55 protein-coding genes and 1 tRNA gene (2 of these 56 only partly in view) are annotated in these 57,373 nt (G+C 53.0%); 34 read left to right on the top strand and 22 right to left on the bottom strand.

What is annotated here, in order from left to right:
• Positions 1–266: the 3' portion of a protein YgfX gene (locus OGX80_RS14695; RefSeq protein ID WP_024130921.1), read on the top strand. 142 nt of this gene lie to the left of the window's left edge; only the last 266 of its 408 coding nucleotides appear in the window; its start codon lies beyond the left edge, outside the window; its stop codon occupies positions 264–266.
• Between the two features lie 97 nt (positions 267–363).
• Here the strand turns inward: OGX80_RS14695 and fldB are convergent, their stop codons facing one another.
• Positions 364–888: a flavodoxin FldB gene (gene fldB / locus OGX80_RS14700; protein ID WP_012134999.1), complete on the bottom strand. Its 525-nt coding sequence runs from the start codon at positions 886–888 to the stop codon at positions 364–366.
• 103 nt (positions 889–991) lie between these two features.
• On the opposite strand from fldB, the gene xerD reads away from it, so the two are divergent.
• The 5 genes from xerD to lysS all read left to right on the top strand — a co-directional run bounded on the left by xerD (position 992) and on the right by lysS (position 7,076).
• Positions 992–1,888 (top strand): site-specific tyrosine recombinase XerD, encoded by an 897-nt coding sequence (gene xerD / locus OGX80_RS14705; protein ID WP_115181179.1) that lies wholly within the window; start codon positions 992–994, stop codon positions 1,886–1,888.
• 23 nt (positions 1,889–1,911) lie between these two features.
• Positions 1,912–2,625, top strand: coding sequence for a bifunctional protein-disulfide isomerase/oxidoreductase DsbC (gene dsbC / locus OGX80_RS14710; protein ID WP_115181180.1), 714 nt, complete (start codon positions 1,912–1,914; stop codon positions 2,623–2,625).
• A gap of 5 nt (positions 2,626–2,630) precedes the next feature.
• Positions 2,631–4,364 carry a single-stranded-DNA-specific exonuclease RecJ gene (recJ, locus tag OGX80_RS14715; protein WP_115181181.1) on the top strand — a complete coding sequence of 578 codons (1,734 nt, stop codon included), beginning with the start codon at positions 2,631–2,633 and terminating at the stop codon, positions 4,362–4,364.
• 86 nt (positions 4,365–4,450) lie between these two features.
• A protein-coding gene (gene prfB, locus OGX80_RS14720; protein WP_096753903.1) for a peptide chain release factor 2 occupies positions 4,451–5,549 on the top strand; the annotation gives its coding sequence in 2 pieces (ribosomal slippage) (positions 4,451–4,525 and positions 4,527–5,549; 1,098 coding nt in all).
• A gap of 9 nt (positions 5,550–5,558) precedes the next feature.
• The gene (lysS, locus tag OGX80_RS14725; RefSeq protein WP_012134993.1) at positions 5,559–7,076 is read left to right on the top strand and encodes a lysine--tRNA ligase; all 1,518 of its coding nucleotides are present in this window, start codon (positions 5,559–5,561) and stop codon (positions 7,074–7,076) included.
• A 99-nt stretch (positions 7,077–7,175) separates the two neighbouring features.
• On the opposite strand, the gene idi is transcribed toward lysS, so the two are convergent.
• Positions 7,176–7,721, bottom strand: a complete 546-nt coding sequence (idi, locus tag OGX80_RS14730; RefSeq protein ID WP_115181182.1) for an isopentenyl-diphosphate Delta-isomerase — start codon at positions 7,719–7,721, stop codon at positions 7,176–7,178.
• Positions 7,722–7,921: 200 nt separating this feature from the next.
• Here idi and actS point away from each other — a divergent pair, with 200 nt between their 5' ends.
• The 10 genes from actS (at position 7,922) to OGX80_RS14785 (ending at position 17,092) form a co-directional block, all read left to right on the top strand.
• Complete coding sequence (gene actS / locus OGX80_RS14735) at positions 7,922–8,668, top strand: amidase activator ActS (protein ID WP_058668057.1); 747 nt, start codon at positions 7,922–7,924, stop codon at positions 8,666–8,668.
• 79 nt (positions 8,669–8,747) lie between these two features.
• Positions 8,748–8,821 (top strand) — tRNA-Gly (locus tag OGX80_RS14740).
• Positions 8,822–8,935: 114 nt separating this feature from the next.
• A complete protein-coding gene (locus tag OGX80_RS14745) occupies positions 8,936–10,522 on the top strand; it encodes a site-specific integrase (RefSeq protein WP_115181183.1) in 1,587 nt (528 codons plus the stop codon).
• Between the two features lie 4 nt (positions 10,523–10,526).
• On the top strand, positions 10,527–11,183 hold the full coding sequence (locus OGX80_RS14750) for a DUF4145 domain-containing protein (protein ID WP_115181184.1): 657 nt from the start codon (positions 10,527–10,529) through the stop codon (positions 11,181–11,183).
• Between the two features lie 942 nt (positions 11,184–12,125).
• Complete coding sequence (locus OGX80_RS14755) at positions 12,126–12,827, top strand: Rha family transcriptional regulator (protein ID WP_115181185.1); 702 nt, start codon at positions 12,126–12,128, stop codon at positions 12,825–12,827.
• 311 nt (positions 12,828–13,138) lie between these two features.
• Positions 13,139–13,630, top strand: coding sequence for a hypothetical protein (locus tag OGX80_RS14765; RefSeq protein ID WP_115181186.1), 492 nt, complete (start codon positions 13,139–13,141; stop codon positions 13,628–13,630).
• A gap of 84 nt (positions 13,631–13,714) precedes the next feature.
• Positions 13,715–14,704, top strand: a complete 990-nt coding sequence (locus tag OGX80_RS14770) for a hypothetical protein (protein WP_115181187.1) — start codon at positions 13,715–13,717, stop codon at positions 14,702–14,704.
• 892 nt (positions 14,705–15,596) lie between these two features.
• Complete coding sequence (locus OGX80_RS14775) at positions 15,597–16,112, top strand: DUF2778 domain-containing protein (RefSeq protein WP_110493853.1); 516 nt, start codon at positions 15,597–15,599, stop codon at positions 16,110–16,112.
• Positions 16,093–16,605 (top strand): hypothetical protein, encoded by a 513-nt coding sequence (locus OGX80_RS14780; RefSeq protein WP_115181188.1) that lies wholly within the window; start codon positions 16,093–16,095, stop codon positions 16,603–16,605. The genes OGX80_RS14775 and OGX80_RS14780 overlap by 20 nt, the downstream gene beginning before the upstream one ends.
• A gap of 1 nt (position 16,606) precedes the next feature.
• Positions 16,607–17,092: an Hcp family type VI secretion system effector gene (locus tag OGX80_RS14785; RefSeq protein WP_115181189.1), complete on the top strand. Its 486-nt coding sequence runs from the start codon at positions 16,607–16,609 to the stop codon at positions 17,090–17,092.
• 175 nt (positions 17,093–17,267) lie between these two features.
• On the opposite strand, the gene OGX80_RS14790 is transcribed toward OGX80_RS14785, so the two are convergent.
• The 3 genes from OGX80_RS14790 to OGX80_RS14800 are packed head-to-tail and all read right to left on the bottom strand — an operon-like array spanning position 17,268 to position 20,113.
• Positions 17,268–17,963 carry a LutC/YkgG family protein gene (locus tag OGX80_RS14790; protein WP_115181190.1) on the bottom strand — a complete coding sequence of 232 codons (696 nt, stop codon included), beginning with the start codon at positions 17,961–17,963 and terminating at the stop codon, positions 17,268–17,270.
• Positions 17,956–19,383, bottom strand: a complete 1,428-nt coding sequence (locus OGX80_RS14795) for a LutB/LldF family L-lactate oxidation iron-sulfur protein (RefSeq protein ID WP_047461453.1) — start codon at positions 19,381–19,383, stop codon at positions 17,956–17,958. The genes OGX80_RS14790 and OGX80_RS14795 overlap by 8 nt, the downstream gene beginning before the upstream one ends.
• 10 nt (positions 19,384–19,393) lie before the next feature.
• Complete coding sequence (locus tag OGX80_RS14800; protein ID WP_024130919.1) at positions 19,394–20,113, bottom strand: (Fe-S)-binding protein; 720 nt, start codon at positions 20,111–20,113, stop codon at positions 19,394–19,396.
• Positions 20,114–20,605: 492 nt separating this feature from the next.
• On the opposite strand from OGX80_RS14800, the gene OGX80_RS14805 reads away from it, so the two are divergent.
• The 3 genes from OGX80_RS14805 (at position 20,606) to OGX80_RS14815 (ending at position 22,795) form a co-directional block, all read left to right on the top strand.
• Entirely contained in the window at positions 20,606–22,159 is a 1,554-nt protein-coding gene (locus OGX80_RS14805) for an L-lactate permease (RefSeq protein ID WP_058668056.1), read from the top strand.
• Positions 22,160–22,280: 121 nt separating this feature from the next.
• The gene (gene yjdI / locus OGX80_RS14810; RefSeq protein ID WP_047461459.1) at positions 22,281–22,511 is read left to right on the top strand and encodes a 4Fe-4S mono-cluster protein YjdI; all 231 of its coding nucleotides are present in this window, start codon (positions 22,281–22,283) and stop codon (positions 22,509–22,511) included.
• 11 nt (positions 22,512–22,522) lie between these two features.
• Positions 22,523–22,795: a GNAT family N-acetyltransferase gene (locus OGX80_RS14815; RefSeq protein ID WP_058669118.1), complete on the top strand. Its 273-nt coding sequence runs from the start codon at positions 22,523–22,525 to the stop codon at positions 22,793–22,795.
• A 13-nt stretch (positions 22,796–22,808) separates the two neighbouring features.
• Here the strand turns inward: OGX80_RS14815 and OGX80_RS14820 are convergent, their stop codons facing one another.
• The 6 genes from OGX80_RS14820 to OGX80_RS14845 form a co-directional block, all read right to left on the bottom strand.
• On the bottom strand, positions 22,809–23,591 hold the full coding sequence (locus OGX80_RS14820; protein ID WP_115181191.1) for a fimbria/pilus periplasmic chaperone: 783 nt from the start codon (positions 23,589–23,591) through the stop codon (positions 22,809–22,811).
• The gene (gene stbD, locus OGX80_RS14825; protein ID WP_115181192.1) at positions 23,557–24,894 is read right to left on the bottom strand and encodes a fimbrial usher protein StbD; all 1,338 of its coding nucleotides are present in this window, start codon (positions 24,892–24,894) and stop codon (positions 23,557–23,559) included. The genes OGX80_RS14820 and stbD overlap by 35 nt, the downstream gene beginning before the upstream one ends.
• Before the next feature lie 3 nt (positions 24,895–24,897).
• Positions 24,898–27,465, bottom strand: a complete 2,568-nt coding sequence (locus tag OGX80_RS14830; RefSeq protein ID WP_115181193.1) for a fimbrial outer membrane usher protein — start codon at positions 27,463–27,465, stop codon at positions 24,898–24,900.
• Positions 27,446–28,195: a fimbria/pilus periplasmic chaperone gene (locus OGX80_RS14835; protein ID WP_115181194.1), complete on the bottom strand. Its 750-nt coding sequence runs from the start codon at positions 28,193–28,195 to the stop codon at positions 27,446–27,448. Before OGX80_RS14835 ends, OGX80_RS14830 begins: the two co-directional genes overlap by 20 nt.
• A gap of 52 nt (positions 28,196–28,247) precedes the next feature.
• Complete coding sequence (locus OGX80_RS14840; protein WP_012134978.1) at positions 28,248–28,781, bottom strand: fimbrial protein; 534 nt, start codon at positions 28,779–28,781, stop codon at positions 28,248–28,250.
• Between the two features lie 982 nt (positions 28,782–29,763).
• Positions 29,764–30,624 (bottom strand): nickel/cobalt efflux protein RcnA, encoded by an 861-nt coding sequence (locus OGX80_RS14845; protein WP_115181196.1) that lies wholly within the window; start codon positions 30,622–30,624, stop codon positions 29,764–29,766.
• A gap of 120 nt (positions 30,625–30,744) precedes the next feature.
• On the opposite strand from OGX80_RS14845, the gene rcnR reads away from it, so the two are divergent.
• Positions 30,745–31,017 carry a Ni(II)/Co(II)-binding transcriptional repressor RcnR gene (rcnR, locus tag OGX80_RS14850; RefSeq protein WP_012134972.1) on the top strand — a complete coding sequence of 91 codons (273 nt, stop codon included), beginning with the start codon at positions 30,745–30,747 and terminating at the stop codon, positions 31,015–31,017.
• A 32-nt stretch (positions 31,018–31,049) separates the two neighbouring features.
• On the opposite strand, the gene OGX80_RS14855 is transcribed toward rcnR, so the two are convergent.
• Positions 31,050–31,751: a helix-turn-helix transcriptional regulator gene (locus tag OGX80_RS14855; RefSeq protein WP_115181197.1), complete on the bottom strand. Its 702-nt coding sequence runs from the start codon at positions 31,749–31,751 to the stop codon at positions 31,050–31,052.
• 689 nt (positions 31,752–32,440) lie between these two features.
• Between OGX80_RS14855 and OGX80_RS14860 the strand changes: the two genes are divergently transcribed.
• A complete protein-coding gene (locus tag OGX80_RS14860) occupies positions 32,441–33,142 on the top strand; it encodes a winged helix-turn-helix domain-containing protein (protein ID WP_115181198.1) in 702 nt (233 codons plus the stop codon).
• Entirely contained in the window at positions 33,129–33,590 is a 462-nt protein-coding gene (locus tag OGX80_RS14865) for a YqeJ family protein (protein ID WP_071257892.1), read from the top strand. The genes OGX80_RS14860 and OGX80_RS14865 overlap by 14 nt, the downstream gene beginning before the upstream one ends.
• A 61-nt stretch (positions 33,591–33,651) precedes the next feature.
• Here OGX80_RS14865 and OGX80_RS14870 read toward each other — a convergent pair whose 3' ends face one another.
• Positions 33,652–34,881 (bottom strand): amino acid permease, encoded by a 1,230-nt coding sequence (locus tag OGX80_RS14870; protein WP_101744101.1) that lies wholly within the window; start codon positions 34,879–34,881, stop codon positions 33,652–33,654.
• A gap of 141 nt (positions 34,882–35,022) precedes the next feature.
• Entirely contained in the window at positions 35,023–35,478 is a 456-nt protein-coding gene (locus OGX80_RS14875; protein WP_024130912.1) for a multidrug/biocide efflux PACE transporter, read from the bottom strand.
• 103 nt (positions 35,479–35,581) lie between these two features.
• On the opposite strand from OGX80_RS14875, the gene OGX80_RS14880 reads away from it, so the two are divergent.
• The 4 genes from OGX80_RS14880 (at position 35,582) to kduD (ending at position 39,794) form a co-directional block, all read left to right on the top strand.
• The gene (locus tag OGX80_RS14880; protein WP_047461486.1) at positions 35,582–36,460 is read left to right on the top strand and encodes a LysR family transcriptional regulator; all 879 of its coding nucleotides are present in this window, start codon (positions 35,582–35,584) and stop codon (positions 36,458–36,460) included.
• A 107-nt stretch (positions 36,461–36,567) separates the two neighbouring features.
• Complete coding sequence (locus OGX80_RS14885) at positions 36,568–37,746, top strand: acetyl-CoA C-acetyltransferase (protein ID WP_047461488.1); 1,179 nt, start codon at positions 36,568–36,570, stop codon at positions 37,744–37,746.
• A 393-nt stretch (positions 37,747–38,139) separates the two neighbouring features.
• Positions 38,140–38,976 (top strand): 5-dehydro-4-deoxy-D-glucuronate isomerase, encoded by an 837-nt coding sequence (gene kduI / locus OGX80_RS14890; RefSeq protein ID WP_058668046.1) that lies wholly within the window; start codon positions 38,140–38,142, stop codon positions 38,974–38,976.
• 56 nt (positions 38,977–39,032) lie between these two features.
• Positions 39,033–39,794, top strand: coding sequence for a 2-dehydro-3-deoxy-D-gluconate 5-dehydrogenase KduD (kduD, locus tag OGX80_RS14895; RefSeq protein WP_071257893.1), 762 nt, complete (start codon positions 39,033–39,035; stop codon positions 39,792–39,794).
• A gap of 85 nt (positions 39,795–39,879) precedes the next feature.
• Here the strand turns inward: kduD and OGX80_RS14900 are convergent, their stop codons facing one another.
• On the bottom strand, positions 39,880–40,206 hold the full coding sequence (locus OGX80_RS14900) for a cupin domain-containing protein (RefSeq protein WP_012134962.1): 327 nt from the start codon (positions 40,204–40,206) through the stop codon (positions 39,880–39,882).
• 142 nt (positions 40,207–40,348) lie between these two features.
• Between OGX80_RS14900 and OGX80_RS14905 the strand changes: the two genes are divergently transcribed.
• The gene (locus OGX80_RS14905) at positions 40,349–41,041 is read left to right on the top strand and encodes an aspartate/glutamate racemase (protein WP_047461496.1); all 693 of its coding nucleotides are present in this window, start codon (positions 40,349–40,351) and stop codon (positions 41,039–41,041) included.
• Here the strand turns inward: OGX80_RS14905 and OGX80_RS14910 are convergent.
• A complete protein-coding gene (locus OGX80_RS14910) occupies positions 41,028–41,963 on the bottom strand; it encodes a LysR family transcriptional regulator (RefSeq protein WP_012134960.1) in 936 nt (311 codons plus the stop codon). The two genes, OGX80_RS14905 and OGX80_RS14910, sit on opposite strands and share 14 nt — an antisense overlap.
• 124 nt (positions 41,964–42,087) lie before the next feature.
• Here OGX80_RS14910 and lysA point away from each other — a divergent pair, with 124 nt between their 5' ends.
• Positions 42,088–43,350: a diaminopimelate decarboxylase gene (gene lysA / locus OGX80_RS14915; RefSeq protein ID WP_047461500.1), complete on the top strand. Its 1,263-nt coding sequence runs from the start codon at positions 42,088–42,090 to the stop codon at positions 43,348–43,350.
• A gap of 111 nt (positions 43,351–43,461) precedes the next feature.
• Here the strand turns inward: lysA and OGX80_RS14920 are convergent, their stop codons facing one another.
• Positions 43,462–44,481 (bottom strand): LacI family DNA-binding transcriptional regulator, encoded by a 1,020-nt coding sequence (locus tag OGX80_RS14920; protein ID WP_047461502.1) that lies wholly within the window; start codon positions 44,479–44,481, stop codon positions 43,462–43,464.
• Between the two features lie 13 nt (positions 44,482–44,494).
• Positions 44,495–45,523, bottom strand: coding sequence for an HTH-type transcriptional regulator GalR (gene galR, locus OGX80_RS14925; protein WP_012134956.1), 1,029 nt, complete (start codon positions 45,521–45,523; stop codon positions 44,495–44,497).
• Between the two features lie 593 nt (positions 45,524–46,116).
• On the opposite strand from galR, the gene aas reads away from it, so the two are divergent.
• Both aas and lplT read left to right on the top strand, forming a co-directional pair.
• A complete protein-coding gene (gene aas, locus OGX80_RS14930; RefSeq protein WP_012134954.1) occupies positions 46,117–48,276 on the top strand; it encodes a bifunctional acyl-ACP--phospholipid O-acyltransferase/long-chain-fatty-acid--ACP ligase in 2,160 nt (719 codons plus the stop codon).
• On the top strand, positions 48,269–49,465 hold the full coding sequence (gene lplT, locus OGX80_RS14935; RefSeq protein ID WP_115181200.1) for a lysophospholipid transporter LplT: 1,197 nt from the start codon (positions 48,269–48,271) through the stop codon (positions 49,463–49,465). The genes aas and lplT overlap by 8 nt, the downstream gene beginning before the upstream one ends.
• 236 nt (positions 49,466–49,701) lie before the next feature.
• Here the strand turns inward: lplT and OGX80_RS14940 are convergent, their stop codons facing one another.
• From OGX80_RS14940 to mutH, 4 genes are all read right to left on the bottom strand, one after another.
• Positions 49,702–50,742 (bottom strand): NADP(H)-dependent aldo-keto reductase, encoded by a 1,041-nt coding sequence (locus tag OGX80_RS14940; protein WP_115181202.1) that lies wholly within the window; start codon positions 50,740–50,742, stop codon positions 49,702–49,704.
• Between the two features lie 119 nt (positions 50,743–50,861).
• Positions 50,862–51,080, bottom strand: coding sequence for a lipoprotein YgdR (ygdR, locus tag OGX80_RS14945; RefSeq protein ID WP_012134951.1), 219 nt, complete (start codon positions 51,078–51,080; stop codon positions 50,862–50,864).
• Between the two features lie 146 nt (positions 51,081–51,226).
• Positions 51,227–51,940, bottom strand: a complete 714-nt coding sequence (locus OGX80_RS14950; RefSeq protein ID WP_049012027.1) for a TerC family protein — start codon at positions 51,938–51,940, stop codon at positions 51,227–51,229.
• A 78-nt stretch (positions 51,941–52,018) separates the two neighbouring features.
• Entirely contained in the window at positions 52,019–52,711 is a 693-nt protein-coding gene (gene mutH, locus OGX80_RS14955) for a DNA mismatch repair endonuclease MutH (RefSeq protein WP_047461516.1), read from the bottom strand.
• Positions 52,712–52,897: 186 nt separating this feature from the next.
• Between mutH and OGX80_RS22430 the strand changes: the two genes are divergently transcribed.
• The 4 genes from OGX80_RS22430 to lgt all read left to right on the top strand — a co-directional run.
• Positions 52,898–53,044 (top strand): hypothetical protein, encoded by a 147-nt coding sequence (locus OGX80_RS22430; RefSeq protein WP_047461519.1) that lies wholly within the window; start codon positions 52,898–52,900, stop codon positions 53,042–53,044.
• A gap of 351 nt (positions 53,045–53,395) precedes the next feature.
• A complete protein-coding gene (gene rppH, locus OGX80_RS14960; RefSeq protein ID WP_024130909.1) occupies positions 53,396–53,926 on the top strand; it encodes an RNA pyrophosphohydrolase in 531 nt (176 codons plus the stop codon).
• A 13-nt stretch (positions 53,927–53,939) separates the two neighbouring features.
• On the top strand, positions 53,940–56,186 hold the full coding sequence (gene ptsP / locus OGX80_RS14965; RefSeq protein WP_012134945.1) for a phosphoenolpyruvate--protein phosphotransferase: 2,247 nt from the start codon (positions 53,940–53,942) through the stop codon (positions 56,184–56,186).
• Between the two features lie 510 nt (positions 56,187–56,696).
• A protein-coding gene (lgt, locus tag OGX80_RS14970) for a prolipoprotein diacylglyceryl transferase (RefSeq protein ID WP_047461522.1) crosses the window boundary here: on the top strand, positions 56,697–57,373 show its 5' portion. Its footprint extends 199 nt past the window's final position; only the first 677 of its 876 coding nucleotides appear in the window; the start codon lies at positions 56,697–56,699; its stop codon lies off the right edge, out of view.

Genomic DNA, 57,373 nt, shown 5'->3' on the forward strand with positions numbered 1-57,373 from the left:
TGGTGGTGTTCGACTGTGTGCGCAGTCAGCGGCGGATTAATACCCGACAGGGCGAAATTAAACTGCTGATGGATGGGCGTTTACGTTGGCAAGGGCAAGACTGGACGATTCAGGGCCCGCCCTGGATGCTTAAAACTGGCATGATGCTGCGTTTGCGCGCCGACAGCGGGAAGCGTCAGCACTTGTGGCTGGCGGCAGACAGCATGGATGACGCCGAGTGGCGGGATTTACGGCGGTTAATGTTGCAACAGGCGACGCAGGGGTAACGCCAACGAAGGCCTGATGGCGCGCAGCTTTAAGGCCTACGGTTCGGTGCGCCATGCAGGCCGGACAGGGCGTTCACGCCGCTATCCGGCAAAACGGTCAGCAGGAATAGTGCTCTGCCATCTCACCGAGAATTTGCTCGCACCAGGCCTGGATGCGCTCATCGCTGAGATCGTACTGGTTGGTTTCATCCAGCGCCAGGCCGACAAAAAGTTGCCCATCGGCAATGACCGGTTTCGGGCTGGTGAACTCATAGCCTTCGGTAGGCCAGTAGCCGACAAATTTAACGCCTTTGGTGACAAGTTTGTCATGCAGCATACCCAGCGCATCCAGGAACCACTCGCCGTAGCCCAACTGGTCGCCCATGCCGTAGAGCGCGACAATTTTGCCTTCCAGCTTGAGATCGTCCAGTTGATTCCAGACGGCTTCCCAGTCTTCCTGTATTTCACCAAAATCCCAGGTCGGAATGCCTAAAATGAGCACATCGTACTGCTCCATTAAGGTCGGAGAGTCATCCTTGAGGTTGTGTAATGTGACCAGTTCCGGGCCAATAATGTCGCGAATTTTTTCCGCTGCCATTTCGGTATAGCAGGTGCTGGAACCATAAAAAAGGCCGATATTCATGACGTACTGCTCTCGATTCTTGCGATGACGATGCGGCTAGTGTACCAGAAAGGCGTCGGCTTCAGGCATAATGGCGTTGATTTAACACGCAGAGGGGCCCGAGATGGATAAGGATCTGGCGCGTATCGAGCAGTTTCTCGATGCCCTGTGGCTGGAGCGTAATCTGGCGGAAAATACGCTGAGCGCGTATCGGCGCGACTTGTCGATGGTGGTCGAATGGTTGCATCATCGTGGAAAAACGCTGGCGACGGTGCAGAGCGATGATTTACAAACGCTGCTGGCGGAACGTATGGATGGCGGGTATAAAGCCACCAGTTCCGCACGGTTGTTGAGCGCCACGCGGCGCTTCTTTCAGCATCTGTACCGTGAAAAATTTCGTGAGGACGATCCGAGCGCGCAGCTCGCGTCGCCCAAACTTCCGCAGCGTTTGCCAAAAGATCTCAGCGAAGCACAAGTTGAGAGATTATTACAGTCGCCAGTTGTTGACCAACCGCTGGAATTACGCGACAAAGCAATGCTGGAAGTGCTGTATGCGACGGGCCTGCGCGTTTCTGAGCTGGTTGGGCTGACCATGAGCGATATCAGTTTGCGCCAGGGCGTCGTGCGGGTTATCGGTAAAGGCAATAAAGAACGTCTGGTGCCGTTGGGCGAAGAGGCGGTGTACTGGCTGGAGATGTATCTGGAGCACGGGCGCCCGTGGCTGCTGAACGGCGTGTCGATTGACGTTTTATTTCCCAGCCAGCGGGCGCAACAAATGACGCGTCAGACCTTCTGGCACCGCATTAAACACTATGCCGTGCTGGCGGGAATCGACAGCGAAAAGCTGTCGCCGCACGTTTTGCGTCACGCTTTCGCCACCCATTTGCTGAATCATGGCGCTGACTTACGCGTTGTACAGATGCTGCTTGGGCATAGCGATCTCTCGACCACACAAATTTATACTCATGTCGCAACGGAGCGCTTGCGTCAACTTCATCAACAGCATCACCCGCGAGCGTGAGTGCTGACAGGAAAGGATAGGTTATGAAAAAACGTTTTATGATGTTCACCCTGCTGGCGGCGGCATTTTCGGGAATGGTTCATGCGGACGATGCAGCCATTCGCCAGTCGCTGACTAAGCTGGGCGTGCAGAGCACGGAAATTCAACCCGCGCCGGTTGCAGGCATGAAAACCGTGCTGACCAACAGCGGCGTGCTGTACGTCACCGACGATGGCAAGCATATTATTCAGGGGCCGATGTATGACGTCAGCGGCGCGTCGCCGGTAAATGTCACCAATCAGTTGCTGATGAAACACCTGAATGTGCTGGAAAAAGAGATGATTGTTTACAAAGCGCCGCAGGAAAAACACGTCATCACCATCTTTACCGACATTACCTGCGGCTACTGTCACAAGCTGCATGAAGAGATGAAAGACTACAACGCGCTGGGGATTACCGTGCGTTATCTGGCCTTCCCGCGCCAGGGGCTGGAAAGCCAGGCCGAGCAGGATATGAAGTCCATCTGGTGCGCGAAAGACCGAAACAAAGCCTTTGATGACGCGATGGCGGGCAAAGGCGTGAAAGCCGCCACCTGCGATATCGATATCGCCAATCATTATGCGCTGGGCGTGCAGTTCGGCGTGAGCGGCACGCCAGCGATTGTGCTGAGCAACGGCTATGTGGTGCCTGGCTATCAGGGGCCGAAAGAGATGAAGGCGTTCCTTGACGCGCACCAGAAACAGACCAGCGGTAAATAATTCGCGTGAAACAACAGATACAACTTCGTCGGCGTGAGGCCGACGAGACAGCTGAGCTGCCTGCTGACCTGCCGCCGCTGCTGCGCCGTTTATACGCCAGCCGGGGCGTACGCAGCGCGCAGGAGCTGGAGCGCAGCGTAAAAGGGATGCTGCCGTGGCAGCAGCTTAGCGGCGTCGAAAAGGCGGTTGAGATCCTCTATAACGCGTTTCGCGAGGGGACTCGCATCGTCGTCGTGGGCGATTTTGACGCGGATGGCGCCACCAGTACGGCGCTTAGCGTCCTCGGTATGCGTTCGCTGGGCTGTAACAATATCAGCTACCTGGTGCCAAACCGTTTTGAAGACGGCTACGGATTAAGCCCGGAAGTGGTCGATCAGGCGCATGCTCGCGGCGCGCAGCTGATTGTGACGGTGGATAACGGTATCTCTTCTCATACCGGTGTGGAACATGCCAGAGCGTTGGGGATTCCGGTGGTAGTGACCGATCACCACCTGCCGGGCGATACGCTACCTGACGCAGAAGCCATCATTAACCCGAATCTGCGAGATTGCGATTTCCCGTCGAAGTCGCTGGCAGGCGTTGGCGTGGCGTTCTATATGATGCTGGCGCTGCGCACTTTCCTGCGTGATAAAGGCTGGTTTGATGAGCGTGGCATTACGCCGCCGAATCTGGCGGAATTGCTCGACCTGGTCGCGTTAGGCACGGTGGCGGACGTGGTGCCGCTGGACGCCAATAACCGCATCCTGACGTGGCAGGGGTTGAGCCGTATCCGCGCCGGGAAATGTCGTCCAGGCATTAAGGCGCTGCTTGAGGTGTCGAACCGCGATCCGCAGAAGCTGGCGGCCAGCGATTTAGGCTTTGCGCTGGGGCCGCGTCTGAATGCCGCAGGGCGGCTGGATGATATGTCCGTCGGCGTGGCGTTGCTGCTGTGCGATAACATCGGCGAAGCGCGGGTGCTGGCGAATGAACTGGATGCGCTGAACCAGACGCGTAAAGAGATCGAACAGGGGATGCAGGCGGAAGCGCTGACCCTGTGCGAGAAACTGGAACGCAGCCGTGAAACGCTGCCTGGCGGCCTGGCGATGTATCATCCAGAATGGCATCAGGGCGTGGTCGGCATTCTGGCTTCGCGCATTAAAGAGCGCTTCCATCGCCCGGTGATTGCCTTTGCGCCCGCCGGTGACGGTACGCTGAAAGGTTCCGGTCGTTCCATTCAGGGGCTGCATATGCGCGATGCGCTGGAGCGTCTGGATACGCTGTATCCGGGGATGATGCTCAAATTCGGCGGCCATGCGATGGCGGCAGGATTGTCGCTGGAAGAGGCGCAGTTTGAACATTTCCAGCAGCGTTTTGGCGAGCTGGTGACCGAGTGGCTCGACCCATCGTTGCTACAGGGCGAAGTGGTTTCTGATGGCCCGCTGAGCGTGGCTGAGATGACGATGGAAGTGGCGCAACTGCTGCGTGACGCAGGGCCGTGGGGGCAGATGTTCCCGGAACCGCTGTTTGACGGACGTTTTCGCCTGTTGCAGCAGCGGCTGGTCGGCGAACGCCACCTGAAAGTGATGGTCGAACCGGTTGGCGGCGGCCCGCTGCTGGACGGCATTGCGTTTAACGTTGATACCGCCTGCTGGCCGGATAACGGCGTACGCGAAGTTCAGCTTGCCTATAAGCTGGATATCAATGAGTTTCGCGGCAACCGTAGCCTACAGCTGATCATTGATCACCTCTGGCCAAATTGACAACAGTATATTAATGAGAGCGCGAATCCGGTAGAATTCCGCTCTTATCACTGCATTTTGACTAGTCCAATAAAAGAAATCAGACCATGTTTGAAATTAACCCGGTAAATAACCGCATTCAGGACCTCACGGAACGCTCTGACGTTCTTAGGGGGTATCTTTGACTACGATGCCAAGAAAGAGCGTCTGGAAGAAGTAAACGCCGAGCTGGAACAGCCGGATGTCTGGAACGAACCCGAACGCGCGCAGGCGCTGGGCAAAGAGCGTTCCTCCCTTGAAGCGATTGTCGACACCCTCGACCAAATGACTCAGGGTCTGGAAGATGTTTCCGGGCTGCTGGAGCTGGCTGTAGAAGCCGACGACGAAGAAACCTTTAACGAAGCCGTAGCTGAACTCGATACGCTGGAAGAAAAGCTGGCGCAGCTGGAATTCCGTCGTATGTTCTCCGGTGAGTATGACAGCGCGGATTGCTACCTCGATATTCAGGCAGGTTCCGGCGGTACTGAAGCGCAGGACTGGGCAAGCATGCTGGAGCGTATGTATCTGCGCTGGGCAGAAGCGCGCGGCTTTAAAACCGAAATTATTGAAGAGTCTGAAGGTGAAGTCGCGGGGATCAAATCCGTCACCATCAAGATTTCCGGCGAATACGCCTATGGCTGGCTGCGTACCGAAACCGGCGTCCATCGCCTGGTGCGTAAGAGCCCGTTCGATTCCGGCGGTCGTCGTCATACCTCGTTCAGCTCCGCGTTCGTCTACCCGGAAGTTGACGATGATATTGATATCGAGATCAACCCGGCAGACCTGCGTATCGACGTTTATCGCGCATCCGGCGCGGGCGGTCAGCACGTTAACCGTACAGAATCTGCGGTACGTATTACGCACATCCCGACCGGGATTGTGACGCAGTGCCAGAACGACCGTTCCCAGCACAAAAACAAAGACCAGGCCATGAAGCAGATGAAAGCGAAGCTTTATGAACTGGAGATGCAGAAGAAAAATGCCGAGAAACAGGCGATGGAAGATAACAAATCCGACATCGGCTGGGGCAGCCAGATTCGTTCTTATGTCCTTGATGACTCCCGCATTAAAGACTTGCGTACCGGGGTTGAGACCCGCAACACGCAGGCGGTGCTGGATGGCAGCCTGGATCAATTTATCGAAGCAAGTTTGAAAGCAGGGTTATGAGGAACCAACATGTCTGAACAACACGCACAGGGCGCTGACGCGGTAACCGATCTTAACAATGAACTGAAAACGCGCCGCGAGAAGCTGGCTAGCCTGCGCGAGCAGGGTATTCCGTTCCCGAATGATTTTCGTCGCGATCACACCTCAGACCAACTGCACGCTGACTTCGACGCGAAAGAGAACGAAGAACTGGAAGCGCTGAACATCGAAGTGTCCGTTGCGGGCCGTATGATGACCCGTCGTATTATGGGTAAAGCGTCTTTCGTTACGTTGCAGGATGTCGGCGGCCGTATTCAGCTGTACGTTGCCCGTGACGATCTGCCGGAAGGCGTTTACAACGAGCAGTTCAAAAAATGGGATCTGGGCGATATCCTCGGCGCGAAAGGGAAGCTGTTCAAGACCAAAACCGGTGAGCTGTCCATCCACTGCACCGAACTGCGGCTGCTGACCAAAGCGCTTCGTCCGCTGCCGGATAAATTCCACGGCTTGCAGGATCAGGAAGCGCGCTATCGCCAGCGTTACCTGGATCTCATCTCTAACGATGAATCCCGTAACACCTTTAAAGTCCGTTCACAGATTATGGCGGGTATTCGTCAGTTCATGGTGGGCCGCGGCTTTATGGAAGTGGAAACTCCGATGATGCAGGTGATTCCTGGCGGTGCGGCAGCGCGTCCGTTTATCACCCATCACAACGCGCTGGATCTGGACATGTACCTGCGTATCGCGCCGGAACTGTACCTGAAGCGTCTGGTAGTTGGTGGCTTCGAGCGTGTGTTCGAAATCAACCGTAACTTCCGTAACGAAGGGATCTCCGTTCGTCATAACCCAGAGTTCACCATGATGGAACTCTATATGGCGTATGCGGACTATAAAGACCTGATCGAACTGACTGAATCGCTGTTCCGTACGCTGGCGCAGGATATTCTGGGCAAAACTGAAGTGCCTTACGGCGATGAAGTGTTCGACTTCGGCAAGCCGTTCGAAAAACTGACCATGCGCGAGGCTATCAAGAAATACCGTCCTGAAACGGATATGGCCGATCTGGATAACTTCGACTCCGCCAAAGCGATCGCTGAATCTATCGGCATCAAGGTTGAGAAAAGCTGGGGTCTGGGCCGCATCGTAACTGAGATCTTCGAAGAAGTGGCGGAAGCGCACCTGATTCAGCCGACCTTCATTACCGAATATCCGGCAGAGGTTTCTCCGCTGGCGCGCCGTAACGACGTGAACCCGGAAATCACCGACCGCTTTGAATTCTTCATCGGCGGCCGTGAAATCGGTAACGGCTTTAGCGAGCTGAACGATGCAGAAGATCAGGCGCAGCGTTTCCAGGATCAGGTTAACGCGAAAGAAGCCGGTGACGACGAAGCGATGTTCTACGACGAAGACTACGTTACCGCTCTGGAGCACGGCCTGCCGCCGACAGCGGGTCTGGGAATTGGTATCGACCGCATGGTAATGCTGTTCACCAACAGCCACACCATCCGCGACGTGATTCTGTTCCCGGCGATGCGTCCGGTAAAATAAGACGTGAGATGCCGGATGGCGGCTTTGCCTTATCCGGCCTACGTTTTGCACCTCTGTAGGCCCGGTAAGCGTAGCGCCACCGGGCACAAAGCCAGTAAATTACCCCTGGTTATACTCCCGCAACAACTCACGCGCTTGGTCGTCAGACGCCTGCAACACCATCCACGGACTGAACGCCCACGGCGCCGCGCTCAATGCTTGCAGTACGGTTTCCAGGCCGCTCCACTGGTAGTCCATCACTTCATCCGGGTTTACCTGTAGCGCGCTGGTCACCTGCGCGGCGTATACCGGACAGACCTCATTTTCCACGATGCCATTCGGGTCAGTTGCCCGATAGCGAAAATCTGGATAGACGGGCGTCAGGTTGGTAATTTCGACGCCAAGCTCAAAACGGCTGCGTCGGATAATTGCCGCTTCAGTGCTTTCTCCCTGCTGTGGGTGTCCGCATACTGAGTTGGTCCAGACTCCCGGCCACGCTTTTTTACTGAGCGAGCGGCGAGTGACCAGCAATTGCCCCTGCGCGTTAAACAACCAGCATGAGAAGGCGAGATGTAAAAGGGTATCAGAGGTATGAGCCGCATATTTCTCCAGTATGCCGTCAGGATTACCCTGCTCATCCAGCAATATGACATGTTCCCCGGTCATAAAAACTCCTGAATATGAAAATAGCCGCATACTGCTGCAAGCCATATACTCTGGCAACTAGCGTAGTCTATATAGGGTGGAAAGGCATTACCAAAAGTAGCGGTGGCAAGAAGGAGATATCGTGACACCGATGGCAATACATTGGGCATCTGGCTTTTGGCTGCTATGATAAGGCGTTTGAAATGTTGCGAGGAATAGTTTTGAGTGCAGGACGCCTGAACAACAAGAGCCTGAGTATTGTGATGCTGCTTTGTGCAGGCTTGCTTTTAGCGGGCTGCTCCAGCAATCAATCTTCTGATTCGGGTTCCGTCTATACCGTTAAGCGGGGAGATACGCTCTACCGCATTTCGCGCACGACGGGAACCAGCGTGAAAGAACTTGCCCGCCTGAACGGTATTTCCCCGCCTTACACCATTGAGGTCGGGCAAAAACTGAAACTGGGCGGCGGGGCGAAGCGTTCCGGTTCATCGCGTGCGACCACGGCGAAATCCTCTACGAAAACGGCGGCAGTCAGACCGTCCTCTTCTGTGCCGCAATCTTCCTGGCCTCCGGTAGGGCAACGTTGCTGGCGCTGGCCTGCCAGCGGCAAAGTCATTTTGCCTTATTCAACGGCGGAAGGCGGCAACAAAGGCATTGATATTTCCGCCGCGCGCGGTACGCCGATTTATGCGGCAGGGGCAGGGAAGGTGGTCTATGTCGGCAACCAGTTACGCGGTTACGGGAACCTCATCATGATTAAACATAATGAGGATTACATCACCGCTTATGCCCACAACGACACGCTGTTAGTTAACAACGGGCAGAGCGTGAAAGCCGGGCAGAAAATTGCCACAATGGGGAGCACTGATGCGGATTCCGTTCGCTTGCACTTCCAGATTCGCTACCGCGCAACAGCGATTGATCCGCTGCGTTATTTACCGCCGCAGGGGAGCAAACCAAAATGCTGACGGTGAATTAATCGCCAGTCAGTGAGCAAGCACCTTGTCAATAAGAGCGTAAGGTTTATAATGCCTTACGCATCTCGAAGCGGGCGTAGTTCAATGGTAGAACGAGAGCTTCCCAAGCTCTATACGAGGGTTCGATTCCCTTCGCCCGCTCCATGACCATTCTTAAAGTACTCCAACTTACTGAACCCTAAGGGACATGGCTTAAAGCCTCCTTGCAGAGTTACTTACTGTAACCCACTGTGTAACCCTCTCAGGGCATACAGACACATGATTCAGCCATCAAGCAAGCTACTCCAGGTAACTGCCTACCTTTATGAGCGCAGAGGCGTCTACTATTTCCGTCTACGGCACCGTCAGTCAAACACTGATAGAATGACCTCATTGTCACTACGGACTAAGGACAGACGAACCGCTATGGCTCACTCTCGACACATCAAGTCAGCACTTAAAGCAATCCATGCAGACAACCCTAACGCCTCTTATGAGGAGCTACGGGAGCACCTGAAGACTATTGTCGAGTGGGAACTTAGTGTCAGTCGTGATGACCTGAACGACCCGGAGTCCTACCAGCTTTACGTTGACCAGTACGACGACATTAAGTCCAACCTTCGGGAAGCTGTAGCGACTGAGCGTCTGACTGTAGACCAGCATCGCTATATCAATGACGTTATCGGCGTACTTAAAGCCTGTCAGGATAGACTCAAAGGTGATAGCTCTGGCCTGTTGTCTTACCTTGAGCCTGAGACTGGCAGTCTAAGACCGTCCGTCTCCCTATCTGTATTGGCAGAGCCTGAAGTTCCTGAACCTAAAGCTCTGACCCTCGCGTCTCTCATTGAGCAGTACGAGCAGGAGAACGCTCAGAACTGGAAGCCAGCGACCCTAGGCGAGAACCGAGCGTCTCACTCTACGTTAATCGAGATATTCGACTATCTGGATATTCAGGATGTCGGCAAGGCGACTCGTTCAGATATGCTCAGGGTCCGTGAAGTCCTCCAGCAGATACCGAAGAACCGTAAGCAACGCTTTAAGTCAATGCCACTGTCTGACCTGCTGAACCGAGAGTCTAAGACTGACTGTCTGGACGTCGTTACCATCAACAATAAATACCTTATCAAGATGGCTGCTGTCTTTAAGTGGGCGGTACGCAACGACCTGATAGCTAAGAACCTGACAGAAGGTCTTGAACTGAAGGTCCCGCAGCGTAAGGCCTCAGACGCTCGTGATGCATTCAGTCCTGAGCAGGTAGGGCAACTACTGGTCGCCGCTAAAGCGTACTCTCAGAAGACAGCAGGTAAGCCATACCATTATTACGTCACCGCTCTAGCTGCAATCACTGGAGCAAGGCTTAACGAGGTGGCCCAACTTCAGGTCAAAGACGTCAGGACCACTGAGGTTGGGACCGTGTTTATCCATATCAACGAAGACGATAGCAGCCTGCCGGGTAAGAGTATCAAGAACGCCCACAGTGACCGCTGTGTCCCGCTGGTGGATAGAGCTTATGGTTTTGTATTGGCTGACTTTATGTCGCTTGTGGAAGACCGTAGAAAGACTGTGGGTGATAATGCTATGGTATTCGATGGCCTCAAGCTGATGAAGAACGGCTACGGTGAGCAGGTTAGTAAATGGTTTAACCGGACGTTGCTACCTAAAGTCCTCGCTGACCGTAGCGGCTTAGCTTTTCACTCGTTTAGGCACACTGTTGCGACCCAGTTAAAACAACACGGGGTCGAGTTGGCGTATGCTCAGGCGATTATGGGGCATAGTTCAGGGTCTATAACTTACGACCGTTACGCGAAAGAGGTCGAGGTAGATAGACTGGTTAATGTGATGGCTGATGTTTATAAGGAGACTTGAGTAGATGGCGATACCGTTTGAGGCACCTGAGTTTGAAAAAGAAGCCTTTAACTGCCCATATTGTAACGCTTTTGCACATCAAAAATGGCAGCAGTTGTACTATTACTATTCAAGTACTGGAGGCCTTCCTGTTCATACTTCTATCTGTGAGCATTGTGAAGAAAAAAGTTTTTGGTTTCAGCGCCGCTTACTTATACCGTTTGCTTCCACAGCCGAACTACCAAACCCGGACATGCCCGACAACTGTAAGGCTGACTACATGGAAGCCAGGAGTATAGTTGGCCTATCACCTAAAGGGGCCGCTGCACTCCTTCGTCTATGCCTTCAGAAGTTAATGGTCCACTTAGGAGAACCGGGGAATAACATTAATGCTGACATCCGGTCTCTCGTTCAGAAAGGACTACCTGTACGCATCCAGCAGGCAGCAGACATCTGCCGTATTGTTGGCAATCAGGCGGTCCATCCCGGAGAGATTAGCCTTGATGATGATCCGCAGTTGGCTCATGGTCTCTTTAAGCTGCTGAACATTATTGTTGATGACCGAATCACGAGACCGAAAGAAATTGAGGATATGTTCCAGAGTATGCCTGAAGGTCCACGCCAAGGCATTGAGAATCAGGACAGACAGGCGAGGGAACAGCAGCAGGCCGCTAATGAGTAAGACTGGTGGCAAATCTTTAACCCTCACTATAGGGAAGGGGATTAAACTATCACTATAGGGAGAGACCCTAAGTCCCACCTCAATAGCAGTCCCCTCGACACACATTCATTAAGTCTCAGGCTTCCGGTAGCGGACCGATTGGAAACCATCCGCATACGCCTAGTGTTAAATCACCTTGGCCTGAGACCATTCCCTTTAACGTAGGTTATCTTCCCTTTTGACAGGCGGGGAGCAGAAGACCACACCCGACTTTAAGTTGGCTCTGTGATAATCGCTGCGCGGATAGCTGAAGAACTAGACATCATTGCTGAGGTCTGCCATCCATTGTGGACAGGCGGAAACTCAAAGAGTTTAGACCAGTGGTGTCTGAGGTTGGAGCTTTGAGACGACCAGCAGGCTGGAGGAGACCATGAGTTTATCTTGTTATGGATTGTGTTATCACAACTCCAATAAAGAGAACTTTAAGTCCAGCCTCCAGTCCTGTCAGCCCAAAGTAAACTATGGTCGCTATGATGTGTCTCCATACTTTGGGTCTAACTGGAGGTCAGATTATGGCCTTATCAGGTAGCAAATCTTTAACCCTCACCATGGGACCATACATTCCGCCTCTGGTCTTGATGCGTCAAGTTATGCGGAAGCTCTCCCGACATTGAGTCTTTTTCCGAAGACATCCCAAGGCAAGACAGTCTCTGTCAGACCTCCAGCCCCTAGAAGTTCTTCTCCTCTTGAAGTCTATCACCTTCTAGCATCTGGTCGTCCTGACACGCTGTCGAACCTTCATATCTATGGTCATCGCAGACCATCGCTAGTTAGCTAGCCACCATCACAATTACCTCAAGTTATTCTGTTTGCGTCCTGTTGCCTGCTGGTCTCCCTTTACGTGGGGCTTGAGTAGGTCAGTAGGGTGCGACTTCAGGGTGCAAACAAAAGGAGTACACGTAAATGTCTCAACAAGGATTCAGCGTCATTAACCTCGACCAGCTTGTCTCCATGACCTCGGTTGAAATTGCTGAGCTGACAGGCAAGGAGCACCGAAATGTCCTGCGTGATATTCGCAATATGGCTGAGGAGCTTAACGCGCTCAAAACTGAGCTGGTTGGCGAGGAAGTTTACAAGGACGCTAAAGGCGAGAGCCGGGTAATGTATCGCCTAGACCGAAAACATACATTTATTCTGGTCGCTGGCTATTCCGTTCACCTCCGCGCCAAGTGTTACGACCATATTCAGACGTTAGAGCGTCGAGTCCTTCAACTGGAAGACCAGAAGAAGCGGGCAGCCATTCAGTCCGCTAACCGCCGAGGCGTGACTTGGGGCGACTACTGCAAAACCTATGGTCTACCCGCTCAGAAGCTAATGACCGCACTTCTCCAGCATCGTGGCCTCTTTCGTAAGAACCCAATCAGTAACGAGTGGTCTGTAAATCCGAAGTATTCCGACTGCTTTCGTATCATTAAGCCGTCTGACCAGAAGTTCTCAGCAGGTGGTTATAACTTTCGCTTCAACGCTAAAGGATTGGAGGTCTTCGGTAATCCTGTGATAGTCGATAAACTGCGAGGCATCCTTATTGCCTTCACTGGCACCGACCAGCAGAAGCAAGAGCACCTCCTGAAGCAGGCCCAATCCGGCAAGCTGGAGGGACTCTAAGATGATTGACCAACGACCTATGATTGACCCGCGCACACCTGAGGGCCGCATGACTCTCCGTTACCGTGGTTACCGGACTGAAGTCATCCTGAAGGAGCTTGGTCTAGACCCGGAAGATGAGACCCGCCAGCACCAATCACGAGACGAGCTAATAGCCCAACTGGTCGCTATGAAACTGTCGTCGGCTATCAAGCTAGCTGTCTCCAATACCTAATTTAAACCTTTTGAGATGACCGATGCGGGGAGACGCCGCAGGATTAAACACGCCTGTAGCAGACCGATAGTCTCAACTCTCAAGAGGAGTATTTACTATGTTATTCAATAACCAAGACTGGAAACTGTCAGTCACCGATATCAATCTTTACGAGAATACTGTGAGTCTGGACGGTCAGTCCTATCCGTTGTCCCTCGCTATCAAGACCCTCATTCCGGGCTACCTGTCCGGCCTGCCGTCTACCAGCCGCGAGGCAATGGAGTTACTGGAAGCTCTGGCTGAAGCTGGTGTAGCTATTGGCAACTTCTTCAGTAATGACCTGATGACCGCCTACCAACGCCGCCAGATGAATAAGCGTGTCGAGGCTGAGCGTATCGCTAAAGAACTGGCGTCTCAGAAAGACCGTACCCGCGAAATGTTCATGACCGAAGACGAATGGCAGAAAGAGCTACAGCGCCGTGAACAGGTCAAAGCTGAACGCCGGACCTATGGTGAGAACCTCCGCAGTTCTACCCATTCCGCTGGTCGCTCCCGTGCCGCTATTGTCGCTGACCTTGAGTCTGGCGCTAACTGGATGGACAGCTTGTAAGCAAGCGATCCTCATCTAAGAACACACACGTCCCTGACTTCCTGTTAGGGATTTCAAGTATTTGACTCAAGGAGATTAATTATCATGACTCTGACTAAAGACGCTTTACAGTTTGGCATTGAGCCTGTTCGTATCACCGACACCGACAACATGCAGGTCAATGAAGGTCTGCCGACTAACGCTGACCCACAGGTCTATGCCTTCCAGTTAGCTAAGACGGTTAAGGCTATGCTGAACGGTGTACTTAAAGACGCTCAGGAGAACATCCCGTTCCCTGTAGAAGTCCTGCCAACACGCAACAGCTTACCGACCCCACTCATTGCTCACACTCTGGCTAACCGCTCTGTGGTCGTTCCTGTCCGTGGTGGCAAGCGGCCTGAAGTCGTTACCGTTCCGTCCGGTCAGGAGATTGTGGTCGAACCGATTGAACAGGCTATTCTCATCTCTGAGCAGACCAAGCTATGGGACGCTAAGTCCTCTACTGGTTTCACTCAGGGAACGCTCCAGCAGGACGCTCTGAACATTTGTGAGAATGTGGTCCGTACCATTAACTCTAAGATGGTTGACGTTCTGGAGTCCTCTAAGCTGCTGAAGACAGTAGAGCTTCCGGTCCTGACTGGTAGCCTGACCGCTAAGGCAGACACTATCATGGACGCGCTGTATGAAAACACCGAGTCTTCTTTCGGCTCTGAGGTTACTGATTACGGTATCATCGCCCATGAGTCACACCTCAAGGCTCTCTCCCGTCTGGCTGCTAAGCAGGGCTTCGGTGGTGAAGACGCTATCGTCGATATGCTGGGGACAGATATCGCCTATTACAATGGTGAAGACCGTGGTGTGTTCATGATGGCTAAGCGCTTTACGGCTCTGAGCTTCGGCTGCTTCCGTCACGATGGCGAGAACATTACTGTGGTCCTATCCCGTGATGGCGACTCTCAGTCTCACGACCTTGAGATTCTCGGTAAGGTATTCGTGGTCGCTGAGGCTGCAACGACTGTAAAGATGGAGACTGGTAGCGCTGCTGCTGTCCTGCCTGTAGTCAAACGCTTGAGTTTCACTAAAGAAGCCAACTAACAATAACGACTATTGGTCAGACTTCCGTAACTGGATGTCTGGCCTTTATTTTGTACTAGTAATCTAGTTTATGAATACAGAAAGGAGGAGGACCAAATGGACCTACACAAAGTCTATCTCGTGGTCTTCCTGCTGAAGCTGGCTCTGGTAGTCGTGCTGATGGTCTGGCCCAAAGACTGATACTGATGAGTTTTGACTGAAAAATGTGAGACCCTATCTAATACAATGAGCCTGACGATTTACCCCGTAGCCCGACCCTCAGTCAGACCAAAAGGGCCGGGTAGTCAGGCCGTGAGTTCTATCCCTCTCGAGGGAATTTTACATGCTTCAAGTCTTGACCTTCAGCGTCTCCATGTGTAACCATCACTGTAACCACTGGATTCATCAATCTTTAAGAAACAAGAAGTTAGCTGGTTGTCCTCGGCTCCCTTCGCCCGCTCCAGATCTCTCCCCTTGTGGCAAAACTTCTATAAAACTCTTTTTGCTTTCAACAACTTACTTAACATAAGCTGTCGTGATCGTTCTACCATTGAACGACGAAGTACCAACAAGAGGTACATTGTCTCTTACACCAGACTGATCACACGCATTCAAGCCCGATGTGCGGCCTTATGAGCCACGTAAACAGGTTTATGGTGTAACGTACCTACAAACGACATGTAGGCTCTATCAGCGTTTCAGCCACGCTCCCGCAAGGGTACACGGTTATTCTGATAAGGTGTGATCCCTCTGACAGTCTGATGAAGTCGCTACGCTTGTTGCTGTATCACTAACGGGGCTTTATGGCTGCTATTGTCTGAAAATCAGAGGCTTCTCGGAAGAAAACCTTCCTATGTCCAATTGCTTAGGAGTACGATAAGCCAACAAATCATTATAGATAAAAGGGTTATCTGTGGCTCTACATGGAAAGTTCGTAATTAATGATGCGTACTACTCCCCTTTATCGTTTCCTGGTGTAGGCACGTTTTTAGCTTTCTCTGGTAATGGTGCTTACCGTAACCGTGGGGCATGTGGAATGATCCCCAAAGAGGGGCCAGTACCAGCGGGTAAATACTGGATTGTTGACCGCCCTCAAGGTGGACTCAAGTCACAGCTAAACGCAGGGGTGAGAGACATTTATAATCACTTCGCCAGTGGCGCAACATTCAAACATTCCGAATGGTTCGCATTATGGCGTGATGATTGGGGGAACGACGATTACACATGGATTGAGAACGTTAAGCGTGGCAATTTCCGTTTGCATCCAGGCGTACTATCAGAAGGTTGTATCACTCTCCCACATGATTCTGATTTTGCCATGTTGCGTAATGCTCTGTTGAGAACCCGAAAAATAGATGTTCCTTGCATGAGGAAGCTACAGGCATACGGCACGATTGAGGTGATCGCCAATGGCAAAACATGCCCTTAGTTTGTTCATCAAGATAGTGCTGTTCGCTGTTGTTATGCTGATCGTTGCTAAAATGGTTCCGTATGAGGGATTAGTTAATTCTATTACGGGGCTTTTCGATTTCCAGAGTGCCGACAAGTTTACCCGCTTCATTTTGGGTGAACCTGATTTAGAAGTTTGGGAATCGTTAGGCGACTATTTTAGCATCTTAATTAACACATTAATCAGCGTACCTGTCATGAGTGCCATTATCACGGCGTACAGTGGCGTGACACACAAAGTTAGTCCAGCAGGTATCCCCAGAGAGTGGGGCAGTTCTACGTTGCGGCGGTTAGCTAAAATCTTCGGGTTTACCTTCCTGTTTTGGGCGTTGTTTCGCTTGCTGCCTTATCAGTCTTTATTCCCAACGTATTCAAATTTCACAATGGCGGCGATTGTGGGCTTTCAGTTGCTCTTAACGATTGTTTGCTACTGGTTCATCACGAAGAAAATCACAACTAAAAGGCGTTTGTAAAATGCCTATTCCGGCTTACATGTGGCTTAAAGACGATGGCGGCACAGACATTAAAGGATCTGTAGACGTTCAGGATCGTGAGGGGAGTATAGAAATTGTTGGCTTTAGTCATGGTCTGAACATTCCAGTAGACAGTGCCAACGGTAAGATCACTGGCAAGCGTTCACATTCTCCGATGATGATTGAAAAGGAGTTTGATAGCTCCAGCCCGTATCTATACAAAGCCGTTGCCACTGGTCAAACGTTGAAAAGTGCGGAGATTCGCTGGTATCGAATTAACCATGCAGGACAAGAAGAGTGTTACTTCGTCATGACCATTGAAGGCGTGAAAGTGACGGGCATTAATCCAGGGATGCCAAACGCTAAAATGGCAGGGAACTCGCAGATCAACCACATGGAATCTGTTTCCCTGATGTATGACAAAATCACCTGGCGTTATGTTGATGGTAATGTCCAGTATACGGACGATTGGAACGTAAGAGCGTAACATGCACCAAGTCTTTGTTAATAAATCCATGGGATTACGAGATCTTTGGAACGGGGGGGATTTCCCTTCGCCCGCTCCAGCTTCAAGTTTCCTGAACTCCGCATTCAACGCCCAACAGGATTAACTGCCCGCTATTATGGCATCCGTGCCAGTAGTGCGGTCATTAACAGTCGTATCAACAATCTTCAATAATCAGATATACCGCCTTAACCGGGCCATGCACGCCGACCACCTTGATCAGTTCGATATCCGCCGTTGAGCTGGGGCCACTGATGATGTTAATACACGATGGCATGCGTTCACCGGCCTGCGCTTTCTGATGCAGTTTTTCCGCCAGTTGTGCCACGCGTGGCAGGATGGTGCTCTTGCGTAGCACGAAAATCGAGGACTCCGGCAGCAGGCTTAATGAACGCCCGCGCTCAGGCGCGGAAAACAGCACCACGCCGCCCGATTCCGTTAAGCCGTATTCGGCATACACTACGCCGACTTTCGCTTGTTCGGCCTGGGTAACATTCTCTGCTCCTCGGGCCGGGTCCCAGACCACGGCGTTGCATTCCTGCTGCAAGCGTTCGGTGATCCCCAGTTCCACCAGTCGGCTATCGCCGCTGAGTACCACCGATTTATGTCCCAGTTCTTCACACAGGCGTAACGCCGCTTCCGGCGCCTGCGCTTCGCTGGTCAGTTCGCAGCGTACCAGCATGACATCGCTCGCAAACTGGATAAACGCGTCGCAGCGCTGCTGCTGGCTAAGTTCGGTCAGTCGCTCGTTCGCATAGTTGTTAACCGGCAGCGTATCTGCCTGCGGTTCGAATCGCAGCGGGCGGCCCAGCGCCTGGGCGATGGTGTTTAAAAACGCGCTACGGTTATCCATTCTTTTTCTCCTCTGCCTGATGTTTCTTAAACCAGCTACGGAAACTCTCTCCGTCAGCATCAGGGAGATCTCGCGCCTCCATCCAGTCACCAATAGCGCCGACTTTAAGCGGCGTTTTACCGCCATTAATAAACCAGCTTGCCGCATGAGCGCCTGCCATCATCCCGACTTTCCACAGTCCAGGATGGCTATTGGCATAAGCGAACATTTTGATCGCCCGTCGCTCGGCTTTCGGGGTAATGCCCTCTTCGGCCATCACTCGGCGATGGCGCAGGATCAGTTTTGACAGCGGAATGCGCACCGGGCAGACGCTGTCGCAGGCCGTGCATAATGAACAGGCATACGGCAGATCTTTAAAATCCTTATAACCGCCGAGCAGCGGGGAAATCACCGCGCCGATAGGGCCGGGATAGATAGAGCCATAGCCGTGTCCACCAATGTGGCGGTATGCCGGGCAGGTGTTCATACAGGCTCCGCAGCGAATGCAGCGCAGCACGTCGCGAAATTCAGAACCGAGTACCTGGGAACGCCCGTTATCCACAATAACCAGGTGGAACTCTTCCGGCCCGTCAACGTGGCCAGCCTCGCGCGGGCCGGTCAGCCAGGTGTTGTATCCCGTCAAACGTGCGCCAACGGCGCTGCGCGCCAGCATGGTGATCAGTACGTCCACCTCGGCAAAGGTGGGGGCGATACGCTCCATCCCCATCACCGCAATGTGCGTTTTCGGCAGCGTGGTACACATCCGCGCATTGCCTTCGTTGGTCACCAGGCACACCGATCCGGTTTCCGCCACGGCGAAATTACAGCCGGTAATACCGATTTCAGCGCTGAGGAAATCCTCGCGGATCTTCTGGCGGATGAATAAGGTCATCGCTTCTGGCGTTTCCGGGCCGTCATAGCCCAGACGTTCATGCAGCACGCGGCGGATCTGATAGCGATCCTTATGGATTGCCGGAACCACAACGTGTGAAGGCGGGTCCTGATCCAACTGGAGAATATACTCGCCCAGATCGGTTTCGATCACCTGAATTCCGGCATCCTGCAACACATGATTGACGCCAATCTCTTCGGTCACCATCGACTTGGACTTCACTACCTTGCGCGCGTTTTTACTTTGGGCGACCTGTAAAATGTAGCGGGTGGCTTCTTCTTTGGTTTTGGCGAAATAGACGTGCCCGCCGTTTTCCGTCACTTTCTCGGTGAGTTGATACAGGTAAGCGTCGAGATTGCTCAGAACGTGATCGCGGATCTGGCTGGCACGGTCACGCCATTCGTCCCAGTGCCCTAACTCATCGACCATTTTTTGCCGATTCGCGCCGATTCGCTCCTGCGCATTGGCCACGGCTTTGCGCATGATCGGATCTTCAATTTGCTGACGAATGCGCAGTTTAAATTCTACATCGCTGGTTTTTATCGACATCTCTTTCCCCTCAGCGGCTCATCAGCACTTCAGCAATATGCATCACTTTGACCGGCTGGCCTTCCCGTTGCAGTCGACCGCCAATGTTCAGCAGGCAGCTGACGTCTGCGCCAATCAAATATTCAGGCCGGGCATCCATCAGGTGTAAGACTTTCTCTTTCACCATCTCGCCGGATATTTCGGCCATTTTGACCGAGAACGTCCCGCCAAATCCGCAGCAGGTATCCTGATCGGCAAACGTCAACAGCTCCAGCCCGCGCACATTTTTCAGTAGCGTGAGCGGTTCTTCCTTCACTCCCAGCTTGCGGGTCAGGCTACAGGATGGGTGATAGACAGCTCTGCCCTGAAGGCTGGCTCCCACATCCACCACACCCAGTTTATTAACGATAAAGGAGGTGAGATCCTGCATGCGCGCGGCGACCTTTTCCGCACGTAACGCCCATTCAGGCTCATCGACCAGATATGTTGGGTAGCTTTTTACCGCGTAGGTACAGGAGCCAGCAGGAGAGATAATCGGGTCGTCGTTGTCTTCCAGCGCTGCGATCAGGTTTTTCATCCCCGGGATCGCTTCTTTGATGTAGCCGCTGTTGATGGCTGGCTGGCCGCAACACCCTTGCTTCTCAGGGAAATTAACGCGGCAGCCCAGTTTTTCCAGCAGCAATACGGAGTCTCGGGCCATCCGTGATTTCAGCGCGTCACCAATACAGGTAACAAAGAAATTTACATTCACAATCAATGCTCCATTGCTTCACTTCTATTTAGCCCCGATGGCAACCGGCCACCGGGTCATAAATCAATAATAAAAACGACCATTGTTTTTCGGTTTATCCTACTCTACGTTCATTTGTATGACAAAATAGAATAATCCACCAATCAATACCCATATGCAATACACGGGTTTATTTATTTCGGCATCGCTCACATTTTTATAATGAAAACCACAGCGATGTGAACGTCCGAAAAATAGTTTCAAGTGATTACTAATTTCGTCAGTATCATTATTAAACAGGTTGTTAAATAACTATTTATAGGTATCTGTCTTGCTCTTAAGTATATTTGCCTGGCATTGAATTTTAATTAAAAGATTACAATAGTTACAAAACTACAAATCATAATTACTTTATTCACTGAAGCGATTCAGTTTACATATTTCATTTGACCAGCAATGTAGCCTCCCCACCATAAATATAAATCAGGTTTAATGAACCAATCAGGAATAGTAATGAACGAATATTTTATGTTTGCCCTGGCACTCTCTCCTTTGCTGCTTATGGTATTTTTAATTCTGAAATTGAAAATGCCCATCCATTATTCAGTTTTGATTTCGCTGGCATTCACTGCCGCGCTGTCTGCAATATTCTGGGACATGCCAGTACAAAATCTTAAAGCCTCGATGGGTTATGGCGCACTGAAAGGATTATGGCCGATCGTGATTGTGATCCTCGGCGCTATATTCAGTTATAACGTCATGCAGGCGACCAAAGCGCTGGATATTCTCCGCGATATTCTCGCCAGTATTAGCGAAGATAAGCGTATTCAGGTACTGCTGATTTCGTGGTGTTTCGGTGGATTCCTTGAAGCGGCTGCCGGGTACGGTACGGCGGTCGCGATACCTATCGGTATTCTCATCGCGCTGGGATTCAACCCACTGAAGGCAGCAATTGCTTCACTTGTGGCCAACACCGTACCCACGGCGTTCGGGGCGGTTGGTATTCCGGTCTCTATCCTGGCTGAACAGGTTAATCTGCCGGTTTACACCTTAGGCGGAACGATTATTCTGCAATTAGCCCTTTTTAATATCCTGCTGCCGTTTGTCATAATTTGCATTATTGGCGGTGGCCTGAAAGCCATTCGCGGCGTGTTCCTTATTACGCTGCTTTGCGGTATCACAACGCTTGTTCCGCAGTATTTTGTCGCCATACATCTCGGGGCAGAATTACCTGCCTTTGCCGGCAGCCTGGTCAGTCTTTTTGCCGTCGCAATTGCCAGCCGCCTGCGCAAAGGGAAAACAGATCCCGAGTGGCGCATTGAAGTCAGCCACACCCGTGAAACGACGCCGCGCTCGGCGAAAGTGCTGTTCCGGGTCGGTTCTATCTATCTGTTTATTTTTGTCTTTATTCTGCTGTGCTCGCCGTTATTCCCAACGATAAAAGCGGCGGCTTCTCAGTTGGCTTCGGTGCTGCATTTTACGCTGGCCGATGGCAAAACGCTGGCGCTGAAAGTTGAATGGGTCACCACGCCCGGAATGTTGATTATCTTTGCGACCATTATTGGCGGTTTTATTCAGGGGGCATCAGCACGCGGTATGCTGGAAGTGTTTGTCAAAACCGTATTCCAGCTTAAAAATTCCATTGTTGCGATTATGGCGATCGTCGCTCTGGCAACGGTAATGGATCTCAGCGGTATTATCTCCACGCTGGCCCAGTCGATTGTCGATCTGACCGGAAGCTCGTACGTTTTTCTCGCTCCGGTGATTGGCGCACTGGGAACGTTTGTTACCGGCAGCGACACCAACTCGAATATTCTGTTTGGTAAACTACAAACTATTGCCGCCAGTAAATTAAATATTGATCCAAACTGGCTGGCTGCGGCAAATACCTCCGGCGCAACAGGCGGGAAAATGATTTCACCGCAAAGTATCGCCATTGCGGTTTCGGCAACCAAAATGGAAGGACAGGCGAATCAGATAATGTCCGGCACCATGAAGTACTGCTGTGCCTATATTGTGATCCTTGGATTAAAAGTTGGTCTCTTTTATTACTGGTTTATGACTTAACGTTATTTTGCGCAACGACGACTGCTCATCAACTGGCAAATGCCTCTGTTTTCCTGTAGCCACGCCACTTTGACGGGGCTATGCTTACTAGCGAAAACATAACAATTACAGAGGCAATGTCATGGATCAGGAACTACTGGATGCGGGTTACCGGGCCTATACCGGCGAGAAAATCGATGTCTATTTCAATACGGCCATTTGTCAGCATTCGGGTAATTGCGTGCGCGGTAGCGCGAAGCTCTTTAATCTGAAACGTAAGCCGTGGATCATCCCGGATGAAGTGGATGTGGCAACGGTTGTGCGTGTTATTGATACCTGTCCGAGCGGCGCGCTGAAATACCGCCAGAAATAAGTGAGGAAATGATGGAGATACTCGAAGGCCACAACAAATTTTATGTGAATGATGCTGCGGGTAATCAGGTCGCCGAAATCGTATTTGTACCGACGGGCGAACATCTGAGCATTATTGAGCATACGGATGTCGATCCCAGCCTGAAGGGGCAGGGCGTCGGTAAACAGCTTGTCGCGAAGGTGGTTGAAAAGATGCGCGAGGAGAACCGCAAGGTTATTCCACTTTGTCCTTTCGCCAAACATGAGTTTGATAAAACGCGCGAGTATGACGATATCCGCGCCTGATGCGTTTTACCGGTCATCGCCGTGGGTTTCTGCCCACGGTCTTTTCCGGCGCTCCGCTGTTTATTATCGGTTTCTCATAAACCCAGCGATTACCGTGGTCGTTGATAAGCTCGTACCTGACGGTACGACAATGTCCTGCCTTCCCGGATAACGATAGCGGTTGTGAAGACAGCGGAGCGATCATCAGCGGCGTTGCGCTGACGTTGTCGCACGCCAGCGCTGCCAGCGTGATGTACCACGGCGTCGGGTTATTAACATAAAGCTGCGTCTCCTGCGGCTGGAATGTGAAGGTCAGCCGTTCGCCATCCTGCTCTCTCAATGGCCCAACGCCCTGTGGACGAATAAACACTTTCATGCGGATGCGCAGCGGCAGCACGAGTTTTTGTCGCGTTTTCGCATCCTGAACGGTCATCGGCGGGATCTGGTAGATATTCAGCCAGTAAAGCGACTCCCGCTCGCGCGCTAACCCAGGTTTCTCTGCGAGCTGTAACTTTACCGTCCGAATTTCCGTCGGCTGCATTTTGAATACGGGCGGTATCGCGACGATGGGCGTGATGGTCTCAGCAGGCTGACTCAGCGGATCGCCTTCATCCGTCCAGATTTGAACCAGGGCAGGGTGCTGCGCTGAATTTGCCAGCGCCAGCGAATAATGGCTCTCCCCAGCGTTAAAAATAACGCGAGTCACTTCCGTATTGACCACGGCTCGTGCGGGAGTCGCCGTCCATCCTGTCCAGACGATAAGAAGCGTGTATGTGGGCCAGTTACTGAAAACTGACCACCACCTGGAGCTGTGCATAGACTGTTCCTGCTGTCACGTTTTCCCCCGGAATCGCTTCCAGAGAGGCGGTAAAGTCGCCGCTGTAGAGGCTGGTTGAGCCGCTGGCGGTTTGCGTGGTCAGATCCTGATAGCCGTACCAGCCGCCCGCGTTGCCCGTGGCTGTGGCTATTTGGTTGGGCAGAAGATTCAGCGCATTGCCATTTTGCTTGTCGCTGTAGAGGCGAATGCCGACGCCTGATGCAACGCCGTTTACGCCATAATGATTGTCGAGTAGCCATGTATAAGCGCCGGAGCCGGTCTTGAGGCCCAACTGAGAGGCCGCATTGGCTGCGGTGGGATTGCTGACCAGGAATCCCATCGCCACATATGCTCTTAAGCTGGTGGACGCCGTCGTGCCGGACAACGCCCCGGTTTCGCATTCAACGCTAATGCTAAAAGGAGCCTGACTGCTGCTGCCGCTGATGAGTTCGCCAACGCTGGCTGGCGGTAACCTGACAATGGCGGGGTAGTCGTTGACCCGGCAGGCGGCGCCGCGCACGAACACGGTCTGGCTGGTTAACGTCCAGCCGCCGGGCCACTGCGCCGCGCCCCAGCCGCTATAGTTGGTTCGGCTGTCAGCGCCCTCGAAAAGCCCTGAACTCATGCCGCCACCGTGGAAAGCGATATAGCCTGCCGGTCCCGCGTAGGGATAGGTATAACGGTTGGAACCATCAACGCCTCTGGCGCTGTCATCAACCCGAAACAGTTCAACAAATACGTCGCTAAAGGCGCTGGCTGGGATGTAGATATAGGTGCCGTCATTGAACATTTCACTTTCCGGGATTGCACGCGCTTTCCAGTAACGGGAGTAATATTCTCCGGTTTTTAGATTGGTCAGCCTGACCGCCACGTTTTTAACGTAGGTGTAGTAAGCGCCGTCGATTCCCGGTACGTCGACCATGCCTCCCCAGTAATCGTCGCCGTTGGTGGCGTAGTATTCATATACCTGGCCGATTTCGGAAACGGTACAGCGAAACATAATCTGATTGGCCGTGACGCCCTGCGTTCGTCCATTGGGGACGAAACTGGCAGCGGCGCTGCCCAGCAACGTGCCTTCGCTCTGAAATCCCGTCCCGTTGCTTAAGGTAATGACGCCGGGCAAGCCCAGTTTCCCTTTTACATCGCCGTCCCCCACGCCGCCCCAACTGGCGCCCACATAGCCTGCGTCTTTCGCCGCCTGAGAAAGGGGGCTGGCTGACGTGACCTTAATGCAGGCGGACAGGGCAGGATGCGCAACCATGCCGCTGAATAACAGGCCGTAAAAGAGCTGTCTGATTTTCATACGTTATTCCTGACGACAAGGTAGTGTGAGCTGATACAGCGGCGCATGCGTTTTAGCCGGTAGTTGATACCAGACCTGGCACCGCTGCGTGGATTTTTGCCCCCACTGTACGAACAGCACGCCGGATTGTTCCGCCAGTCGGGCGTAAATTTGCCCGCCCTGGCCGACCATTCCCACGGATTCGCCGTGGCCGTCCGTCACGTCAGCGCCCATCGGCGGCTGGTCGCCATCGGGAAGCGTTGTGTTGATGAGCGCCGCTTTACCGCTGGTGGTCGTGAATTTCACTCGGGAAATCGCGCCGGCGTAGGGCACGATGCGCTTGCTGCCGCTCTGTAGCTCTACTTCGGCATTCATGTTTCCGCTGTCCAGGCTTACGGTGTTATAGCGATAGGGGGTCATGGAAGGGAGCAGGGCATAGCCGAAATAATCGACCGTTGCGCCTTGCCCGTTACGTACCGCCGCGCCGCGTGCGCCTGGCGCTTCGATAAGCGCGAACGTATCGCTGGTGTAGGGGCCAGCGGTGATCCCGCCGCGGTGCGCAACCAGCGTGCCGGACATCCCCAGACCATATTGCTGGTAATCGCTGCCGCGGGAGGCAAAGCCGCGAAACGCGCCGACGGCGGTTCGTTGCTCCACGTTGCCGCCCCAGGTTGCGCTGCTGCCGTCGTGCTTATCTCGCTCCAGGCCGCTATAAACGGCCCAGGATGTGGCGCTGTTCTCGCCCGTGGCGCCGCTTATCCCCACCGTGGCGGTGCGAACGTCGCGGCTGCGATTCATATCCAGATTTAGCTGCGTGCGGCTGGCGCCAACATCGAAGGGGATGGAGATCCCCAGTGAAAGCGTGTTTTCGGTGTATTTACGCTGGTTTTCGCGGTCAAAATCCCGGTCGTTTACGCTGGTGTCGTAGCGGCTGGCATAACTGCTGCGCTGTCTGGCGGCGCTAAGATTAAAGGTGATGTTGCGCCAGCTGTTGCTGTAGCCAAACTGGAGTTGGGTGATGCGCGACGCGTCGCTGTAGTAATCTGACGTACTGCCGGTGAAGCTAACCATGCCCCAGTCGCCCATCGGCTGGCTGAGCGTAGCGGAAAAGTTATTACGCTGGTGCAGCGTATCCGAATAATACGCCACGCTGTTTTTCTGCTGACGGCGCACGCCCAGCACATCCTGTAAATCACGATAACCGCTGGTGGAGTAACGGTAGGCCGCCAGCACCAGATTTGTGCCGGTGGTAAACGTTTTGCTGTAGCTGGCCTCAATGCGCCAGCCCTGCTCGTTATCGTCGTTTTCGACTCTGGCGTTTGAGTAAACGGTATTGAGGCCGAATGCTCCGACGGATGTTGCCATTACCCCGCCCAGCAGAAACGCCTGATAATCATCGGCCAGCCGTGAACCCAAATTGGCGGTTAGCGTGTTGCTCATCCCGCGCTGCAAAACGCCTTCGACAAATTTATTCTCCACGCTGTAGTAGTGGCGAACGTAGCCCATTGCCAGCTCATAGTTCCAGTTTCCCGGTCGAACGGAATCAGGAACCGCCGAGTAGGGAACGGTAAAACTTGAGATTTGCCCGTTCGCTTCGATGACATCGACGGCCAGATCGCCCTGGCCACGGGTATTGTAAAGATCGTTAATAACAAAAGCGCCGGGCGCGACGGTGGTTTCGTAAATCACTTTACCCTGCTGGCGTACCACCACGCGGGCGGTTGTGGTCGCCACGCCGCGCACTTCCGGCGCATAACCGCGTTTGCCCTGCGGCCACATCCGTTGATCGGTGTTCAGTTTTATGCCGTTGAATGAGAGGCTGCCGAACAGGCTGCTGTTGGTGTAATTGTCCCCAAACGCTATCACGCTCTCAAACTGAGGTAGAGGGCGCTGAATCGCAGTCGCTACCGCATTGTATTTGTAGTGGCTACCCGTCTGGTTGTCATCGGCATAGCGGAGGTTCCCCTGATGGCGAAATTGCCACAGCCCGATGTTGAAACCGCCATTGATATTGCTCCACAGGTAGTCGTAGCGCAGGTGTGAGTCTGTATTTTCCGTATGATAAAAATTGGTATTGTGGCGCAAAAACAGCGCGGTCTCTCCGGCGTCCCATTCGGAAACGGGAATATATCCCCGGGGAGCGTGGTAAAGCCCGGCCTGAGGAATCATCATATTCAGGCGCAGCTTCGCTATATCCACTTGCCAACTGATTTTTTGCCCGGTCTCGCTGATGCGCAGACAGTGCGGCGTTGAAGATGCCGCAGAGGAGCGCGTGCGAATCGCGCTGGCGCGAACCACCTCAAACGGCAGACAGGGTTCGACGGCGTTATCCGGCGTGGCGGATGCGATAAGTTCGATCTTTTCCTGCTGGCGAATCAACTGGTTATTAAGATAAATATCCAGCACGTATTCACCCGCAGGCACGCTGTCTTGGGTATGATTAAAGCGCTGGAGATCCAGACCATGACCGTATGCGGACCCCTGGAGCAGCGCGGGATCAAAATAGTAATCGGCCCTGGCCGCAGTGGAAAATGCCGTAACGCATACCATCAGGCCGAAACCCGCCGGGCGATTAAAGAGGAAAATCTTCACTGATTCTGGCTCCCTGATCGTTAATCAACGTGATGCGAACACGCTGATTTGCAGCCGATCGGGCGTCGGTAAAGACATAACGCTCACTGCTGAAAGGGGCAATCATGCCTGCTTTTTGGGCGCGGGTTTCTGAGGCATTGATCAACTGTAGCCCGGCAATGGTGATGTAATAAGGCTGATTATTTTTAATGGTGATGCCGGTTTGACCCGTTCGCGTGACCTGAAGGTTCGCCAGCATTTTTTGTGGATTACCGTTTAATTCAGCCGGACGATAAAATAACTTCACCCGGTTACGTAGCATGATCAGCAGGCTGTTTTGATTGCCCTGATCCGGGCTACGTTGGCCCACATTCGCGGGCGGAACCTGCATAAAATTAAAATAGAACAGAGATTCCCTGTCTTGTGGCAGGGACTGGGCCGCCGTAAAAACAATCCGAATAATTTGCCCTTCGCCGGGTTGAATACGAAATACCGGCGGCGTGGCGATAAAGGGAAGTTGAGCTGATTTCTCCGGCCCGTCTACCATATTGCCGTTATCGAACCAGGTTGAGACCACATAAGGGAAGGAATCTTTATTCTTTAAATGAACATCGACAGAGTTGGCTGAACCATTATAAATAATTCGCGTCCCGGTCATGGTAATACTGGCGGCGACGTGTTCACTCCAGAGTGTAAAAAAGATAAACAGAAACCCCGCGAGAGAATACAGGGCGTCGCGAATGGGGTTCATTTATTACTCCCTGGTCGAAAGAGGGCGGGACGAAATTCCCGCCTGGGTTAAATTACTGGTAAGAAACCGCGTATTGCATGGAGGCCTGCACCGTACCGGTGGTTGCTGCGCCCCCTGAGTAATATTGGGCCTTGTAGGTTGCCGTGGCTGATGTCTCATTTGCCGCCAGCGCTAAATCTCCGCCGCCATTAAACGCGTTGCGAAAATCGATCTCTGTATCACTGGTGTCGAGGATCTGAATTTCAACATCGCTCGCCGAGCCATTGCTGGCCAGGTTCCCGGTCGTGGCGCTGATGTTATTTCCGACGAAGACGGTCGAAATATTGATCCCGGAGGCTGAGCCGGTGCATCCGCTGACGCCGATGTCGAAGGTCGTTTGTCCTGCAACCTGATTGGTGTTCAAGGTGTTTACCGTGACGGTAGGCAGTAAGACGACAGGTGAGGCCTCAGAACCATTTACCGATACGGAACAGGTTTCATCAGAAACTTCTCCCATAAATGTAATGGTATTATCAGAAGCCAGTGCGCCCGCAGAATAGATCGCGGAGATCACCAGCGCCGGAATTAGGGCACGATTCAGTTTCATAACTAAACTCCATTTTCATTCAGTCGTGTTGATTTACCCTGAGAATTCAGGGTGTTCCCAATGCTCAGGGACATTCATAAAAATGGCACTGTGCTGGAATGTTGCTGTATTAAGTCAGTGTTGGCGAAAATATTGGTATTAATCCTGGTGTTGAGGCGTTGAAATAGAAAAATGTGCTGCTGAACGCGCCTTCTCCGTTTTTATTCAACAATGCGTCCCAGGCGACAAATAGCCCATCTGAAAATATATCTTTTTTCTTATGCCGGAATTTTAACGACAGTAATCTTAAATATGAAAATCGTTTAAAACATCCGAATAAATCTTTTGTAATAGGTGGTAGCTATTAAAAACTGGAAATAGATCGGTTGCGTCGATATTAAGATAATTAGATATTCGCTTTATTGGTATTAATGATTTAGCCGTAAAGTCGTTCCATGTCGGTGTGTTAATTAATTGAATCTGTGATGTAAATAGATACCGGTTTTATAGTAATCATCAGCATCACTATATTGTTTCTGTTGCTGACTATTAGGTGCGTACTCTTTACTTTAGGAATTTTATTTTATTTTGTTGGATCTTTTGGAGCTTAAAAGGCTTAGTTTCCAATAAACCCCATTTGATTAAGATCAACAATTGATGCAATCGTATTTAAGTTGCCAGTTGATATAGTGCGTTTTGTTCGCATGAAGCGTGTTTTCTGCGCGGAATTATGCTGATGTTGAGCGTGGGAGAGAACAATTTTTCCGCAATAAATCCGCAATGCCTGCGCGCTTGTCGCAAAAGCGCGGAACTGCAATACGCGCCGGGTAATAGCATCGAATTATACGGCCAGGCGACTTTCTGGAAAGATTTGTTAATGCGCCTCACTCATCAGAGCGGCTTACCGCTCGTCTACGGTCTGCTCATGGCTTGCGAAAAATTGATATGAACGGACGTGCAGCGCCCGGGTCGCTGCACGTTTGTGGAAACAGGCGGGGAACAATTAGTGGATAATGCCCAGATAACCATGCATTCCCATATAAAGCCCCACCAGACCGATCAGTATGCTGGAGAAATAGGGGGCTTTTCTCGCCAGGGTATTAAATCCGTTCCAGCGTTTTGCGGCCTGTTGCACGCTGATGGCTGCGCCTACGCCAACGGCTACCAGCGTTAACGCCAGACCAATGCTGAAGCACAGTACCATCGTGGCTCCCAGCGTGAAGGCTTTAAGCTGGATGCAGATCAGCAATACGGTGATGGCTGCCGGGCAAGGAATCAGGCCGCCCGTCAGGCCAAACAGTAAAATCTGTCCGTTTGTCACTTCCTGGTCGTGAAAGCGGCGCTGAATATCGGTCGCATGTGCCCGTTCATGGGCATCCTGCCAGGCGTGCGATCCGTCCGTTAGCCCCTTCAGGGAAATATGAACATGCTGGTGGTCGTGGTGATGGTCGTGGTCGTGATGGTGGTGCTCATGGTCGTGATGGTGGTGAGTGTGGGCAGGAAGCCTGTTAGCCAACCCGTCCCGCTCCCCTTTCCAGGTACGCCAGAACATCCAGAACGCCGTGCTCAGAATAATGATGGCGGAGACCAGTTGTAGCCAGGGTTCCACGGATTCTGCGGTAAACGCTCTGCTGATGTACATGCCACCCAGGGCGATAAGCCACACAACGGCGGTATGTGAAAGCGTGGCTGCCAGCCCCAGCATCACAGCCTGCTTAATCGTCCCTTTGATGGCGATGATAAACGCCGCCATCATCGTTTTGGAGTGCCCGGGTTCCAGCCCATGTAATACGCCCAACAGAATGGCGCTGGGAATGAAAAACCAGGCGTTTCCTTGCTGAAGTAATGTTGAAAATTCGCCCATGAGAATGATTCTTAGTTGTCTTATTTCCCCGCATTCTACTCCCCCCCAGTACCAAATACTACCCCCCAGTAGCGTCACAATGCTATAATCCATAATGATTTATGTTAATAAGGCGTTGTTATGTCACATACGATCCGGGATAAACAAAAACTTAAAGCTCGCGCCAGTAAAATCCAGGGGCAGGTTGTCGCACTGAAAAAAATGCTGGATGAACCTCACGAATGTGCCGCGGTATTGCAGCAAATCGCGGCGATACGCGGCGCGGTGAACGGATTAATGCGTGAGGTGATCAAAGGGCATCTGACCGAACACATTGTTCACCAGAGCGATGAAGTGAAGCGCGAAGACGATCTGGAAGTGATCCTGAAGGTGCTGGATTCCTATATAAAATAGCCGGGACCGGTGCCCGACTGTTGTCTTCAATGTTAACGCCGTCTTTGCAGATGAATAAGCGAGCCTTTGCATTCCTTTGTGATCATTGGGAATGCGGCTTTTTCATTGGAGAGTGGATGCGAATGAATAAACAGCGTGTTTATCTTCCCGCCCATTCTTTTCTCGATCCTCTGTTTATAAGCATAGACGCTGCGGATATCCATACTCAGTAACTCGGCGATTTGATGCGGATTTTTCCCTGCAACCATGTTACCCATAATGATGAATTCCGTCTGGGTCAGGGTATTCCCTTTTGTAAAAGACAGATGTCGCCCAATAAATACTTGTCTGATTTTTTCATTTGCAACCGCCAGTCCATCATCGTGATAAATGATGACAGAAACCGCCGGATGATGTTTACGCCAGTAGTTGGCTAACGACTGCATGTTCCGATCGCTCACCAGTACAATACCCATACGTGTGCTGGCGAGATAATCAATCCACTGTTTGTCGAGAAACAGCCGCAAAAAGCTGATAGAGAAATCGACAAAAATATAACCATTTAATCGGGCATTATGATTATTATTTAAAATGCCCTCAATAACACCTCTGTTAAAGTAGATACTTTCTTCCGGCCACATACAAAAACATGCGTTAGCACAATATTGTAAACGAGGTGATTTTTCTGGCATTATTTTACAATGTAAAGAACAACTACTGCACGTAAGGTTTTTTAATTTAACATCCAGCTCCATACAGGAACCTCCCTATCCGTAGATAATTTCATAATTTCATCCGTTTTTAAATATGTCAATACTTTGCCAGACGGCAATTAGCGTGCGTAAAAAATCGATGTATATCACTTATTGCTATTTTTCTTAAAGCCTTGCGATGCATTTATAATAGTAGATATTTACATGCCACTTATTTTCCTGGGGCGACGTCTCGTCAGAGACAGAAACAATTTAGCATCCAGGACTTTTATAGCAAAATCCAGGAATAGTTATATTGCAAAAATGTTTAAGATATTTTGTTAAATGGCATTTATGGACAAAAGTTGCACCAATGTTAATTGCTGTATCTTAATTGTAAAATCGCTATTGTTTTTCATAATTAATAAATTATGTATTTGTGTGCTTTTTAAGCTTATCGTAATAATATCAGGAGAGCATGAAAATGCTTTAAAAATAGTCTTAATTAAGAACAAATGATCTTTTTTGACTTAAGGTTTTTGATTTATAAGTAATTTTACCGCTGGCGTTTGACAGTAATCGCATAATCAAATATTTATAGTGATCTCGATATAAGAATTTTGTAGCATGGCATTCATCATGTGAATGCCAGAAGGAATACTGTGTCGGATTTGTTAAAACACGCCAGATGTTACACAATTAATAACCTGGTTGACTTTCACCCTGGAAATCGGGCGTTATCGAATAGCGCAATGCAGAAGACCGTAACGTTACAAAGTCCTGCAAGCCTTATCCTTTTATATCTTATTCAGCATAACAACACGGTGGTTTCTCAAAACCAGCTGATTACAGCGGGTTGGGGAGAGAAGAATCATGTTACCTCGGCGAATACTTTTTATCAGACGATTCTCATTCTAAGAAATGCGTTAAGTGATATTGGGTTACCGCGCGATCTTATAAAAACCATTGCCCGTCGCGGTATGATGATTTCAGCGAATATTCAGACGGATGAGATAACCGCAAAAGCATCAGCGATCGAAGCGCCGGCGCAGATTGTTGAACCCCAAATGGAGCCGAAGGGAGACACGCCAATAAAAAAGCGCCATCTCTCGTTGCCTGCGGCGCTTTGCGGACTGGCGCTTCTGGTGGTGATGATAAGCATTGCCGCCAGCCTGTTTTATATGTCTCCAGAGTCGCTGCTGTCGTCTTATGAGGTTCTGGATTCCGAGACTTTTTCATCTTGTACCGTCCTGCAAAAAGGGAACGATGTGCTGGAGTTAAATTATATTCGCTTTATGCACAAACATCGCGAGATTTGCGATAACAATAACTATGTGTTTCTCTCAGGAATGAGCAGCGCAAAAAATATCACGGCGATTATATGCCCGGAGGATGCCAGAGAAAATCCGTCCGTAAAGTGTATAACCTACTATTCGATAAATGATGAAAATTAAAATACTGGCAGCGGCTATTATTATCACGATCTTCATTGTGGGTGGCGGAGGATTCTGGTATGCGCACAGCATTAACCCGAAAATTGATTGCAGTGGTTATGCCGTCTGGGATATTGATCATGAACTTTTTGCTGGTGATATTACCTACCAGATGCATAATCATCAGGGGATCGTGACATTAACCGGCGTGTTGAATACGCCCGACGCTCATTCTTATAAAATTAGCCGGATTATTTATTTTACGTACCAGAAGTTGCAGCAAAACTATATTATTACGACGCATAATCTGGTCCGATATCCGTCTGACGAATTACAGGGCAGCCATGAACGCAAGGCTATGCCGCTTATTTATTTATCAAAGGACGCGACGTTCTCGTTTTTGATACAACCCTGGCGGGAAGGCTGGACGTTTACGACAGTCGGGTCGCCCTCACTATTATGCCGATAGATTAAAGACTGAGTAAAACGGCTCGCCCCTCTTCAGGTGGATGAGCCGCTTTGTATTGAGATTAGCCAAAAAACATCACAGACACGCAAAGCAGACCCACAATCAGGGTAAGCAGATTTCCCAGAGAGCGGTATGGTTTGAGCGCGGGGATCAGATAGGTCGACAGCGTCGGCATGATAAACAAAATCATGGCGATAAGCGGGCCGCTGATCGCATAAATCATCGAAATGGCGTTGGGATTAATGCAGCAAACGACAAAGGTAATCAGCGAGACCAGCATGATCGACAGGGCGCGATTAAATGCCCGGCTTTTCTTCACGCCAGTCTGAAGTAACGCCGTTCGTACTATCTCTGTTGCCCCTTCAATCACTCCAAAATAGGTGCCCAGAAACGATTTTGACATCGCGACAACGGCGACAATAATCCCTGAAATGGAGAGCCATGCCGGTGCGGCTGGCATCATAGACAGCGCTGACAGGATGGTCACGCCTTCATGTTTTGCGGCTTCAATATAGGATGGCGGAATGGAGAGCAGACAGCTGAAAACGAAAAACAGCACGCTCAGGCAAATGATCAGATAAGCCACCTTCATGATTTTTTTGCATTTACCCATGGCCTGCTCTCCGTATCTTTCACGTCTGTCGATAGCAAACGTGGAGATAATGGGCGTATGGCTAAAAGCGAAAACCATCACCGGAATGGATATCCATACCTGATGAAGTGTGTGCCGATCGAAAGACATCTGGCTGGTCAATAACGCGGGCTGCCAGCTTCCGGTCAAATAAAGCGACAGAAATAAGAAATAGGCGATAAGCGGAAACACTAAAAAGCCCATCACGCGGATAGTCGCATGTCGTCCCATCAGGAAAATCAGATTCAGAATCAATACGACGCCCAGACTGACCAGAACACGCACCCGCAGGTCTATCGTCATCTGCTTTGCCAGCTGTTCCGTCAGGGAATTGGTTATCGCCACGGCGTAAATCAGGACCACCACGAAAAACGCAATAAAGTATAGCGAGGTGATGAGACTGCCGATCTTCTTGCCGTAGTAATGCGTTACCGCACCGGTGATCCCTTCGCCAGCGGAGGTTTTCGAAGAGAGGATAAACTGGCACAGCGCTTTATGAGGCCAGTAAGTCAGAGGCCAGGCAACCAGTGCGGTAATAAACAGCACGATGGCCCCCGCGGAACCCAACTGAATGGGGAGGAAAAGGGTGCCTGCGCCGACCGCAGTCCCATATAGTGCAAAACTCCAGAGAGTTTCTTCTTTTGACCAAATTTTCGACATTATTTGAACGTATCAACTATAAAATAAACAAAAAGAAGCGCAATTTACCATAAATGGCATGGGGCTGGGGAAACTAAAGCGGTGTGCGAGGGCAGGCAGGAAGCGCCGGAACGGGGAATGTTCCGGCTAAACAGAGCATTATCAGGCAGTAACGCGCTGCTGGCGGCGTCTTACTACGCGAAGACGCAACGTGTCATAGGCCCAGTTGTAGAACATGGTGTATGGCAGGAAGAAAAGGAAGAAACCGATTTCCAGCGTGAAGGCCTGCAACAGGCTGACGTTCAGCGCCCAGGCGACAATACTTACACCAATAACGATAAAGCCGCTTTCAAATCCCAGCGCGTGCAGTGCGCGAACTTTAGCGGTGCGCGTCACTACGTGTGACGGCCAGAAGCGGTCAAACAGCGCGTTATAGATGATATTCCAGATCATCGCCGTGGTTGCCAGCAGAATGGTTAAGCCTCCCATTTCCAGCACTGAGCGCTGCATCAGCCAGGCGGTAGTCGGGGCCAGAATGGCGGTGGCAATGCCTTCGAAGCAGACCGCATGGAAAATGCGTTCGAGTAGCGAACGGCGTTGGACTAAGTCATGTTGCATAGGATCAAACCTTTTTTTCATCTCCGGGAAAACGGAATGTCAGGCATTTTATCGTTTAATATGATATCTAAAAGATAGAATCCATCGATAAAGTAGATAGTTTATGCGCTACTCTCCCGAAGCATTGATCGCATTTGTTGAGACGGTCTCCTGCGGCTCGTTTTCCGCTGCGGCGCGCCGGTTGCGGAAAAGTCAGTCCACCGTCAGTACGGCGATTGCCCACCTGGAAGCCGATCTGGGGTTTTCACTGTTTGATCGCTCTTCACGACAGCCGGTGCTGACGGAAGAGGGCAAGCGGGTGCTCAGCTATGTGCAGGCTATTCTGTCAGCAAGCGATCGTCTGGATGAGGTGGCGTTATCCCTGTCTGGCGAAACGGAAACCCGTCTGACATTCGTGCTATCCGACACCCTGCATCCAGACGTTCTGGAAGAATTAATGGTGCAGTTCGACCGTCAGTTTCCCCATACGGAATTTGAATGTCTGATCGGCGAAGATGAAGATGTCATCGATCTCCTGCAAAAGGGACGCGCGCAGGTCGGGCTGATTGAAGCGCGCAATCATTACCCTACCGAGATGGGGGTGACGCGCCTGCCCATGCAGACATGGATGGGACTCTACGTGGCGGCCTCACATCCTCTGGCCGCGCAGAAAACCCTGCAATGGGATCAGCTGCATACCTGGCGTGAACTGCGGCTGAATACCTATCTGGAAAGTGGCGCCAGCGTGGCGCGCGGCCCGGCCTGGTCTGCGCCTAACTATTTGTTATTACTGAGTATGGCGGTGCAGGGATTTGGCTGGTGCGCATTGCCTTGTGCGCTGGTGGAAGAGTTTGCGGCTGAAAAACCGCTGGTGCAACTGGATGTGCCCGGCTGGCCAAAGGCGATCTCGATTGATCTTCTCTGGAACAAGAAGTCGCCGCCGGGTGCGGCGGGAAGCTGGCTCCGCGATCATTTACAGCAGGGGCGTATACCGGCTGATTAAAATAGCTGCAATTTCCTTTGTGATAAAACTCACCATTTTTAAACAAGCAGGATAATTATCTTTAACAATCCTCTACTATTGCGGTGTTATTTTGCGCTGAGGTGGTGATGAAAGAGGTTGTGATAGTTGGGGCTTTACGTACGCCGATCGGATGCTTCCAGGGAACGCTGTCCCGCCATTCTGCCGTTGAACTGGGCAGCATGGTGGTAAAAGCGTTGATGGAGCGTACCGGCGTTGATGTACATGCTATCGATGAAGTTATCCTCGGTCAGGTGCTCACGGCGGGCGCAGGACAAAACCCGGCGCGGCAGTCAGCCATCAAAGGTGGGCTGCCCAACACCGTTTCTGCTATCACCATCAACGATGTCTGCGGTTCCGGCCTGAAAGCGCTGCATCTGGCTACGCAGGCGATTCAGTGCGGCGAGGCGGATATTGTCATTGCCGGCGGGCAGGAGAACATGAGCCGGGCGCCGCACGTTCTTACCGACAGCCGCACAGGGGCGCAGCTCGGTAACAGCCAACTGGTGGACAGCCTGGTTCACGACGGCTTGTGGGATGCGTTTAACGATTACCACATGGGCGTTACCGCTGAAAATCTGGCGCGGGAATACGGCATCAGCCGCGAATTGCAGGACGCCTATGCCCTCAGTTCCCAGCAAAAAGCGCGGGCGGCCATTGATGCCGGGCGTTTTAAAGCTGAGATTGTCCCGGTTGTCACCCAGCGTAACGGCCAGCCTGTCGTTGTCGATACTGATGAGCAGCCAAGAACCGATGCCAGCGCGGAAGGATTGGCCCAGTTGAACCCGGCATTTGATCTCCTCGGCTCGGTCACGGCGGGCAATGCCTCGTCAATTAACGATGGCGCGGCTGCCGTCATGATGATGAGCGAAGCCAAAGCGCAGGAACTGGATTTACCCATACTGGCGCGTATTCGCGCTTTTGCCAGCGTCGGCGTCGATCCCGCACTGATGGGTATCGCGCCCGTTTACGCCACCCGACGTTGTCTTGAACGGGTAGGCTGGCAGCTGGCGGACGTGGATCTTATCGAGGCTAACGAGGCTTTTGCTGCGCAGGCGTTATCCGTTGGCAAAATGCTGGAGTGGGACGAACGCCGGGTGAACGTTAACGGCGGAGCGATTGCGCTCGGCCATCCCATTGGCGCATCCGGCTGTCGGATTCTGGTGTCGCTGGTGCATGAGATGGTTAAACGCGATGCGCGAAAGGGCCTGGCGACGCTCTGCATTGGCGGTGGGCAAGGTGTGGCGCTTGCTATCGAACGAGATTAAGACCGCCTTCATTTCCCGCTTCCCCCGTGCTGGCGCTGCCAACCGCGCCAGCCGCAATATGTGCTGATATTTCCCCTCCCTGACGCCGCGGGTTGCAGCAATCCGGCGTTTCTTTTCAGGAGCGCACGCTGCTCCCATATCCGACTGATAAACCTATCTTATTGTTTTTAATTTTATTTTAAGCATCTCCGCCTGTGCCTGCTAAAGGGAAATCTCGCGCTGACGTGATCGCAATTACACTTTTGATAATAAGATGCAGAAAAACTGAAACAACGTTTTATTTGTAATTGAAAACCCGTTTCTGGAGGGATATCATTACCGCATAAAGTAAAACGGAACGGTGTTTCGCCTTCCGTTCTGACATTCACGGTCGGTTTATTATTGGAGGTTGATGTGGACGTAAGACAGAGCATCCACAGCGCGCACGCTAAAACGCTGGACACCCAGGGGCTGCGCAACGAGTTTTTGGTCGAGAAAGTGTTTGTTGCTGATGAATACACCATGGTTTACAGCCACATCGACCGCATTATTGTCGGCGGCATCATGCCGGTAGCGAAAACGGTTTCCGTTGGCGGTGAAGTCGGTAAACAGCTGGGCGTTACCTACTTCCTGGAGCGTCGTGAACTGGGGGTGATCAACATCGGCGGGCCGGGCACGATCGCTGTCGATGGTCAGTGCTATGAGATCGGCCACCGCGATGCCTTATACGTCGGTAAAGGCGCGAAAGAAGTTGTTTTCGCCAGCGTTGATGGCGCAAAACCGGCGAAGTTCTACTACAACTGCGCGCCGGCGCATACCACTTACCCGACTAAAAAAGTGACGCCAGCCGATGTCGCGCCGGTTACTCTGGGCGACAACCTCACCAGTAACCGCCGCACCATTAACAAATACTTCGTGCCGGACGTACTGGAGACCTGCCAGCTGAGCATGGGCCTGACCGAACTGGCGCCCGGCAATCTGTGGAACACCATGCCTTGTCACACCCATGAACGCCGTATGGAAGTGTACTTCTATTTCAACATGGAAGAGAACGCCTGCGTCTTTCATATGATGGGGCAGCCTCAGGAAACGCGTCATATCGTGATGCATAACGAGCAGGCGGTTATCTCCCCAAGCTGGTCTATTCACTCCGGTGTCGGCACCCAGGCCTATACGTTCATCTGGGGGATGGTGGGTGAAAATCAGGTCTTTGATGATATGGACCACGTTGCAGTAAAAGATCTGCGCTAGTCGCGGACGGCAATCATGTCTGTCCGTGACAGGCACTAAGAAAATAAGGATTAACAATGATTTTGAATGCATTCTCTCTTGAAGGTAAGGTCGCGGTAGTCACAGGTTGTGATACCGGTCTGGGTCAGGGGATGGCGCTGGGTCTGGCGGAAGCGGGCTGTGATATTGTCGGGATCAACATTGTTGAGCCGACGGAAACCATTGAACGCATCACCGCGCTGGGCCGCCGTTTTTTAAGTCTGACGGCGGATTTGCGTCAGATTGACGGTATTCCAGCCCTGCTTGAACGTGCGGTGGCGGAGTTCGGTCACATCGATATTCTGGTGAATAACGCCGGTCTGATCCGCCGTGAAGACGCGATCGACTTCAGTGAAAAAGACTGGGATGACGTCATGAACCTGAACATTAAGAGCGTGTTCTTTATGTCTCAGGCTGCGGCGAAGCACTTCATCGCCCAGGGTAACGGCGGCAAAATTATTAATATCGCCTCTATGCTCTCCTTCCAGGGCGGGATTCGCGTTCCTTCTTACACCGCGTCTAAAAGCGGCGTTATGGGCGTAACGCGCCTGATGGCGAACGAATGGGCGAAACATAACATCAACGTGAACGCTATCGCGCCGGGTTACATGGCGACGAACAATACTCAGCAACTGCGTGCTGATGAGCAGCGTAGCGCGGAAATCCTCGACCGTATTCCGGCGGGGCGTTGGGGGCTGCCGAGCGATCTGATGGGGCCGGTGGTGTTCCTGGCATCCAGCGCATCTGACTATATTAATGGCTATACCGTTGCGGTGGATGGCGGCTGGCTGGCGCGTTAATTCTGATGTCGTAAAAGCCTCGCCCCGGTGAGGCGATAACATCCGGCCTGCGCAGGGGTTCCTGTGCAGGCCGGATGCGTATGGCTTACGCGTTGAGGAAATCTTCGCGTACTGGCGTGAAGGTATCCAGCAGTGTTCCCGGTTGTAAACACACGCAGCCATGCATGATATTGGGCCGTTTATATAGCGTGTCGCCAGCGCGCACCACATGCTTTTCTTCACCAATAGTAAACTCAAATTCACCGGACAAAACGTAAGTCAGCTGTTCATGAGGATGATTGTGCAACGGCCCGATTGCGCCTTTTTCGAAATTCACCTCTACCGCCATCATGTTACCGTCGTGAGCCAGAATACGCCGGGTAACGCCATTTCCCAGATCCTCAAGCGTCGTCTCATTATGAAAAATAAACATGCGGTGATCCTGTTATTTATTGAAACAATGTTTCAACTAAATTAGTTCATACCGGGGGAAAAGAAAATGGCAGACCAAATGAACTGGAAACTTGATCACAAGTTTGCTTCACTGCTGTCATCAAGGTGAGAAGGAGAAGGTAATGAAAACGATTGGACTGCTGGGCGGCATGAGTTGGGAATCGACGATCCCCTATTACCGTTTGATTAATGAAGGAATCAAAACACGGCTGGGTGGTTTGCATTCCGCCAGCCTGTTGCTGCATAGCGTTGATTTCCATGAAATTGAAGAGTGTCAGCGCCAGGGCGAGTGGGATAAAACGGGAGATATTCTGGCGCAGGCCGCACTGGGTTTGCAGCAGGCGGGTGCAGAAGCGATAGTGCTGTGTACTAATACCATGCATAAAGTGGCGGAGACGATTGAGTCGCGCTGTTCACTGCCGTTTTTACATATTGCGGATGCGACAGGGCGGGCGATTGCGCGCAAAAACATGACGCGCGTGGCGCTACTGGGGACGCGCTACACGATGGAGCAGGATTTTTATCGCGGGCGTCTGGAGCAGCGGTTTGCGATTGAAACCCTGGTGCCGGAAACGGACGACCGCGCGCAGATCAACCAGATAATCTTTGACGAACTGTGCCTCGGCGAGTTTAGCGAACGCTCCCGCCAGTATTATTTGCAGGTGATCGAACGTCTGGCGGCGCAGGGCGCTCAGGGCGTGATTTTTGGCTGTACTGAGATTGGGTTGCTGGTGCCGGAAGCGCAGAGCGCGCTGCCGGTGTTTGATACTGCGGCGATCCATGCGGCTGACGCCGTGGAATTTATGCTTTCGTAACCGGCTCCAGAATGGCCTCCAGCGGATCGACAAGACGCGGAAGGCTGGTTTGCAGGTGCTCGCTGAACGCATCCACCAGCGCGGATGATGGCCGGTGCAGCGGGCGGATCAGACTGACGGTAAACGGAACGTCGACACTGAACCGCCGCACGGTCACTCCGCTGGCGGCATAATCCAGCGCGGTGAGCGGGTTAACCACCGAGAGCCCGGCGCCCGCGCGCACCATTGCACAAACCGACGCCGCGCTGTGGGTTTCCACGACCATCCGGCGTTTAACCTGGTGTTCGTTAAACAGCGCATCCAGCAGCTGGCGATAGCTGTCGGTGCGCGACAGGCTGATGTAATTCTCTCCCTGAAAGTCGCCCGGCGTCAGCACGGATTTGGTCGCCAGCGGGTGGCCGGGCGGCAGCACGCACACTTCATTTAGCGTCAACAACGCGGTGCGTTCGGTGCCTGCCGGGGTATGCAACGTCTCCGTCAGGCCGAGGTCGTGGCGTTGAGCGGAAAGCCACTCTTCCAGCAGCGGCGACTCCTGCGGCACGATGTTCAGGCTGACATCAGGATAGCGGGCGAGAAACGGTTGCAGCAGCGTGGGTAAAAAGGACTGGGAGAAAACGGGCAGGCAGACAATCGACAGCTCGCCCTGGCGAAATTCACGCAGGCTCTCCGCCGCGTTTACAATGCGATCCAGCCCATACCAGGAACGCTGCACCTCTTCGAATAGCCGTAATCCTTGCACCGTCGGGTGCAGGCGTCCGCGCGTGCGCTCAAACAGTTTAAGCCCCAATACTTTTTCGAACCGCGCCAGCTCCCGGCTAACGGTGGGCTGCGAGGTATGCAGCAGGCGCGCCGCTTCGGTCAGGTTTCCGGCGGTCATCACGGCATGAAAGATTTCAATGTGGCGCAGGTTCACGGCTGCCATCGTTGGCTTTCCCCTCAGTGGATATCATCCATATCATTTTTGCATAGACTCGCCATAAAACGATATTTTTTATTCCCTTCAGTTTGTGGCGTAATCATAAAAAATGTCTTGCCCGGAGTCTGCTATGCCACATTCACTGAATTGCACTGATACTGATCTCAACGCTGAAAATCTGCTCAGACTACCGGCGGAATTCGGCTGCCCGGTATGGGTCTATGACGCGCAGATTATTCGCCGTCAGATCGCGGCCCTGCAACAGTTTGATGTGGTGCGCTTTGCGCAAAAGGCCTGCTCGAATATTCATATTTTGCGCCTGATGCGTGAGCAGGGCGTAAAGGTGGATTCCGTCTCGCTGGGTGAAATTGAGCGCGCGCTGGCGGCGGGATACGATCCGCAAAACCACCCTGATGATATTGTCTTCACGGCTGATGTTATTGACGCCGCCACGCTGGCCCGCGTCAGCGAACTGCGCATTCCGGTGAATGCCGGGTCGGTGGATATGCTGGATCAACTGGGGCAGGTTTCGCCGGGTCATCGCGTCTGGCTGCGTATCAATCCCGGTTTTGGTCACGGGCACAGCCAGAAAACCAATACCGGCGGCGAGAACAGCAAACACGGCATCTGGCATACCGATCTGCCTGCCGCGCTGGCAGTGATGCAGCGCCATCGGCTTCAGCTTGTTGGGATCCACATGCACATTGGTTCCGGCGTTGATTACGGTCATCTGGAGCAGGTGTGCGGCGCGATGGTGCGTCAGGTTATCGATTTTGGGCAGGATCTGGAGGCGATTTCGGCGGGAGGCGGGCTGTCGATCCCTTATCACGAGGGAGAAGAGGCGGTCGATACGCAGCATTACTTCGGACTGTGGAACGCCGCCCGCGAGCAAATCGCTCGCCATCTGGGGCATCGGGTGAAGCTGGAAATTGAGCCGGGACGTTTTCTGGTGGCGCAATCCGGCGTGCTGGTGACGCAGGTACGCAGCGTGAAAGAGATGGGGCGCCGTCATTTTGTGCTGGTGGATGCCGGTTTCAACGACCTGATGCGCCCGGCAATGTACGGCAGCTACCACCATATTACGGCGCTGGCGGCGGACGGTCGCTCGCTTGAACATGCGCCGCTGCTGGACACCGTGGTGGCGGGGCCGTTGTGCGAATCTGGCGATGTCTTTACGCAGCAGGAAGGTGGTAACGTGGAAACGCGTGCGCTGCCTGCGGTCGCGCCGGGGGATTATCTGGTTTTGCACGATACCGGCGCGTACGGCGCGTCCATGTCATCAAATTACAACAGCCGACCGCTGCTGCCGGAAGTGCTGTTTGATAACGGTAAAGCGCGATTGATTCGCCGCCGCCAGACGATTGAAGAGTTGCTGGCGCTGGAAGTTTTTTAACCGGTAGACCGGATAAGGCGCCTTTGCCTGATGGCGCTACGCTTATCAGGCCTACAGACGGCGAAATATCGTAGGCCGGATAAGGCGCTTGCGCCGCCATCCGGCAAACCATCAGCAATCCGACTGAAAAAATGGCCCGGTGGTCACTGAATCACGCAGCACTAATGTTCCTGTAAACGGCGGGATCGGCTCCAGCTCCTCGCCGCTCGCCAGCCGAATCGCCTGATCGATTGCGGTGGTGATCATACTGTCGATTGGCAGATAGACGGTGGACAGCGCCGGTTCCAGCCACTTCGCGCTGGGCGCGTCATCGAAGCCAAACAGCGAAATATCCTGCGGTATCCGCAGCCCGGCCTGATGCAGCGCCTTTGATGCGCCAAGCGCCATATCGTCGTTACAGGCAAAGAGCGCGGTAAAGGCGATCCCTTCCTCCAGCAGTTCACGGCACGCTTCGTACCCGCGTGTCATGCTGGAGTCGCCGTATTTCACTTTCGCCGGGTCCCAGGCGATCCCGTTTTTCTCCAGCGCCTTGCGGTATCCCGTCAGGCGGGATTTTCCCGTTGGCGTGTGATTCGGTACGGTAATGCAGGCGATATCCCGATGGCCTTGTGAGATCAGGTAATCCACCGCCTGAAACGCGGCATCTTCCTGTTCAAAGAATATGGCGCGATCGCGGGCCAGACTGACATCGCGATTGATCACGACCAGCGGCGTCTCTATGGTATTAATCAACGAGATGATCGTTTTTTCGCTCATATAGCGGGTATAGAGAATGATCGCGTCACACTGCCTGTCGGCCAGCATCTGCACCGCCTCTTGCTCGCGTTCCGGCGTGTCATGGCCATCGGTCACGATAAGCTGCTTACCGTGCGACTCTGTCTGGCGTGACGCCTGTTGCAGCAAGCGCCCGAAGTAAAATCCGTCAAAGGTCGAGACAACAAGCCCAATGCTGTTACTGGTGCGGTTCGCCAGCGATCGCGCCAAAAAATTGGGTCGGTAATCTAACGCCTGCATCGCTTTGAAGACTTTCTGGCGCGTGCTCTCTTTCACCTGTCCCGTTCCGTTCAGTACGCGAGAAACCGTCGCTTTTGATACGCCCGCGCGACGTGAAACATCCAGCATTGTTGTCATGACGCTATCCTGATTAATCGTTTGACGAAGAATTCCCGGTTTCCGACGGCGTCGAAACGGAATGCCGACGTACCAGAGTAGGGCTAAAGACATGGGTGATTTCGGGTACAGGCCGTTTTTCCGCCAGTGCGAGCGCCAGTTCGGCGGCCTGGGTCGCCATGGTCACGATCGGGTAGCGTACCGTGGTCAGACGTGGACGCACGTAGCGCGAGACTAGCACATCATCGAAACCAATCAGTGAAATTTCGCCCGGTACGTCAATACCGTTGTCGTTTAATACGCCCATTGCGCCTGCGGCCATCGAATCGTTGTAACAAGCGATCGCCGTGAAGTTTCTTCCGCGACCTAACAGCTCGGTCATTGCCTGTTCACCGCCGCTCTCATCCGGTTCACCAAATGTGACCAGCCTGTCGTTAGCCGGAATATGGCTCTCTTCCAGCGCGTCGTAATAACCCTTGAGCCGGTCTTCCGCATCAGAAATCGAATGGTTGGAACAGATATAGCCGATGCGGGTATGGCCCTGCTGAATTAAGTGACGCGTTGCCAGCCAGGCGCCGTAACGGTCATCTAACGCCACGCAGCGCTGCTCAAACCCAGGCAGGATGCGGTTAATCAGCACCATGCCAGGCATCTGTTTCATTAATGACGCCAGGTCCGCGTCCGGGATCATCTTGGCGTGTACGACTAACGCCGCGCAACGATGGCGGATCAGTTGTTCAATCGCCTGATGCTCTTTTTGTTCATTGTGGTAGCCGTTGCCAATCAGTAAGAAATTACCGGTGTGGTAGGCCACCTGCTCGACCGCTTTAACCATCGCGCCAAAGAAAGGGTCGGAGACATCCCCCACGACTAAACCAATTGTCTCCGTGGATTGCTGTGCCAGCGCTCGCGCATTGGCGTTGGGGTGATAGCTGAGCGATTCCATCGCGCTGGTGACCGCGAGGCGGGATGCTTCGCTGGCTTTCGGGGAATCATTAATAACGCGAGAAACGGTGGCGACTGAAACACCAGCCAGTCGGGCTACATCCTTTATGGTCGCCATGACAGTACCTATAGTGGGTAAACGCTTACATTTCGTCAGTGTTACGGAAAATGGCTATCTGTTCAAGCAGATTGCCTGACGGGAACGCGCAAATGTGAGCGCACGCCGGGGAAGTAAGACAGAAAAGGGAGAATGCAAACCTTTGGTTACACTTTGCGAAGCGCTGTTGCGATTGTTCGCTGGTGAGGGCGTCGGGCGGATTGCTAGAGTTGAGATCCCAGAGGTATTGATAGGTGAAATCAGCTTTCGGGTTGATCACAAGAATTACACCAACCTGCGCATCATGTGCAGGTTTTTTTTTGCGCTTACACCAATCTGTAACAGTAACCGATAATTTACACAACTCGTTGCATTTGTGTTCATTCCTTTGCGTTTTGCTGGTGGCGCGCAGCGTCGCCGGAGACCACAATCAAGATCCCAGAGGTATTGATTGGTGAGATTATTCGGTACGCTCTTCGTACCTGTCTCTTGCACCAACCTGCGCGGATGCGCAGGTTTTTTTTCGTCCTTCCATTTACCTGTCGCGCCTGTTCCCCATCTCGTATAATCTGCAACCATGCATCTTTACCGAACTGTGAGCAAAGGGAGTTGACATGCTTTTTGGATTTTTTCGCAACCTGTTCCGCGTGCTTTATCGTGTACGCGTCACCGGGGATGCCAGGGCGCTACAGGGTGAGCGCATCCTGATCACGCCAAACCATGTCTCTTTTATCGACGGTATTTTACTCGCCCTGTTTTTACCGGTTCGCCCTGTTTTCGCGGTCTATTCCTCTATCAGCCAGCAATGGTACATGCGCTGGTTAAAGTCGCTGATTGATTTTGTGCCGCTCGACCCGACGAAGCCGATGGCGATTAAGCACCTGGTACGCCTGGTAGAGCAGGGCCGCCCGGTGGTTATCTTCCCGGAAGGGCGAATTTCGGTGAGCGGTTCGTTGATGAAAATCTACGACGGCGCCGGGTTTGTGGCGGCGAAGTCTGGCGCAACGGTGGTGCCGGTTCGTATTGAAGGCGCAGAGCTTACGCACTTTAGCCGCCTGAAAGGTCTGGTAAAACAGCGCTTTTTCCCGCGCATTCACCTGCATATCCTGCCGCCTACTCATCTGCCGATGCCGGAGGCGCCGCGAGCGCGTGAGCGCCGCAAACTGGCCGGAGAAATGCTGCATCAAATTATGATGGAAGCGCGCATGGCGGTGCGCCCGCGTGAAACGCTGTATGAATCGCTGTTAGCTGCGCAGTACCGCTACGGGGCGGGTAAAAACTGTGTTGAAGATATTAACTTCACGCCGGACACTTATCGCAAATTGCTGACAAAAACGCTGTTTGTCGGTCGCATTCTGGAAAAATACAGCGCACAGGGCGAAAACATCGGCCTGATGCTGCCAAACGCGGCCATCAGCGCCGCCGTCATCTTTGGCGCGGTTTCTCGTGGCCGTATCCCGGCGATGATGAACTACACGGCGGGCGTGAAAGGGTTGACCAGCGCCATTACCGCTGCGGAGATCAAAACCGTATTCACCTCCCGTCAGTTTCTTGAGAAAGGCAAACTCTGGCATCTGCCGGAGCAACTGACGCAGGTTCGCTGGATTTATCTCGAAGATTTAAAAGCTGATGTGACGCTCGCCGATAAGCTCTGGATTTTTGCGCATCTGCTGATGCCGCGCCTGGCGCAGGTCAAACAGCGGCCGGAAGAGGCGGCAATGATCCTCTTTACATCCGGTTCGGAAGGGCACCCGAAAGGCGTGGTGCACAGCCATAAAAGCCTTCTGGCGAACGTTGAGCAGATAAAAACCATTGCCGATTTCACGGCGAACGACCGCTTTATGTCAGCGCTGCCGCTGTTCCACTCCTTCGGCCTGACCGTCGGCCTGTTGACGCCGCTGCTGACCGGCGCTGAGGTGTTTCTCTATCCCAGCCCGTTGCACTATCGCATTGTGCCGGAGCTGGTCTATGACCGGAACTGCACGGTGCTGTTTGGCACGTCGACGTTTCTGGGCAACTACGCGCGCTTTGCCAACCCGTATGACTTCTATCGTCTGCGCTATGTCGTCGCCGGCGCGGAAAAATTGCAGGACAGCACCCGACAGCTCTGGCAGGACAAATTCGGCCTGCGCGTTCTGGAAGGTTACGGCGTGACCGAATGCGCGCCGGTCGTGTCGATTAACGTACCTATGGCGGCGAAGCCGGGCACCGTTGGGCGCATTTTGCCAGGCATGGATGCGCGCTTGCTGGCGGTTCCAGGCATTGATGACGGCGGGCGTCTGCAACTCAAAGGGCCTAATATCATGAATGGCTACCTGCGGGTTGAAAAACCGGGCGTGCTGGAAGCGCCTGCGGCGGAAAATGCGCTGGGCGACGTTGAACAGGGCTGGTACGACACGGGCGATATTGTGCGTTTCGATGAAAACGGTTTTGTGCAGATCCAGGGGCGAGCGAAGCGCTTTGCGAAAATCGCCGGAGAGATGGTTTCGCTGGAGATGGTCGAACAGCTGGCGCTGGGCGTCTCGCCAGATAAAATGCACGCCACGGCGATTAAAAGCGACGCCAGCAAAGGCGAAGCGCTGGTGCTGTTCACGACAGACGGCGAGCTGACGCGTGAAAGCCTGCTGCAATATGCCCGCACACACGGCATTCCTGAACTTGCCGTACCGCGTGATATCCGCTATCTGAAACAACTTCCGTTACTGGGCAGCGGCAAGCCGGACTTTGTGACGCTGAAAAGCTGGGTTGATGAACCGGAAAAACAACATGCGTGAGTCAGTACATACTAACACCTCGATCTGGTCGAAAGGGATGATGTCGGTTATCGCCGCGCAGTTTCTCTCTGCGTTTGGCGATAACGCGCTGTTGTTCGCGACGCTGGCGCTGCTGAAGGCGCAGTTCTACCCGGACTGGAGCCAGCCGATCCTGCAAATGGTGTTTGTAGGCGCTTACATTCTTTTTGCCCCTTTTGTTGGGCAGGTAGCGGACAGCTTTGCTAAAGGCCGGGTGATGATGTTCGCCAACGGCCTGAAACTGTTGGGCGCCGCGAGCATCTGTTTTGGTTTTAATCCCTTTGTCGGCTATACGCTGGTGGGGATTGGCGCGGCGGCTTACTCTCCGGCGAAATATGGCATTCTTGGCGAGCTGACCACGGGCGACAAACTGGTGAAAGCCAATGGTCTGATGGAAGCCTCCACTATTGCCGCTATTCTGCTGGGATCGGTGGCAGGCGGCGTACTGGCAGACTGGCATGTGATTGCGGCGCTGGTCGCCTGTGCGTTGGCCTATGCGGGCGCAGTTGTCGCTAACCTTTTTATTCCGAAACTCGCGGCGGCGCGGCCAGGCCAGTCCTGGCATTTGCGTAAGATGGTGCGCAGCTTCTTCTGCGCCTGCATGTTGCTCTGGCGTAACGGGGAGACGCGTTTCTCGCTGGTTGGCACCAGCCTTTTTTGGGGCGCGGGCGTCACGCTGCGTTTTCTGCTGGTGCTGTGGGTGCCGGTAGCGCTGGGAATTACCGATAACGCCACGCCGACTTACCTGAACGCAATGGTGGCGATCGGTATTGTTGTGGGCGCAGGCGCTGCGGCGAAGCTGGTTACGCTGGAGACGGTAGCGCGTTGTATGCCTGCGGGTATTCTGATTGGCGTGGTGGTGCTGATTTTCTCTTTGCAGCACACGTTGCTTCCGGCCTATGCGCTGTTGACGCTTATTGGTGTGCTGGGCGGCTTTTTCGTGGTGCCGCTCAATGCGTTATTGCAGGAGCGCGGCAAGAAAAGCGTCGGCGCGGGCAACGCGATTGCGGTACAGAACCTGGGGGAGAACAGCGCGATGCTGTTGATGCTGGGTCTCTATTCGCTGGCCGTACTGGTGGGCATTCCGGTCGTGGCGATCGGCATTGGTTTTGGCGGGCTGTTTGCGCTGGCGATTGCGGCGCTGTGGATTTGGCAGCGCCGCCAGATGTGATTGTTGCACCGTCGGTAGGCCTGATAAGCGCAGCGCCATCAGGCAGAAGCGCCGGATGGCGGCACAGGTGCCTTATCCGGCCTACGGTATGGTGCTGTCGGTAGGCCTGATAAGCGCAGCGCCATCAGGCAGAAGCGCCGGATGGCGGCACAGGTGCCTTATCCGGCCTACGGTATGGTGCTGCCGGTAGGCCTGATAAGCGTAGCGCCATCAGGCAGAAACGCCGGATATGCATATTACGGTGCCGGGTAGGTATAAACCTGATGCACCGCTTCGATCTCCGCCAGCACCTCTTCGCTTAACTCCAGGTGCAAACTCTCAACGTTGGTTTTTAACTGCGCCATCGTCGTTGCGCCCAACAGGGTGCTGGCGACGAACGGCTGACGACGCACAAACGCCAGCGCCATCTGGGCCGGATCGAGGTTGTGGCGTCTGGCGATGTCGACGTAGGCCGCAACCGCCTTTTGCGCCTGCTCGCCGCTGTAGCGCGTAAAGCGGCTAAACAGGGTGTTGCGCGTGCCGGCGGGTTTGGCGCCATTCAGATATTTACCGGTCAACGTACCGAATGCCAGGCAAGAGTAGGCCAGCAGCTCGACGCCTTCATACTGGCTGACTTCCGCTAATCCCACCTCATAACTGCGGTTCAGCAGGCTGTAAGGGTTCTGGATAGTAACAATGCGCGGCAGATCATGTTTATCCGCCAGATGCAGATAGCGCATGACGCCGAAGGCCGTTTCGTTAGAGACGCCGATGTAGCGAATTTTGCCCGCGCGCTGGAACTCCGTCAGCGCGTCCAGCGTTTCGAGCAGCGTGACAACCGGAGCCGAATCCGTCCAGCTGTAGCCCAGCTTGCCGAAGCAGTTGGTCGGGCGCTGCGGCCAGTGAACCTGATACAGGTCCAGATAGTCGGTTTGCAGGCGTTTGAGGCTGTCGTGTAAGGCCTCACGGATATTTTTACGATCCAGCGCCTGATTGGGGCGAATTCCGCTGTCGTTATTACGCGATGGGCCGCTTACCTTGGAAGCGATAACCAGCTTCTCACGGCTGCCGTGTTTAGCAAGCCAGTTACCGACATAGGTTTCTGTTAGCCCCTGGGTTTCCGGGCGTGGAGGCACCGGATACATTTCGGCGACGTCGATCAGGTTAATGCCCTGATCCACGGCGTAATCGAGCTGTGCATGTGCGTCGGCTTCGCTGTTTTGTTCACCAAACGTCATTGTGCCCAGCCCCAGTGTACTTATTTCAAGCGAGCTGTGGGGTATACGGTGATAGTGCATAGCCGTTTCCTTCTTATTATGAAGTCAGTAAATCCCGACAAAGGAATATAAAAATGGCAGAGGGAAGAGAAAAGGGAAAGAGAAAATTCTAAGGCCAGCAGGGCTGCTGACCTCAACAATTAGCGTTCAATGATCTGAGAGACTTCGTCACGATTGATTTGCATCGCGTTGCCTTGCTGATCGTGGTAGCTCACCAGACCCGTATCATCGTCAATTTCTGGTTTACCGTCGGTCAGAATCATCCGACCATCTTTGGTCGCCATTACATAATCGCTGCTACATCCAGAAACAGCAAAAGCCAGTCCTACAGCGGAAATCACAACTGCCCATTTTTTCATCCATTTATCCTCACGTGGCCTGCGTCTGATAATAGTCTAGTAATAACCTGAAGTTATGTCTGATAAAAGCAGTAAAATCTTAAACTGTGAGGAACGGGAGAGGCATTGCGGGTATTCGCTCCCCTTACAGGGAGCGAAAGAGTGAATCAGAGAGGGTTCTTTTTATTGCGCATCAGGTTCAGGCTCTCTACCGCGATAGAGAAGAACATGGCGAAGTAGATGTACCCTTTCGGAACGTGTACATCGAAACTTTCCAGAATCAGGGTAAAGCCGACCAGAATCAGGAAAGAGAGCGCCAGCATTTTGACGGAAGGGTGGCGGTCAACAAACTCGCCGATAGGGCGCGCCGCGAACATCATCACGCCGACGGCAATCACAACTGCCGCCATCATGATAAACAGATGATCCGAGAGGCCCACCGCCGTGATGACGGAATCAAGGCTGAAAATAATATCCAGCATCATGATCTGGACAATTGCGCCCAGGAAGGAGGAGACGCGCGTTTTCAGCCCTTCTTCCTCGCCTTCAATCGATTCGTGAATTTCTTTACTGGCTTTCCAGATCAGGAACAACCCACCCAGCAGCAGGATCAGATCGCGGGCGGAAATCGCTTCGCCGAAAACCTCGAACAGCGGGTTTGTCAGGCGTGTGACCCAGGCGATAGAAGCCAGCAAAGCCAGGCGCATTACCATCGCCGCCGCCAGCCCAAGGCGTCGGGCGTGATTCCGTTGCGCTGTAGGAAGTTTCGCCACCACCAGAGAGAGGAAAATAATATTGTCGATCCCAAGAACGATCTCCAGCAGCGTCAGCGTACCGAGCGCGAGCCAGGCGTTAGGATCGGTTACCCATGCAAATAACATCGAACAAAGTCCTGCCAAAAAAAAGAAGCGCTAATTATAGGCGCGCAATGCGGCAGGTGAAAGTCCAGTCTGTGCCTGTTAGCCCTGTAACAGGAAATGGCGGGCCAGCAGCGTGCGAGTGAAGTTCTTTTTCAGATAAAAGCCGCGCGGCAACGTCAGAATGGTCTCTCCCTGCGCGCCAATTGCTTCGGTAAGGGCTTTGGCATTCGCCGCTTTTGGCCGCAGTTGTAAAAATTCGCCATGCCGGGCGGTGATCCGCTCAACCTGACCCAGCACAATCATGTCCATCAACTCTTCCCAGTCGAGGCGAAGCTGCTGGTCTTCTTCTTCATTTGGGCTCCACAGTAGTGGGGAACCGACGCGCCGATCGGCTAACGGAATACTGCGATCCCCCTCTACGGGAACCCATAACACACGTTTTAATTTGTGGCGGACGTGACTTGTTTCCCACGTCACGCCGCTGTTGCCGGTTAGCGGCGCGACGCAGACAAACGTGGTTTCCAGCGGGCGGCCAAGGCTATCGACGGGAATGGTTTTCAGCTCCACGCCAAGCGCGGCGAAATCTTGTTCCGGTTTGCTACCGGCGCTGGCGCCGAGCCAGATCTCCAGCAGCACGCCAATCCAGCCTTTATCCCGTTTCAAATCTTTGGGGGCCACTAAACCGGCCAGCGCCGCCAGTTCGCCCAGCGAGTAACCTGAAAGCTGCTGCGCCTGGGCGAGCAAAAGGGCTTCAGATGCTGGCGGAGAAAGTAGCGGGCGGAGTCCGGGCATGACGTTATACCTTAGGCGAAAAAGTGAACAATGATTTTATACCGTATGAACAGAGTTTAACGATTTCCACACGCGATGTTCAATCGCATGATTTATATTGGTTTTTAGGATCTGATCCTGCAAGTTGCGCAACAGAGAAATGGGTTTTCCAAATCTGGTCACTGAAAATAAACAGGATCTTACACCATGTTATCCACAGAAAGATGGGATAACTGTGAAAAACCGCCACTACTGTTTCAATTTACAGCCTTGACGTGCGACGAAAATCGAATTTTTACACAAATTGTGCCTAACTTATTGGCACAATCTGTGGATAAAAGCGACGGTGGTTGATCTTTCATCAGCCTGACGATCTTCAATGTGATAGCTGTCACGATTTAGCACGAATGGTCGCAGGTTTTGCATTTAACTTAATGAATTTACGAGGCTATTTTTTGATGGCGTTTGCCGCCCAATTCAGACTGTTCCGGGTTTTCCCGTAGTAATTCCGTACTTCTTCACAACTATATCCACAGAAAAGGTGAATAAAATCGTCTGTGAACACACCTCTCTGTTTATAACTCGGCTATTTGCTGTGAGTTATTCAATTGTTATTAGTAGCGCGTACGCCTAACAGAGTGGTTTACCGTCTCTCTGGAGTGTGAAACAATCATTCATATATAAGGTTTATGTTGAGGTAGTCCGGTGATTGATGACGATGGCTACCGCCCAAATGTAGGTATCGTAATTTGTAATCGCCAGGGGCAGGTTATGTGGGCCCGGCGATTTGGTCAGCACTCCTGGCAATTCCCGCAAGGCGGGATAAATTCAGGGGAGTCAGCAGAACAAGCGATGTACCGGGAACTGTTTGAAGAAGTCGGGTTGAGCCGTAAAGATGTGCGGATACTTGCTTCTACTCGCAACTGGTTGCGTTACAAGTTACCGAAACGTTTGGTGCGTTGGGACACGAAGCCGGTTTGTATCGGCCAGAAACAAAAATGGTTTCTTCTGCAATTGATGAGCGCTGATGCGGAAATCAATATGCAAACCAGCAGCACCCCTGAGTTTGATGGCTGGCGCTGGGTAAGTTACTGGTACCCGGTCAGGCAGGTGGTGTCATTTAAACGCGATGTCTACCGCAGGGTGATGAAAGAGTTCGCAAGTGTCGTGATGGCGCTTCAGGAGAGTACGCCGAAGCCACAAAACGCACCTGCCTGGCGACGTAAAAGAGGTTAAAGCTACGCAAATTATGCTCACCCGCCTGCGCGAAATAGTGGAAAAGGTGGCCAGTGCGCCGCGCCTTAACGAGGCGCTGAATATTCTGGTCACTGATATCTGTCTTGCGATGGATACAGAGGTCTGTTCGGTCTATCTGGCCGATCACGACCGACGTTGTTACTACCTCATGGCGACGCGAGGGCTAAAAAAACCGCGTGGCCGTACTGTCACACTCGCATTTGATGAAGGTATCGTCGGCCTGGTTGGCAGGCTGGCGGAACCGATCAACCTTGCCGATGCGCAGAAACACCCCAGCTTTAAATACATCCCGTCAGTAAAAGAGGAGCGTTTCCGCGCTTTTCTGGGCGTGCCGATTATTCAGCGCCGCCAGCTACTGGGGGTGCTGGTGGTACAGCAGCGTGAACTGCGCCAGTACGATGAAAGCGAAGAGTCTTTCCTCGTTACGCTGGCGACCCAGATGGCGGCTATCCTTTCGCAGACGCAGCTAACCGCGTTATTTGGTCAATACCGCCATACGCGCATCCGTGCGCTGCCCGCCGCGCCCGGCGTGGCGATAGCGGAAGGCTGGCAGGATGCAACGTTGCCGCTGATGGAGCAGGTCTACGAAGCCTCCACCCTTGACCCGGCGCTTGAGCGCGAGCGGCTGACCGGCGCGCTGGAAGAGGCCGCTAACGAATTTCGTCGTTACAGTAAGCGCTTTGCCGCTGGCGCGCAGAAAGAGACGGCGGCGATCTTCGATCTGTATTCACACCTGCTTTCTGATGCCCGATTGCGTCGTGAACTGTTTGCCGAAGTCGATAAGGGCGCGGTGGCGGAGTGGGCCGTCAAAAAAGTCATCGAAAAGTTTGCCGAGCAGTTTGCCGCCCTGACGGATGGCTACCTCAAAGAGCGTGCCGGAGATTTACGCGCGCTGGGCCAGCGTCTGTTATTCCACCTGGATGACACCATTCAGGGGCCGAACACATGGCCCGAGCGTTTTGTGCTGGTGGCAGATGAACTCTCAGCCACCACGCTGGCGGAACTGCCACAGGACAGACTGGCCGGCGTCGTGGTTCGCGACGGCGCGGCTAACTCGCATGCGGCGATTATGGTGCGCGCGCTCGGTATTCCGACCGTGATGGGCGCGGATATTCAGCCTTCGGTTCTTCATCACCGCACGCTGGTGGTGGATGGCTATCGCGGGGAACTGCTGGTCGATCCTGAACCGGTATTGTTGCAGGAATATCAGCGGCTTATCAGCGAAGAGAATGAACTAAGCCGGCTGGCGGAAGATGATGTCAATCTGCCCGCGCATCTGAAAAGCGGCGAACGCGTTAAGGTGATGCTTAACGCAGGGTTAAGCCCGGAACATGAAGAGAAGCTGGGCAGCCGTATCGACGGTATCGGGCTTTATCGCACCGAAATTCCGTTCATGTTGCAAAGCGGTTTCCCCTCGGAAGAAGAGCAGGTGGCGCAGTATCAGGGGATGCTGCAAATGTTTAACGACAAACCGGTGACTCTGCGTACGCTGGATGTCGGTGCGGACAAGCAACTGCCCTATATGCCGATCAGCGAAGAAAACCCGTGCCTGGGCTGGCGCGGCATTCGTATTACGCTCGATCAGCCGGAGATCTTCCTGATCCAGGTGCGCGCGATGCTGCGCGCCAACGCCGCGACCGGCAACCTGAGCATTTTACTGCCGATGGTCACCAGCATTGATGAAGTGGATGAAGCGCGACGCCTGATTGAGCGTGCCGGGCGTGAAGTCGAAGAGATGATCGGTTACGCGATCCCCAGACCGCGCATTGGGATCATGCTGGAAGTGCCGTCGATGGTATTTATGCTGCCGCAACTGGCGAACCGGGTCGATTTTATCTCCGTTGGCACCAACGATCTGACGCAGTATATCCTGGCGGTTGATCGCAACAATACGCGTGTGGCCAGTATTTACGACAGCCTGCACCCGGGGATGTTACGTGCGCTGGCGATGATCGCTCAGGAAGCCGAAAAACAGGGGCTTGATTTGCGGCTATGCGGTGAAATGGCGGGCGATCCGATGTGTGTGGCGATCCTGATAGGCCTGGGATTCCGCCATCTGTCGATGAACGGTCGCTCCGTCGCGCGGGTGAAATACCTGCTGCGGCACATTGATTATGAAGACGCGCAAACGCTGGCGCAGCGCAGTCTGGAAGCGCAAATGGCGACGGAAGTGCGTCATCAGGTGGCGGCGTTTATGGAGCGCCGTGGCATGGGCGGCCTGATACGCGGGGGGTTGTGACAGGCGCAGTGCCCTTGATTGCCGGATGGCGGCGCACGCGCCTTATCCGGCCTACGGCGCGGTGCCATTCGTAGGCCTGATAAGCGCAGCGCCATCAGGCAAAGATGTTGTGCCGTCTGTAGGCCTGATAAGCGTAGCGCCATCAGGCAAAGGTGTTGCGCGGTCCGTAGGCCTGATAAGCGTAGCGCCATCAGGCAAAGGTGTTGCGCGGTCGGTAAGCCTGATAAGCGTAAGCGCCATCAGGCAAAGATGTTGCGCGGTCCGTAGGCCTGATAAGCGTAAGCGCCATCAGGCAAAGATGTTGCGCGGTTCGTAGGCCTGATAAGCGTAAGCGCCATCAGGCATTCCTGGGATTGTCATTGATAGCCTATACAGATCTTTTACATCTTCCCGGCATCACCGATGCACCCCTTGTGCTATCATTCGCTCCTTTGGAGCGCCTGTGAACGGCTGGCGCGCATATCAATTGCTGTCTATTTTCAGCGAAATAACAAGAACTTGTGGTGACAGATGACCAGTAGCTATCTGCATTTTCCGGAATTTGATCCGGTCATTTTCTCAATTGGGCCCGTTGCGCTGCACTGGTACGGCATGATGTACCTGGTCGGTTTTGTCTTTGCAATGTGGCTGGCGATTCGCCGGGCAAACCGTCCGGGCAGCGGCTGGACCAAAAACGAAGTTGAAAACTTACTCTATGCCGGTTTTCTCGGCGTTTTCCTCGGTGGCCGTATTGGTTACGTCCTGTTCTACAACTTCCCGCTGTTCCTGGAAAATCCGCTCTATCTGTTCCGCGTCTGGGATGGCGGCATGTCCTTCCACGGCGGCCTGATCGGCGTCATTCTGGTGATGGTGATCTTCGCCAGACGCACTAAACGTTCTTTCTTCCAGGTATCCGATTTTATCGCGCCGCTGATTCCTTTTGGTTTAGGCGCAGGGCGTCTGGGGAACTTTATCAACGGCGAGCTGTGGGGGCGTGTCGATCCGAGCTTCCCGTTTGCCATGCTGTTCCCGGGCTCTCGCGCGGAAGATATCGCGCTGTTGCCGTCAAACCCGCAGTGGCAGTCGATCTTTGATACCTATGGCGTTCTGCCTCGCCATCCGTCCCAGCTGTATGAGCTGGTGCTGGAAGGTATCGTGCTGTTCATTATTCTTAACCTGTTTATCCGCAAGTCGCGCCCGATGGGGGC

The organism is Citrobacter sp. CK194 (genome assembly GCF_030333395.1).
Taxonomy (GTDB): domain Bacteria; phylum Pseudomonadota; class Gammaproteobacteria; order Enterobacterales; family Enterobacteriaceae; genus Citrobacter_B; species Citrobacter_B koseri.

Bases quoted from the DNA above. Each gene is read 5' to 3' on its own strand.
- fldB (WP_012134999.1), bottom strand. From the start codon at position 888: ATGAATATCGGCCTTTTTTATGGTTCCAGCACCTGCTATACCGAAATG.
- xerD (WP_115181179.1), top strand. From the start codon at position 992: ATGGATAAGGATCTGGCGCGTATCGAGCAGTTTCTCGATGCCCTGTGG.
- dsbC (WP_115181180.1), top strand. From the start codon at position 1,912: ATGAAAAAACGTTTTATGATGTTCACCCTGCTGGCGGCGGCATTTTCG.
- lysS (WP_012134993.1), top strand. From the start codon at position 5,559: ATGTCTGAACAACACGCACAGGGCGCTGACGCGGTAACCGATCTTAAC.
- idi (WP_115181182.1), bottom strand. From the start codon at position 7,721: ATGACCGGGGAACATGTCATATTGCTGGATGAGCAGGGTAATCCTGAC.
- OGX80_RS14745 (WP_115181183.1), top strand. From the start codon at position 8,936: ATGATTCAGCCATCAAGCAAGCTACTCCAGGTAACTGCCTACCTTTAT.
- OGX80_RS14750 (WP_115181184.1), top strand. From the start codon at position 10,527: ATGGCGATACCGTTTGAGGCACCTGAGTTTGAAAAAGAAGCCTTTAAC.
- OGX80_RS14755 (WP_115181185.1), top strand. From the start codon at position 12,126: ATGTCTCAACAAGGATTCAGCGTCATTAACCTCGACCAGCTTGTCTCC.
- OGX80_RS14765 (WP_115181186.1), top strand. From the start codon at position 13,139: ATGTTATTCAATAACCAAGACTGGAAACTGTCAGTCACCGATATCAAT.
- OGX80_RS14770 (WP_115181187.1), top strand. From the start codon at position 13,715: ATGACTCTGACTAAAGACGCTTTACAGTTTGGCATTGAGCCTGTTCGT.
- OGX80_RS14780 (WP_115181188.1), top strand. From the start codon at position 16,093: ATGGCAAAACATGCCCTTAGTTTGTTCATCAAGATAGTGCTGTTCGCT.
- OGX80_RS14785 (WP_115181189.1), top strand. From the start codon at position 16,607: ATGCCTATTCCGGCTTACATGTGGCTTAAAGACGATGGCGGCACAGAC.
- OGX80_RS14790 (WP_115181190.1), bottom strand. From the start codon at position 17,963: ATGGATAACCGTAGCGCGTTTTTAAACACCATCGCCCAGGCGCTGGGC.
- OGX80_RS14795 (WP_047461453.1), bottom strand. From the start codon at position 19,383: ATGTCGATAAAAACCAGCGATGTAGAATTTAAACTGCGCATTCGTCAG.
- OGX80_RS14805 (WP_058668056.1), top strand. From the start codon at position 20,606: ATGAACGAATATTTTATGTTTGCCCTGGCACTCTCTCCTTTGCTGCTT.
- yjdI (WP_047461459.1), top strand. From the start codon at position 22,281: ATGGATCAGGAACTACTGGATGCGGGTTACCGGGCCTATACCGGCGAG.
- OGX80_RS14815 (WP_058669118.1), top strand. From the start codon at position 22,523: ATGGAGATACTCGAAGGCCACAACAAATTTTATGTGAATGATGCTGCG.
- OGX80_RS14820 (WP_115181191.1), bottom strand. From the start codon at position 23,591: ATGCACAGCTCCAGGTGGTGGTCAGTTTTCAGTAACTGGCCCACATAC.
- stbD (WP_115181192.1), bottom strand. From the start codon at position 24,894: ATGAAAATCAGACAGCTCTTTTACGGCCTGTTATTCAGCGGCATGGTT.
- OGX80_RS14835 (WP_115181194.1), bottom strand. From the start codon at position 28,195: ATGAACCCCATTCGCGACGCCCTGTATTCTCTCGCGGGGTTTCTGTTT.
- OGX80_RS14840 (WP_012134978.1), bottom strand. From the start codon at position 28,781: ATGAAACTGAATCGTGCCCTAATTCCGGCGCTGGTGATCTCCGCGATC.
- OGX80_RS14845 (WP_115181196.1), bottom strand. From the start codon at position 30,624: ATGGGCGAATTTTCAACATTACTTCAGCAAGGAAACGCCTGGTTTTTC.
- rcnR (WP_012134972.1), top strand. From the start codon at position 30,745: ATGTCACATACGATCCGGGATAAACAAAAACTTAAAGCTCGCGCCAGT.
- OGX80_RS14855 (WP_115181197.1), bottom strand. From the start codon at position 31,751: ATGGAGCTGGATGTTAAATTAAAAAACCTTACGTGCAGTAGTTGTTCT.
- OGX80_RS14860 (WP_115181198.1), top strand. From the start codon at position 32,441: ATGCAGAAGACCGTAACGTTACAAAGTCCTGCAAGCCTTATCCTTTTA.
- OGX80_RS14865 (WP_071257892.1), top strand. From the start codon at position 33,129: ATGATGAAAATTAAAATACTGGCAGCGGCTATTATTATCACGATCTTC.
- OGX80_RS14870 (WP_101744101.1), bottom strand. From the start codon at position 34,881: ATGTCGAAAATTTGGTCAAAAGAAGAAACTCTCTGGAGTTTTGCACTA.
- OGX80_RS14875 (WP_024130912.1), bottom strand. From the start codon at position 35,478: ATGCAACATGACTTAGTCCAACGCCGTTCGCTACTCGAACGCATTTTC.
- OGX80_RS14880 (WP_047461486.1), top strand. From the start codon at position 35,582: ATGCGCTACTCTCCCGAAGCATTGATCGCATTTGTTGAGACGGTCTCC.
- OGX80_RS14885 (WP_047461488.1), top strand. From the start codon at position 36,568: ATGAAAGAGGTTGTGATAGTTGGGGCTTTACGTACGCCGATCGGATGC.
- kduD (WP_071257893.1), top strand. From the start codon at position 39,033: ATGATTTTGAATGCATTCTCTCTTGAAGGTAAGGTCGCGGTAGTCACA.
- OGX80_RS14900 (WP_012134962.1), bottom strand. From the start codon at position 40,206: ATGTTTATTTTTCATAATGAGACGACGCTTGAGGATCTGGGAAATGGC.
- OGX80_RS14905 (WP_047461496.1), top strand. From the start codon at position 40,349: ATGAAAACGATTGGACTGCTGGGCGGCATGAGTTGGGAATCGACGATC.
- OGX80_RS14910 (WP_012134960.1), bottom strand. From the start codon at position 41,963: ATGGCAGCCGTGAACCTGCGCCACATTGAAATCTTTCATGCCGTGATG.
- lysA (WP_047461500.1), top strand. From the start codon at position 42,088: ATGCCACATTCACTGAATTGCACTGATACTGATCTCAACGCTGAAAAT.
- OGX80_RS14920 (WP_047461502.1), bottom strand. From the start codon at position 44,481: ATGACAACAATGCTGGATGTTTCACGTCGCGCGGGCGTATCAAAAGCG.
- galR (WP_012134956.1), bottom strand. From the start codon at position 45,523: ATGGCGACCATAAAGGATGTAGCCCGACTGGCTGGTGTTTCAGTCGCC.
- aas (WP_012134954.1), top strand. From the start codon at position 46,117: ATGCTTTTTGGATTTTTTCGCAACCTGTTCCGCGTGCTTTATCGTGTA.
- lplT (WP_115181200.1), top strand. From the start codon at position 48,269: ATGCGTGAGTCAGTACATACTAACACCTCGATCTGGTCGAAAGGGATG.
- OGX80_RS14940 (WP_115181202.1), bottom strand. From the start codon at position 50,742: ATGCACTATCACCGTATACCCCACAGCTCGCTTGAAATAAGTACACTG.
- ygdR (WP_012134951.1), bottom strand. From the start codon at position 51,080: ATGAAAAAATGGGCAGTTGTGATTTCCGCTGTAGGACTGGCTTTTGCT.
- OGX80_RS14950 (WP_049012027.1), bottom strand. From the start codon at position 51,940: ATGTTATTTGCATGGGTAACCGATCCTAACGCCTGGCTCGCGCTCGGT.
- mutH (WP_047461516.1), bottom strand. From the start codon at position 52,711: ATGCCCGGACTCCGCCCGCTACTTTCTCCGCCAGCATCTGAAGCCCTT.
- OGX80_RS22430 (WP_047461519.1), top strand. From the start codon at position 52,898: ATGTTATCCACAGAAAGATGGGATAACTGTGAAAAACCGCCACTACTG.
- ptsP (WP_012134945.1), top strand. From the start codon at position 53,940: ATGCTCACCCGCCTGCGCGAAATAGTGGAAAAGGTGGCCAGTGCGCCG.